The organism is Pseudomonas fluorescens, assembly GCF_018614775.1.
GTDB lineage: Bacteria > Pseudomonadota > Gammaproteobacteria > Pseudomonadales > Pseudomonadaceae > Aquipseudomonas > Aquipseudomonas fluorescens_BY.
Genome location: NZ_JAGGOF010000020.1, coordinates 1 through 44,788, shown reverse-complemented (window position 1 = coordinate 44,788; position 44,788 = coordinate 1). Strand labels below are relative to the sequence as shown.

Sequence of the window (44,788 nt, the reverse complement as noted above, 5' to 3'; positions counted from 1 at the left end):
GACGGGGCGGGACCTCCCACAAGACATACTCGCTGTCGTTAACCTTAAGTTACAAATCTCTCCGTCGATTTAGGCTATACAGGCACAGCGCGCCGAATGGTGGCTTTCTGCTGTCCCTGTGCGCTCGCCCATAAAAAATAAGAACACTACCGGGAGACTTCCTTGTGAAGAGTTTGCTCTGGCCCGCTGTCGCGCTGATGAATCGCCTGAGTTTTGGCATGAAGTTCAGCCTGATCAGTGTGATGTTCCTGGTGCCGATGCTGGTGACCAACTTCTTCCTGGTGCGTGATTCCTACCGGGAATTCCAGGGCACCCAAGTGGAGCTGCAAAGCCTCGACCTGTTAGGCAGCAGCCTGACCCTGCGCCGGGACCTGGAGACGCTGAACAACCTGGTGCAGATCAACGCCAGCCTGGGCCAATCCGGCAAGGCCGGCGATGTGGAAACGAAGATCGGTACCCTCGAACAACAGGTCCTCACGCGCCTGCAAGGCATGACCGCCATGGCAGTCGACCCCGAGCAGATCAGCGCCTTCGATGCCAAGCGTGACGAGATGATCGCCGCGTTCAAGGCCCAACAGGCCGAGAGTTCCTTGCAGAGCAAGAGTGCGCTGATCAGCAAGCTGCTCAACAATGCGCAGATGTTCAGCCAGATCATTGCCAGCCAGGCGGGTTTGAGTCGCGACCACCAGAGTGATATCCGTCAGCTCAGCGAGTTGATCATCGGCACGACCCCGAAAGTCACCCAGATCCTCGGCGAAGGCCGGGCGCTGGGCGCTTCTTCATTGGGGCTGGGGTTTCTCAATTCAGCGTCGAGCACCCGGTTCGATGAGTTGCTGGCGCAGATCGAGAAGCTCCAGGGTGAATACGATGTGAAGCTGCAAGACGCCCTGGGCGCCAGCAAGGCGGCCGCGCAGGCCTTGGCCGAGCAGGCCAACGGCAGCAAGGGCAGCCTCAAGAAAGCCAGTGAACTGATCGAAGAGCACGTGGTGATGGCCGATACCCTCGATGCGCCCTGGCCGGCGTTCTACGAACAGGTCAGCGGCCTGATGGCACAGACTTACCGGTTGAACGAGGCGACCCAGGATTTTCTCGGTGTTCAATTGCAGCAGCGCCTGGAGCAGAACCGCAGCCACATGGTGCTGCAAGCCGTGGCGCTGGCGGCGGTGTTTCTGTTGATTTTCTATTTGTACGCCGGTTTCTATGCGTCGACCCGCACCACGCTTCAGCATCTGGGAGCAATGATGGATAAGGTGGCCGCCGGGGACATGACGGTCAATTTCGTCGCCCGCAGCAAGGATGAACTGGGCGAACTGGGCGAGGTATTCAACGGCACGGTGGCGAAGATCCATGACTTGATTGAACAGGTCGGTCGCACCGTCGCCGAAGTCGAACGCCAAGCGGGACAGGTCGAGGCGGTATCGGCCCGGAGTAACCAGGCCGTTGCCGGGCAGCGCAGCCAGATCGAGCTGGTGGCAACGGCCATGAACCAGATGTCGGCCACGGCCCAGGAAGTGGCTCGCAGCGCCGCGGCGGCAGTCAGCAGCGCTCACAGCGTGAACGATGAAACCCTGAGTGGCCGTGGGCTGGTGGAATCCCAGCAGGGCAGCATCGCCCGGTTGGCCAGTGAGATCGATCAGTCGGTGCAGGTGATCAATCAGCTGGCGACCGACAGCCAGGCCATCAGCCGGGTATTGGATGTGATCAAGAGCATCGCCGAGCAGACCAACCTGCTGGCCCTCAACGCGGCCATCGAAGCGGCCCGGGCCGGTGAGCAGGGGCGTGGTTTTGCAGTGGTGGCCGATGAGGTGCGGACCCTGGCCAAGCGGACCCAGCAGTCGACTGAAGAAATCGAAGCGATGATCACGCGGCTGCATGGAGGTGTGGGCGCCGCGGTGAAGGCGATGGGTACCAGTCATGAGATGGCCAGTGGCACGGTGGGTCAGTCGGAACAGGTGCAGCAGGCCTTGGAAAATATTCTCGGCGCCGTGGGCATGATCGTGGACCAGAATCAGCAGATTGCTGCGGCTGTCGAGCAGCAGACGGCGGTGGCCCATGATATTGACCAGAATATCGTTGAGATCAATCGCGCCGGTGAGCGCACTGCTGAGGGGGCGCACCAGACGGAGGATGCCAGTCGTGAGCTGTCGGCCCAGGTGGTGCGGCTCAAGCAGTTGATCAATGCGTTTCGGGTTTAGTCATGTGCTCACTGCCGGGCCCCTGTGGGAGCGAGCCTGCTCGCGATGGCGGTGGTTCAGCTTGAATGAGCGCTGAATGTGCCGCCGCTTTTGCGAGCAAGCCCGCTCCCACAGCGGGGATGCTCACCAATTGAACAGTTGACGGGCATTAGCCGTACTGGCTTCGGCCAGCTGCTCCGGACTCACCGCCATGATCCCGGCCAATGCCTCGCAAATCGCCGGCAGGTGCGCGGGGCTGTTGCGCTGGCCGGGGAACATTGCGGGGGCCATATCCGGTGAGTCGGTTTCCAGCACCACCGCCTCCAGCGGCAGTTTTGCCAATACCCGGTGCATGCGCAGGGCCTGGGGCCAGGTGGCGGCGCCGCCGAGGCCGAGTTTGAAGCCGAGCTTGATGTATTCGCGGGCTTCTTCAAGGCTGCCGGCGAAGGCATGGATGATTCCGGCGCGCCGGGTTCCCAGGCGCTTGAGGGTGGCGATCACGGCGGCGTGGCTGCGGCGCACGTGGATCAGCGCCGGCAGGTCGAAGTCTGCCGCCAATTGCAGCTGCGCCTCGAACAGTGCTTGCTGGCGTTCACGGTCCAGCGTCTCGAGGTAGTAATCCAGGCCGATTTCCCCTACCGCACACAATTGCCGATGCCCGGCCAAGCGGGTCAGCCAGTCGCGCAGGTGGGTGATGTCTTCGGGGCGATGCTGGTCGAGGTACACCGGGTGCAGGCCCAGTGCTGCGTGCAGGTCCGGGTCGCTTTGCACCAGGTCCCAGACCCGCTGCCAATTGCCCCGATACACCCCCAGCACCACCATCTGCCGGACGCCCGAGGCGCGGCTTGCGGCGAGCAGTGCCGGGCGGTCCGCGTCGAAGTCCGGGAAATCCAGGTGGGTGTGGGTGTCGATCAGCTGCATGGGTCAGCCCTGATGAATGCGCTGCTTGAATGTCCGGGCGATGGCCTGCACGCCCGGTTGGTAGTCATCGTTTTCGATGGCCGCCAACGCCAGTTCCAGGGCCTTTTCGGCGATCAGTTGATGCTGCTGGGACATGGCGTTGACCGGCAGCGGCAGGAAGTCCAGCAGTTGTGTGTCGCCAAACGTGCCCAGGCGCAGTGGCCGCGACTTCAGCGGAAAGTCGTGCAGGGCGTCGAACACCCCCTGCAGCAGCACGTAGGAGGTGGTGACCAGCGCATCGGGAAGGTGCCCCAGGCGCGCGAGCATGTCATCCATCAACTGGCGGCCGCATTCACGGCTGAAAGACTCGCCGTGCTCGACCAACACCTGGCCCTCGAACCCGGCCAACGCGTCGCGAAAGCCTGCGGTCCGTTCCTGGCTGATGCTCAGTTCGGGGCGGGCGCTGATCAGGGCGATCTGTCGAGGCTGGGTCTCCAGCAGGCTGCGGGTCAGTTGCAGGCTGGCCTGGCGGTCATCGCTGATCACCGAGCAGAACTGCGTGGGCTCCATCACCCGGTCGATGGCGATGATCGGGATACCCTTGGCCTGCAATTGCTGGTAACTGTCGTCGCCGGCCGGCAGGCAACTGGCAACGATCAACGCATCGCAGCGCCGGGCACGGAACAGCTGCAATAATTGCCGTTCACTGTCGGGGGCATCGTCGGAGCTGGCAATCAATAGCTGATAGCCCCGCGCCCGCGCCCCTTGCTCCAGGAGCTTGGCGATGCGTGCGTAACTGGGGTTTTCCAGGTCGGGCAGGATGAAGCCCAGGGTGCGCGTGTGCCGGCTGCGTAGCCCGGCGGCCTGGGGATTGGGCGTGAAGCCATGCTCCTCGACCACTGCCCGCACCCGCTCGACGGTCGCGTTGCTGATGCGTTGTTGCTCGGCCTTGCCGTTGATGACGTAGCTGGCGGTGGTCACGGACACACCAGCGAGCTGGGCGATATCACTGAGTTTCAACCCGGTTTTCCTTGTTTTTTCGAGTCAGGCCCGACAATAAGGGACATCCTACCCGATTCACGCTGAAGGACACCGCCCGAAGGCTTACGACAAGTTGCACTTCAAGGATGAGAGATTATCGAGTAACGTGCCAATCTTTCTAGATTAAACGTTTCAGCAAGCGTATTTTCAAGGCTAGCAGGATTTTTGGCCGCGCTGCCGCGATACCGCCAAAAACCGTCCTGGGACGCTAAGCTGATTCATTCAAAACAATACCTGGCGCCAACCGGACGCCAAAAAGGAGAAGGCATGCTCGAGCTCACTCTAGAGCAGATATCCATGGCCCAGACCGCTGTGGATAAAGACGCTGCGTTGCAATTGCTTGCGGACAAACTGGTGGCCGATGGCTTGGTGGCTGACGGCTATCTCGCCGGCTTGCAGGCCCGCGAAGCCCAGGGCTCGACTTTTCTTGGCCAAGGTATCGCCATTCCCCACGGCACGCCGCAAACCCGCGACCTGGTCTACTCGACCGGCGTGCGCCTGCTGCAATTTCCGGAAGGCGTGGACTGGGGCGACGGACAGATTGTCTACCTGGCCATCGGCATCGCGGCCAAATCCGACGAGCACCTGCGCCTCCTGCAATTGCTGACCCGTGCCCTCGGCGAGACGGATCTGGGCCAGGCCCTGCGCCGCGCCGGTTCTGCCGAAGCGTTGTTGAAGCTGCTGCAAGGCGCGCCGCAGGAATTGGCGCTGGACGCGCAGATGATCGGCCTGGGTGTGTCGGCGGACGATTTCGAAGAGCTGGTCTGGCGCGGCGCCCGCCTGTTGCGCCAGGCCGACTGCGTGAGCAATGGCTTTGCCGGCATTTTGCAGCAGGTCGAGGCGTTGCCCCTGGGCGATGGCCTGTGGTGGCTGCACAGCGAGCAGACCGTCAAGCGTCCGGGCCTGGCCTTTGTCACCCCGGACAAACCGATTCGCTACCTTGGCCAACCGCTGAGCGGCCTGTTCTGCCTCGCCAGCCTCGGCGAGGCCCACCAGAGCTTGCTGGAAAGGCTTTGCGCGTTGCTGATCGAAGGCCGCGGCCACGAACTGGGCCGCGCCACCAGCAGCCGCAAGGTGCTGGAAGTGCTCGGTGGTGAATTGCCCGCCGACTGGCCGAGCGCGCGCATCGGCCTGGCCAATGCCCATGGCCTGCATGCGCGCCCGGCGAAGATCCTCGCGCAACTGGCGAAAAGCTTCGACGGCGAGATCCGCGTGCGCATCGTCGACGGCCAGGACAGCGCCGTGTCGGTCAAGAGTCTGAGCAAGTTGTTGAGCCTGGGCGCCCGTCGCGGCCAGGTCCTGGAATTCATCGCCGAACCGAGCATCGCCGCCGATGCCTTGCCGGCGTTGCTGGCGGCCGTCGAAGAGGGCCTGGGCGAAGAAGTCGAACCGTTGCCGCCACCGAGCGCGCCCCAGGAAAACCCGATCGCCGAAATCGCCACCGTGGTGCTGGCCCCCGAAGCCGGCAGCCTGATCCAGGCGGTGCCGGCTGCTCCGGGGATCGCTATCGGCCCGGCCCACGTGCAGGTGCAGCAAGCCATCGACTATCCACTGCGCGGCGAGTCGGCCGCCATCGAGCGCGAGCGCCTGCAAAACGCCTTGAACCAGGTGCGCCGCGATATTGAAGGCCTGATCCAGCGCGCCAAGGCCAAGGCCATTCGCGAAATCTTCATTACCCACCAGGAAATGCTCGACGACCCCGAGCTGACGGACGAAGTCGACACCCGTTTGAAGCTCGGTGAGAGTGCGCAAGCGGCGTGGATGGGCGTAATCGAGGCCGCTGCGAAAGAACAGGAAGCCTTGCAGGACGCCCTGCTTGCCGAGCGCGCGGCCGACCTGCGGGACGTCGGCCGTCGAGTGCTGGCGCAGTTGTGTGGCGTCGAAACCCCGAACGAACCCGAGCAACCGTACATTCTGGTGATGGACGAAGTCGGTCCGTCCGACGTGGCGCGCCTGGACCCGGCCCGCGTGGCGGGGATCCTGACCGCACGCGGCGGCGCCACCGCCCACAGCGCCATCGTTGCCCGCGCCTTGGGCATTCCGGCGCTGGTGGGCGCCGGTGCATCGGTGTTGCTGCTGGCGCCGGGCACGTCCCTGCTGCTGGACGGCCAGCGCGGTCGCCTGCACGTGGAGCCGGATGCCGCCACCTTGCAACGGGCCAAGGAGGAGCGCGATACCCGCGAGCAACGCCTCAAGCTCGCCGCCGAACAGCGCCACCAACCGGCGCTGACCCGTGACGGCCACGCCGTGGAAGTGTTCGCCAACATCGGCGAAAGCGCCGGTGTCACCAGTGCGGTGGAGCAGGGCGCCGAAGGCATTGGCCTGTTGCGTACCGAACTGATCTTCATGGCCCACAACCAGGCGCCGGACGAAGCGACCCAGGAAGCGGAATACCGCAAAGTGCTCGATGGCCTCGCCGGTCGGCCCCTGGTGGTGCGCACCCTGGATGTCGGCGGTGACAAACCGTTGCCGTACTGGCCGATCGCGAAAGAAGAAAACCCGTTCCTTGGCGTGCGCGGCATCCGCCTGACCTTGCAACGCCCGCAGATCATGGAAGCGCAACTGCGGGCCCTGCTGCGCTCGGCGGACAGCCGTCCGTTGCGGATCATGTTCCCGATGGTCGGCAGCGTCGATGAGTGGCGCCAGGCCCGGGCCATGACCGAACGCCTGCGCCTGGAAATTCCGGTGGCGGACCTGCAACTGGGGATCATGATCGAGGTGCCGTCCGCCGCGTTGCTGGCGCCGGTACTCGCCAAGGAAGTCGACTTCTTCAGCGTCGGCACCAACGACCTGACCCAATACACCCTGGCCATCGACCGAGGTCATCCCACCCTGTCGGCCCAGGCCGATGGCTTGCACCCGGCGGTGCTGCAACTGATCGACATCACCGTGCGCGCCGCCCATGCCCATGGCAAATGGGTTGGCGTGTGCGGTGAACTGGCGGCCGACCCATTGGCGGTGCCGGTGTTGGTGGGCCTGGGCGTGGATGAACTGAGCGTTTCGGCCCGCAGCATTGCCGAGGTCAAGGCGCGGGTCCGCGAACTGAACCTTGCGCAGATACAGACCCTGGCCCAAGAAGCGCTGACGGTGGGCAGCGCCGACGACGTGCGCGCATTAGTGGAGGCGCTGTAAATGGCGAAGATTCTTACCCTGACCCTCAACCCGGCGCTCGACCTCACGGTGGAACTGGCGCGCCTGGAACCGGGCCAGGTCAACCGTAGCGACGGCATGCACACCCACGCCGCTGGCAAGGGCGTGAACGTCGCCCAGGTGCTGGCCGACCTCGGCCACACGGTGACGGTCAGCGGTTTTCTCGGTGCAGACAACGCCCAGGCGTTCGAGGCGCTGTTTGCCCAGCGTGGTTTCGTCGACGCTTTTATCCGCGTGCCCGGCGAAACCCGCAGCAACATCAAGCTGGCCGAACAGGACGGACGCATCACCGACCTGAACGGTCCCGGCCCGGTGGTCGACGAAGCCGCGCAGCAAGCCTTGCTGGAGCGACTGGAGCAGATTGCTCCCGGCCACGACGCGGTGGTGGTGGCGGGCAGCTTGCCCCGGGGCGTCAGCCCGCACTGGTTGCAGGCGTTGATCACCCGCTTGAAAACACTTGGCCTGAACGTCGCCCTCGACACCAGTGGCGAAGCCTTGCGCGTCGCACTGGCGGCGGGGCCGTGGCTGATCAAGCCGAACACCGAAGAGCTGGCCGATGCACTGGGTTGCGAAGTGGTGAGTGAGGTGGCCCAGGCACAAGCGGCGCAGCGCCTGCACAGTCAGGGCATCGACCATGTGGTGATTTCCCATGGCGCCGACGGTGTGAACTGGTTCAGCGTTGGCTCGGCCCTGCACGCCTCGCCGCCCAAGGTCAGCGTCGCCAGCACCGTGGGCGCCGGGGACTCGTTGCTGGCCGGCATGCTGCACGGGTTGCTCGGTGCACACGCACCGGAGCAAACCCTGCGCACCGCCACCGCCATCGCGGCCATGGCGGTCACCCAGATCGGTTTTGGCATCCGCGACACCGCGCTGCTGGCGTCGCTCGAACAGGGCGTGCGCGTGCGCCCCCTGACAGAACAATAAGAGGGTTCGCAAGAATGAAATTAGCCATTGTGACGGCCTGCCCGAACGGCATGGTCACCAGTGTGTTGTGCGCCCGCCTGCTGGACGCGGCAGCGCAGCGCCAGGGTTGGAGCACCAGTGTCGAAGTGCATGACGTGGCCCATCCGGAACGCCAGTTGTCGGCGGCGACCTTAGAGGCAGCCGAGTGGGTCTTGCTGGTGGCCAGCGGCCCGGTGGATATGTCGCGGTTCGTCGGCAAGCGCCTGTTCCGCAGCACCCCGGCCCAGGCCCTGCAAGACGTCGATTCGCTGCTGCGCCGTGGCGCTGAAGAAGCCACGGTGTTTGCCGCGTCGGAGGTGCTGGAGGAGGCGCCTGCCGCTTCGGCCGAACGGACGCCGCGCCTGGTCGCCATTACCGCTTGCCCGACCGGCGTCGCCCACACCTTCATGGCCGCCGAGGCGTTGCAACAGGCGGCGAAGAAACTCGGTTATGACCTGCAAGTGGAAACCCAGGGTTCGGTGGGCGCACGCAACCCGCTGAGCGCCGAGACCATCGCCGAGGCCGACGTGGTGTTGCTCGCCACCGACATCGAGGTCTCTACCGAGCGTTTCGCCGGCAAGAAAATCTACCGCTGCGGCACCGGTATCGCCTTGAAGCAGGCCGAAGCCACGCTGAACAAGGCGCTTGCCGAAGGCCGTCAGGAAAGCGCTGCGAGCGGCGCCGCGGGCCCGGCCAAGTCGGAAAAAACCGGGGTCTACAAGCACCTGCTGACCGGGGTGTCGTTCATGCTGCCGATGGTGGTGGCGGGGGGATTGCTGATTGCGCTGTCGTTTGTGTTCGGCATCACGGCGTTCAAGGAGCCCGGCACGCTGGCGGCGGCGCTGATGCAGATTGGCGGCGACACCGCGTTCAAGTTGATGGTGCCGCTGTTGGCCGGTTACATCGCCTATTCCATCGCCGACCGTCCGGGCCTGGCGCCGGGGATGATTGGCGGGTTGCTGGCGAGCACCCTGGGCGCCGGTTTCATCGGCGGGATCATTGCCGGATTCCTGGCCGGTTACGCGGCCCAGGCGATCAACCGCTACGCGCGTCTGCCCCAGAGCCTGGAAGCGCTCAAGCCGATCCTGATCATTCCGTTGCTGGCGAGCCTGTTCACCGGTCTGGTGATGATTTACATCGTCGGCAAACCGGTGGCGGGCATGCTCGAAGGCTTGACCCATTTCCTCGACAGCATGGGTACCACCAACGCGATTCTATTGGGTGTGCTGCTGGGGGCGATGATGTGCGTCGACCTCGGCGGGCCGATCAACAAGGCCGCCTATGCGTTTTCGGTGGGCCTGCTGGCTTCGCAAAGTTATGCGCCGATGGCCGCGACCATGGCGGCCGGCATGGTGCCGCCGATTGGCCTGGGCATCGCCACCTTCATCGCCCGCCGCAAGTTTGCCCAGACCGAGCGCGAGGCCGGTAAGGCGGCGCTGGTGCTGGGGTTGTGCTTCATCTCCGAAGGTGCGATTCCATTCGCCGCCAAGGACCCGCTGCGCGTGATCCCGGCCAGCATCGCCGGTGGTGCATTGACGGGTGCGCTGTCGATGTACTTCGGCTGCAAGCTCATGGCCCCCCACGGCGGGCTGTTCGTGATGCTGATCCCCAACGCCATCAACCATGCGCTGCTGTATTTGCTGGCGATCGTGGCGGGGAGCCTGGTAACGGGTGTGGCGTATGCGTTGCTCAAGCGGCCTGAAGTGGCGGAGATGGCGCTGGAGCCTGCGAAAGCCTGAGCAGTTTTGGAAATAACGAAATCCCTTGTGGGAGCGAGCCTGCTCGCGATAGCGGTGTATCAGCCAACAACGCTGTTATCTGCCACTCCGCCATCGCGAGCAGGCTCGCTCCCACAGTTGTTTTGGGTTGTTCGTGCGATTGTTGTCACATGCGGTTAACACGGCCATGCTCTAGTTTTCCCATTTGAGGGAAAGTCCATGAGCGAATTCGACCAGGGCCGTCGCCGTGTTATCCAGGCGGTGGGGGCGGGGTTGTTGTTGCCGGGGTTGGCGCCGGCGGTGATGGCTTCGGTCAAGGACCGTCCGCTGCTCACCGACGGTGTCCAGTCCGGTGACTTGCAGGGCGACCGGGCGATGATCTGGAGCCGTTGCGACCGTCCGGCGCGGATGGTAGTGGAGTGGGACACCCGCAGCCATTTCCGCAATCCGCGCCGTTTCGTCTCGCCGCTGGCCGACAGCCGCAGCGATTTCACCGCCCGGGTCGAACTCACCGGCCTGCCGCCCGACCAGGCGATTTTCTACCGGGTACGCTTCGAAGACGCTCAGAGCGGTGTCGCCAGCGAACCCTGGTTCGGCCACTTGCGCAGCGTGCCGCAGTTCAAGCGCAACATCCGTTTTGTCTGGAGCGGCGACACCGTGGGCCAGGGCTTCGGCATCAACCCTGACATTGGCGGCATGCGCATCTACGAAGCCATGCGCCTGCGCCTGCCGGATTTCTTCATCCACAGCGGCGACACCATCTATGCCGACGGCCCGGTGCCGGCGCAACTCACCACGGAAGGCGGGCGCGTCTGGCGCAACCTCACCACCGAAGCCAAGAGCAAGGTCGCCGAGACCCTCGACGAGTATCGCGGCAACTACCGCTACAACCTGATGGACGAGAACGTGCGGCGCTTCAACGCCGAGGTGCCGCAGATCTGGCAATGGGACGACCACGAAGTGGTCAACAACTGGTCGCCGGGCAAGCAGCTGGATGAGCGTTACCAGACCAAGGATATCCAGCGCCTGGTGGGGCGTGCGCGACAGGCTTGGCTGGAGTACGCGCCGATGCGTTTGCAGAAGGCCGACCAGGGCGGACGGATCTATCGCAAGTTGAGTTACGGGCCGATGCTGGACGTGTTCGTACTCGACATGCGCAGCTACCGCGAAGCCAACGATGCCAACCTCGGCGCGGCCAAGCCGTTTCTCGGTCGCGAGCAATTGAATTGGCTCAAGCGCGAATTGAAGCAATCCCGCGCCCAATGGAAAGTCATCGCCGCCGACATGCCCATCGGCCTTGGCGTGCCCGACGGCGAGGTCAGCCCCGGCGTGCCGCGCTGGGAGGCGGTCGCCAACGGTGACCCTGGCCCGGCCCAGGGCCGTGAAGTGGAAATCGCCGAACTGCTCGGCTTCCTGCGCAAGCATCAAGTGCGCAACTACGTCTGGCTCACCGCCGATGTCCATTATTGCGCGGCCCATCACTATCACCCGGAACAGGCCGCGTTCCAGGATTTCGAACCGTTCTGGGAGTTCGTCGCCGGGCCGTTGAACGCCGGCAGCTTCGGGCCCAACGCCCTGGACAAGACCTTCGGCCCGGAAGTGGTGTTCCAGAAGGCGCCCGCGACCCAGAACGCCTCGCCGTTTGCCGGTTACCAGTTCTTCGGCGAGGTGAACATCGACGGCCAGAGCGGGGCGATGAGCGTAGTGTTGCGGGATCTGGAGGGGGTGGCGGTGTTCGAGAAGACGTTGGAGCCGGTCTGAATTTTTGCCGCATAACATCCCCCTGTGGGAGCGAGCCTGCTCGCGATGCGGTGTGCCAGTCGACAAATAGACTGTCCGATACACCGCTATCGCGAGCAAGCCCGCTCCCACAGGGAGGAAGGTGGGGGTTGTTAGTAAACGTCGCGCCGATACCGCCCCTGCTCGATCAATTGCTCCACGGCCTCACGCCCCAGCGCTTCGTTGAGCACCTGATCCACCCCCGACGCCATGCCCTGCAAGCTGCCGCAGACATAGATCACCGCGCCGTCGGCTAGCCATTGCTTGAGCAGCGCGGTGGATTCGCGCAGGCGGTCCTGGACGTAGACTTTATGTGGCTGATCCCGGGAGAACGCCAGGTCCAGGCGTTCCAGGTCGCCTGAGGTCACCCATTCCTGAAGCTCGTCGCGGCAGTGGAAATCGTGCTCGCGCTGGCGCTCGCCAAACAGCAGCCAGTTGCGCTGCATGCCTTGGGCCATACGGCCCTTGAGCAGGCTGCGCAGGCCGGCCAGGCCGGTGCCGTTGCCCAGTAGAATCATCGGCACGCCCTGAGGCGGCAGATGGAAACTGCTGTTGCGCCGCACGCGCAGGCTGATGGCGCTGCCCAGCGGGGCGTGTTCGGTGAGCCAGCCGGAGCCGACGCCCAGGCTGCCGTCGGCGTGACGCTCCTGGCGCACGATCAGTTCCAGCACGCCGTCGGCCGGGATCGAGGCGATGGAGTATTCGCGCAGTGCCAGCGGCGCCAAGGCCTCCACCAGTGCCTGGGCGTGCAGGCCCACCAGATGGGCACGGTTTTGCGGCAACTGGCGGGTGGCAAGGGCCTGGTTGAGGTCCTGGGGCAAGCCGTCGACCTGCACGCGAGCGTTGCCGGAGAGGCCCAGGCCGTCGAGAAAATGCTCGATGACCCCGAGGTCATTGCGCGGCGCCACTTCTACCAGGTCACCGGCCAGCCAGCTGCTCGGGCCAGGGGGTGTGAGGCTCAGCAGGTAGACACCCGAGCCCGTGCTATCCGGGTTGAGCAAGGTCCGTTGGCTCAGCGTCCAGTGTTCGTAACTCGGTGCCTGCCAGGTATCCGCTGGCGCCTGGCCGGTCAGCTCGGCCAATTGTTGCTGCCAGTGACGCAGGGCGTAAGGGTCGCCGCTGTCGACTTCCACCGGGGCAAACAAGGTCTTGCCGCCGTGCTCCGCCAGCCAGGCGTGCAGGCGCCGGGCGAAGCCGCAGAAGTGTTCATACTGGCGGTCGCCCAGGCCCAGCACCGAGTACTGCAGGCGTTCCAGGTCCAGGGCGCGGCCCAACACCTTGCGCTCGAAACCACGGGCGCTGTCCGGGCCTTCGCCGTCGCCGAAGGTGCTGACGACGAAGAGCGCGTGGGTGGCGCTGCCCAGGTCCTGTTCGCTGACCCCGGCCAGCGGCTGCACTTTCACCGGCAACCCGGCCGCCTGGAGCTGGCCGGCGGTTTGCCAGGCCAGTTGCTCGGCAAAACCGCTCTGGCTGGCGAAACCGATCAGCCAGGCAGGCCCGGCGGTCGAGTCGGTAACAAGCGCCTGGCGGGCCTGTTTCACCTGGTGCTTCTTGCGGCGTCGGTCCAGGTACAACAACCAGCCGGTGATGAAGAACAAGGGCATGGTCAGGGCCGCGACCGTCACCAGGATCCGTCCAACCAGGCCGAAATAACTGCCGACGTGCAACGCATAGACGCTGGTCAGCAACTGCGCCTTGAAGCTCTTGTCGCTGTAGCGGCTGTGCTGGCTGGCTTCGCCGGTGGCCGGGTCGAGCATGAGCTGGTTCAAGGCTCGGTCATGGGGCGAGTTTTTCAGCAGGTAGAACACCGTGGCGGGTTGCCCGGCCACCGGTGGCATGCGCACGTTGTAAGCGGACAGGTCCGGGCCGGCGGCGCTGTAGATGCTGCTCCACATGGCCCGGTAGTCGGCCACCGGTGGCGGGCCGCTTGGCGCCGGGCCGCGATTGCGCACGCGCTCTTGCTTGGGTGAATCGGAGAGCAGGCGGGTCACGCCCTTGTTGTACCAGTCGTAGGACCAGGTCAGCCCGGTCAGGGCCGCCAGCAGATAGAACACCAGGCACCAGGTGCCCGCCACCGAGTGCAAGTCCCACTGGAAGCTGCGACCTTTTTTCGCCCAGTCGAGGGTCAGCCAGGCGCGCCAGCTTTTCCACTGGCGGGGCCAGCGCAGGTACAAGCCGGACAGGCAGAAGAACACCAGGATCAGCGTACAGGCACCGGTAATCTGCCGGCCCACATCATCCAGGGTCAGCACACGGTGCAGCTTGAGCATGAAGCCGAAGAAATCCTGACCCGCTACCTCACCCATGAACTGAGCGTTATAGGGATTGAAGTAGCGCATGGCCCCGCGCTTTTCCCCGGGAGGCGCGGCGAAGATCACCCGCGCGGCGTTGCCGCTGTCGGTCTCGACCCAGAGCATGGCGACGGTTTTGCCGGACGCGGCCTCGATCTGTTCCACCAGTTCGGCGGGTGGCAGCACGCCGGCCGGTTGCTTCTCGACTGTCAGCACCTGCGGGTTCAGGGCCCGCAATATTTCGTCCTGGAACGACACCGCAGCCCCGGTGATGCCCATCAATGCCAGGACCAGCCCGGCACTGATGCCGAAAAACCAGTGCAACTGGAACAGGGTTTTCTTCAACACGTCGCCGCCTCGTTCATTCATTACTGTTCATCACGGCGCGCATTATGCCGTGTGTTATCGAGAAGCATTCATAAACACACATAAAAGCCCCGCTCATGGGGATGAGCGGGGCTTTTGTCCACTGCCAGCGATGGCGAGTCGAACCCTGTGGGAGCGAGCCTGCTCGCGATGGCGGCGTGTTGATCGTTCCCACGCTCTGCTTGGGGATGCCTCAGCGGACGCTTCGCGTTCGGCGCTTGGGACGCGGAGCGTCCCTGGCTGCATTCCCACGCGGAGCGTGGGGACGATCAAACCGCTCCGCATTCGGCTCGATCAGAAATGGAAATTGGTGCTCAGCAACGCGGTACGTCCGGCCGCCTGGTTGGCGAAATGGGTCGAGAACGCCTTGTCGTAGTAGGTTTCGTCGGTCAGGTTCTGCACGTTGAGTTGCAGGTCCAGGTGTTTGTTGACCTTGTAGTTGGCCATGGCGTCGTAGCGCACATACGAGTCGACCATGGTGGTGTTCGCCACGCTGCCGAACACGTCGTCGACGTAGAAGGCGCCGCCACCGATGGTCAGCTTCGAGGTCAGGGCGTACGTGGTCCAGACGCTGGCGCTGTTTTTCGGTGTGTTCGGCAGCTGGTTGCCGTCGGTGGTGCTCAGCGGGCCGCCATCGACCTGTTCACTGTCCAGGTAGCTGTAGCCGGCGAACACTTGCCATTTCTCGCTGATCTTGCCGCTGGCCGACAGTTCGAGGCCGTCGACACGGGTCTTGCCGGCATTCTCATAGGTGGTGGTATCGACCTGGACCCGCGCGTTCTCTTTCTCGGTGCGGAAAATCGCCGCGGTCAGCGAGAGGCGGTTGTCGAGCAGGTCCCACTTGGTGCCGATTTCATAGTTCTTGGTGGTTTCTGGCTCCATGTCGCTGGCGAGCAGGTTGCCGTTGCGGTCCGGCGTGCCACCCAACGGGTTGCCTTCGGTGCCTTCGCCGACCATGTTGCCCGGCGGCGTGGCCGAGGTGGCGTAGGAGGCATAGATGCTGCCGTTGTCCGCCGGTTTCCAGACCAGGCCGAACTGGCCGGTGACGAACTCGCTGGTGTCATCGCCCTTGGACGTGGTGGTACCGGCGGCGTTGTAGGTCTTGTACTTCGTGTCGAAATGGTCGTAGCGCAGGCCCATGTTCACCAGCCATTGCGGCGACAGTTCCAGGGTATCGAACACATAGAGCGCACGGGTGACGCTGGTGGTGTCGGTGCCGGCGTAGTTGCGCGCAATCGTGCCGTTCCACGGATCATTCGGGTTCGGGTTGGACAGCGAGGTGCAGTTGTAGCCGCTCGACGCGCCGACCATCGACGGCCTGCAGTTTGTGTTCGCGGCCGTGGTGCCCGGCACGGTGTCGGTATTGACGGTGTAGGAGGACTTTTCGCCCGTCTCGCGGCTCAACTCGATACCGGTGGAGAAGCTGTTCTTGAAGCCGGCGACGTAGAAGTCACCGAACAGATCGGTCTGGTTGGTGGTGGTGTCGACGTTGCTGACCCGGCTGTTGGCGCGGCGCCAGACCGTCCCGTTGTTGACGTTGCCCTTGCTGTCGTCGGGCTGGGTCAGGATGTAGTCCTGCATGCTCGAACCGTGGCGCAGGGTGTTCTTGACCGTCAGGGCATCGTTCAGGTCGTGCTCGATGGCGAAGGTCGCGGTGTCGTTGCGGGTCTTGCGGAAATCCCGATCGGTGAGGCCATAGAAATTGCTGCTGTCGCCGCCGTCGTCGGGCTTGTCCGGGTTGGCCTTGGTGCGATTGGCCGACAGGCCCGAGGCCGGCATGCTGTAGGGGATGCCGGAGTCCGGCAGGTCGTTGCTTTCCAGATGGTAGTAATCGAGGTTGACCCGGGTGTCGGTGCCCAGGCCGAACGCCAGCGACGGCGCGATGCCCCAGCGGTCGTTATTGACCTGGTCGCGACCGGCGACATTGCTTTCGTGGCTCATCAGGTTGAGACGGCCGGCGGCGGTGTCGCTGAACTGGTAGTTGCCGTCCAGGGTGTAGCGCTGGGTCTGGTCCGAACCCCAGGTGAAGCCGCCGTCGAGGGAGTCGCCCAAGTGCGCTTTCTTGCTCACCAGGTTGATGGTCCCGCCCGCCGCGCCACGACCGCCAACGGCGGAGTTCGGGCCCTTGCTGACTTCGATGGACTCCACGGCGAAGATCTCGCGGCTCTGGGAACCGGTGTCGCGCACGCCGTCGAGGTAGGTGTCGCCCTGGGCGTCGAAACCGCGAATGAACGGACGGTCGCCCTGGGGATTGCCCCCTTCACCGGCGCCAAAGGTGATACCGGGCACGGTGCGCAACGCATCCTGCATGTTCAGCGCGCCGGTGTCCTTGAGCACTTGCTGCGGGATGACGGTGACCGAGCGCGGGGTGTCGACCAAAGGCGCGGTGTATTTCGGGGAAGACGCTCTTTCAACCTGATAGGCCGTCGGGTCCTGGGCCTCGCCGGTGATGCTGGTGGCATCCAGGGCGATGGCGTTGCGCGGGGCTTTCTCGTCGGTGTCTGCCGCCTGGGCCATTTGCGTCGCGGACGTTGCGCTGAGGGCAACGCCAATGGCCGAAGCCAGCAGGCGCGGTGAGTTGACCGGTGATTGTGTTGGTTGACGCGACATGAATAATTTCCTTCCCCAAGGATTGAGGCCGCGGAATATAGGGTAAACAGGTCTTTGTATCAATTGCGAAATATTGCTATTTGAGATGAATTTACGTTCTTTACATTTTGCCTGTACGGTTTTGCCCAAGTGTTACGTGGCAGGGGTTGTGCACAGCCAATAAGAATCACTACCATTGGCGCCCTTTTTATCCACAGGCCCGACGCTCATGTTGCTGCACATTCCCGGCGTGTTCTCTCCAGAAGAAGTCCAGCGCATTCGCGAGGCACTGGAGCAGGCCGAGTGGGCGGATGGCAAGATCACGGCCGGTTTCCAGTCGGCCAAGGCCAAGCACAACCTGCAACTGCCCGAGGGTCACCCGCTGGCCAAGGAAATCGGCGCGGCGATGCTGGAACGGCTGTGGAAAAACCCGCTGTTCATGTCGGCGGCGCTACCGCACAAGGTATTCCCGCCGCTGGTGAACTGCTACACGGCCGGCGGCAGTTTCGATTTTCATGTCGACAACGCGGTGCGCCAGCCCAAGGGCAGCGCCGAGCGGGTCCGCACGGATCTGTCGGCCACGCTGTTCTTCAGCGACCCCCAGGACTACGACGGCGGCGAACTGGAAATCCAGGACACCTACGGCACCCAGCGGGTCAAGCTGCCGGCCGGCGACATGGTGTTGTATCCGGGGACCAGCCTGCACAAGGTCAACGCGGTGACCCGGGGGGCGCGCTACGCCTCGTTCTTCTGGACCCAGAGCCTGGTGCGCGAAGACAGCCAGCGGGCGCTGCTGTTCGAGATGGACGGCGCGATCCAGCAGCTCACCCGGGACGTGCCCGATCACCCGTCGCTGATCCGCCTGACCGGCACTTATCACAACCTGCTGCGCCGCTGGGTTGAGGTGTAAGTGGCGGATTTTCATCTGCGTCGTGAGGAGGTGCTCGACGGTGATGGCCTCAAGGCCATGCTCGACGAAAGCCCGGCACGGGCCGCCCAGGCGATCCTCATCGCTGCCGGCGAAGGCGTGCTCGAGGCCCAGGCCTTGCTCGGGCAGATCCTGCTGGACGGCCACGGCATCAGCCAGGATCGGCCGCTGGCCCTGCGCTGGTTCAGCATTGCCGCCGAGCGCGGGCACCTGATGGCGCGCAACATGCTCGGCCGGTGTCATGAACACGGTTGGGGCTGCAGTGCCGATGCTTCGATCGCCGCCGGGCATTATCGCCAGGCCGCCGAGGCGGGTCTGGACTGGGCGCTGTACAACTACGCCAACCTACTGGCGACCGGGCGTGGTGTGCTTGAGGATCAGGTGCAGGCGTTGAGGTTCTATCGCCACGCCGCCGAACTCGGTCATGCCAAGTCGATGAACCTGCTGGGGCGTTACCTGGAAGAGGGGCGCTACTGCCCGGCGGATCCGGTTGCCGCAGCCCAGTGGTATCGACGCTCAGCCGAAGGCGGTGATTTCCGTGGGCAGTTCAGCCATGGCTGCGTGCTGCTGGCCAGCGATCGGATGGACGAAGGATTGGTCTGGTTGCGTCGTGCCCTGGAGGCCGGCAATCTGAATTTCCTTTGGGTGGCCGTGCAAACGTTGTTGCAGGCGCAATGGCCTGAGTTGCGACCCATGTTTGAGGCTTATCAGGCGCGTATTGCAGTATTGGAACGTTCCAACAGCCTCGGGTAGTCCACACGCTGTTTCATTTATCCAAGTGCACTTGCCACCCGAACAAGTGCATTTGCGGGCGGGTATCATCCGCTAATGTTTGCATTGTTTTCCGTCTTTGACTTCCTTCGTTCCGATCGTCTAGTGTCCGAGCGCCTGTACAGTTGACTGGTACTTATGCTGCCGGCCCGGGTCAAAAACTCGCTGCCGGCATACAGATAATTAAAGGATTAATTATGAATGCTAATGCGGTCTGGAATGAGGCCTTGGAAGAAGCCTCGTCCGAAGACATCACCCGGTTTGCGCAACTGGCGCCGAAAACCCTGTCCAACGCCTCGGCGCCGACCCTTGAAGGTGAGTCCCGAGGCAAGGGGTTGTTACTGACCAGGAAACAGATCATTGACCTGAGAAAATACGAGGCGGCCGCCCTGGCGCTGCCCTATACCCTGGCGAACGTAAAGGACTACCTGAGCTTCGGTGATCCGGCCGGGGGCGGTCCGGGCCTGCGACCGGAAGATTTCCTGAGTACTTTCCGCGCCACCCGCAGCCATGCGCGTCGTTGGTCGCCGCTGCGTGAGTCGATCATGCTGACCGGCAGCCAGCTGAAACTGTTTGCCGCCAGCATGGCCATCTACGACAAAGCCATGGATGAAGTCTATGAAGATGTCCGGGCTTCCAGGGAACTTGATAAACATGATATTCGAACCCTGGAACAGTTGAAGAAACTGGAGTTGGAACTGGGGCACAAGTTTCCCGGTATTGAACTGGCGCCGGACACGGTGGAAGACGTTGGTTACTATCTCGAGCAGATCTACAAGAAGGTCGACGATAATCTCAAGGTTGTTAAAAACATAAAGCTGGCCTTGGATTACTTCGGTTATGACCTGCGCCAGCACATACTTCCCGATATCAAACTGCGCCTGGGTCTGATTGGCAGCACACTGTTGCCCGTCGAAGTCGACATGCTCAAGCGAGAGGTCGATGATCGCGCCTTGCGTATTGAAGAGAAGAATGACGAGTATGCCAAGGCAGTGGAAAAATCCCTGGGGGCTGTGGCAGGCATGAACGTGATCGGCCTGGCGCTGGCGATTTACCTGGGGGTGGAGGCCGAAAGTATCCGGGCCGAAAGGAACCGGCTCTATCAAGAGCAGGAAGCGGCGATTGAAGTGCTCAGGAGCAAGCACCAGACCCTCGGTTCCTTGAGCCGCGTCAAACATGATCTGCAAGGGCTTGAGCTGGTGGCGATCGACGCGGACATCGCCACGCAGAACCTCATGCATGTCTGGAATGTCCTGCACCTTTATGTCAAGACTTCCCAGGAGGCGGTTGCTCGCATCACTGATGCCCTGAGCCTGAGGCGCTTCATCCTGGCGTTCCGTGAAGTGGCGCTGCCCTGGAAGCAGATCGAACGCGATGCCGATGCACTGATCGCAGTGTTCAAGGAAGCCGATGAGGAGTACGAGCGCGTCTACGGCATCAGGATGCGCGCCGCGTTTGTGCTGGCCCCGAAAAATGACTACCCAACCGTCGATCCCGGGATCATGGCTGACAGTCACCGCCTGATGAATGACGGCGCGGTGCAAGCCCGCATGCTGTTCATCCAATGGAATTACCTGCCGCAGTTGCATGATCGGTTCGTTGACCTGGTGCTCAACGTGGGTAAAAGCAGCCAGGTGCTGGGCGAGGCAGCATTAAGCACAAGGGTGGCGCTCGAAGGCCGGGCTCGTCGCCTGCAAGAGCTGGAGAAAGAGCGGGTGCGGGCCGTTGACGAGCACGATATCCAGGAAATCGAGGCTGACCGTGCCGCAGAGCTGGAGCAGATGAGCCGTTGCGTGACGCAGTCCACTCGTCAACTCAGCGATCAATTGTCGGTCATTCGCGATGTTTTTGATCGGCGCTTGAGCCAGGGTTTCATTGACGACCTGGAAAAGGAACAACGTGCCCTGGAGGTCGCTCTCAAACGGTTGGAAGACCAACGCACGGAGCGCCAGAAAGCCCGTAGCCAGGCCGGCGAGGCCATCGGCTTGCTCAAGAAGGGCGGTGTCGAAGCGATTGGCAACGACCTGGTGCTGACGCTGGAGCAGGTGACAAAGCTCGGTATCGCGCCGCCTGAAATCCAATTGGTCATGCAGGCGATCGAGCAGTTGAAAAAGACCCTCGTGCAGGTTGGCGAAGGCGTTCGTTTTCTCGACATGGTGCGCGCACGGGACCAACTGGCCGGGAGCGTCCAGGCACTGGCCGTTGATATCGACAAGAAAACCACCCGGCTCAACGCTCTCAAGGGCAAGGTCCGCTTCATCCATGTCATCCACGCCATTGACGATGAGCGTCGGCGCTATGTGGGCGAGTATCAAGGCGTGGTCGAAGCGTACCGATCGTTCGCCCGGCTGATCGAGGCGAACGCGTACCTGGAAGAGCACGAGCGCAGCCTTGACCTCATCCATCAGACCCAGCGATTCATTGCGTTTGTGAATCCGCTGTCCCTGCCATCGGCAACCCATGGATGATGATTCGGCGGTGATTGATCATGGGCGACTTTCTGTGGGACGAGAAGAGCTTCTCGGCCTTGAGCGAATACATCCGGTTCTTGAGCGATCTGCCGGACACCTTGGTTGAGATCGAGCATTTTTCCAGCGTTTTTCGCAGGTCGGGGCATGTGCTGCTGCCCCCACCTGATGCGCAGGCCTTGACGCGGGCGGCCACTGACAATGAAGGCCGCTGGCGGGCGATTGTCGGGCTCGTGCCGTCATTGGGTTTCGTGGGCCATCGGGTGGCCGAGCAAACGGCGACCTTTGTGCGGGAGTTCGAACAAGTGGCTCAGGACGCCAGGCAGCCGGCGTTACTGGGAGGTGTCGACCCCTCGCGATTCACGCCGGTCAATTTCGGTGGGCGGGGAAGCAATTGCACCTGGGACCTCATGCAATTGATCGACAACCTCTGTCGGTGGCTGGATCAATGTGCGGAGCTGGTTGCGCGTCTCAAGACCTGGGTCGCCGCAGTTTCCCAGACCGTCCACGGCCTCTTCGCGCGCTTCATTGAGCTGTTGACGTTGAGGTTATGTACCTGTCACGGACCTGATCCCAGGATCGAGATCTACTATGTTCTGGGGCGAATCATCCTGCCGAGCATGCACTACGACCCGGGAAGGCATTACTCCGAGGCGCAACGCAAGGCATTGGCCCGAGCGCACCTGCAGGCGTTGAGGGGGCTTTATGTCAGGTCAACGTCGGCCGGTAATAACATTGCCGACCTGTGCCATCGCATGGGGTATTTCCTGACGCAGGTCAAGCGTGAGCTGCAAACCAATGATCGACACCAGCGTCTGCGACGGGCAAGAACCTCGTTCTCACAGTTGGCCTATCCATTGGCGCAATTGAATGAAATGGCCCATGCGTTGGGCTCGACATCGTTGCGGTTGGAACCATGAAAAAAGCCCGTGACATCCGTCACGGGCTTTCGGTCAAGCGGGCAGCGATTTACACGTAGAACGATTTCAATGGCGGGAAGCCGTTGAATTCCACGGCGCTGTAGCTGGTGGTGTAGGCACCGGTCGACAGCCAGTACAGACGGTCACCGATGGCCAGGTTCAGGGGCAGGCCGTACTTGTAGTTTTCATACATGATGTCGGCGCTGTCGCACGTCGGGCCGGCGATGACCACTTCTTCCATCTCGCCTTTCTTCTCGGTCCAGATCGGAAACTTGATGGCTTCGTCCATGGTTTCGATCAGGCCGGAGAACTTGCCCACGTCGGTGTACACCCAGCGCTCGACGGCGGTACGGGATTTACGTGCCACCAGCACCACTTCGCTGACCAGGATGCCGGCGTTGGCAATCAACGAGCGGCCCGGTTCCAGGATGATTTCCGGCAGGTCATCGCTGAAGTCTTCCTTGAGGAAGCGGATGATTTCTTCGGCGTAGGTTTCCAGGCTGTTGGTGCGGGTGATGTAGTTGGCCGGGAAGCCGCCGCCCATGTTGATCAGCTTCAAGACAATGCCGTCTTCTTCCTTCAGGCGTTCGAAGATCACCTTGACCTTGGCGATGGCGGCGTCCCAGACGCTGATGTCGCGCTGCTGCGAACCAACGTGGAACGAAATGCCGTACGGCACCAGGCCCAGGTCGCGGGCCAGGATCAGCAGGTCCATGGCCATGTCGGTCTGGCAGCCGAACTTGCGCGACAGCGGCCAGTCGGCCGTGGTCGAACCTTCGGTAAGAATACGTACATAGACTTTCGAACCCGGTGCGGCCTTGGCGATGTTGCGCAGGTCGGCTTCGGAGTCGGTGGCGTACAGGCGCACGCCTTTCTCGTAGAAGTAACGGATGTCCCGGGATTTCTTGATGGTGTTGCCGTAGCTGATCTGGTCCGGGCCCACGCCACGGCTCATGACCTTATCCAGCTCATAGATCGAGGCGATGTCGAAGTTCGAGCCCTTTTCCTTGAGCAGGTCGATGATTTCCACCGCCGGGTTGGCCTTGACGGCGTAGTAGACCTTGGCGAAGTCGAAACCGGCGCGCAGGTCGTCATAGGCCTTGGAGATCATCGCGGTGTCGATCACCACGAACGGGGTTTCCTGCTTGTCGGCGAACGCTTTCATTTTCTGGAAGGTTTCGCGCGCGAAATAATCTTCGACCTGGATCGACATACTTGGGACTCCTACTGGCAAACATCAGGATCAATGGGTTTGAGGGCAAGCTGCCCCCGTGAACGTCCTCCGTATCCCCACTTTGGTTCGCCTACTTCCCAAGGCATGTCGCCGAAAGCAAAAAGGCCATGGGTTGTGTGGTGCCCTTGGCCTTGCTGTCTCGTCGTCAGTACTTGAGCCGGATGGATCGTTTCCAGCATGGACGTTCGGCGCGAACTGTAGGGCGTGAGGGGCCTGAGATCAACTAAAAATGTCGCGTTTTTGCACACATCCGTCGTGCGGTCCGCGACAGCTCCTGATGTAACCGACCTGTGTGACAGAGTGATGTTCCCGCTGGATGAATAATCGGGGTGTTTGCTGATCGTTCCCACGCTCTGCGTGGGCACGCAGCCCGGGACGCTCTGCGTCCCCAAAGCCGAACGCGGAGCGTCCGTTGAGGGGTTCCCACGCGGAGCGTGGGAACCATCAGGCAGGGTTTGTGGGGCGCTCAGGCCTGCGCTGTCTCGGCCGGCGAAACGATGCTGGTCTTGCCCCCACGGGACTTGCCGGAGCTCAGGTATTCGGCGATCGACTCCTGGGTCACCTCGCCGAGGAACACCCGTTCGGCATCCATCACCGGCAGCCACGAGCGGTTGAACTCGTACATGCGCGACAGCAGGATCCGCAAGTGCTCGTCATAGGCCGCCGTGGCGTTGAACTCGCGCAAGAACTGGGCGCAGACGCCGGTCTGGCGGAGCAGGTCACGACGGCGGACGTAGCCCAGCGCCTTATTCTCGGCACAGGTGACTACCACATAGCGACGGTCATGTTCGTCCATCAGCTCCAGCGCCTCGACCACCGGTGTTTGCGGGCTGACCGAAGGCGCGTTGTCCGCCGCGTCCTCGGCCTTGACCAGCAACAGCCGCTTGAGCGTGCTGTCCTGGCCGACGAAGTTGCTGACGAACTCATCGGCCGGGTGCGCCAGCAGCGTGTCCGGGTGATCGCACTGGACCAGCTTGCCGGCGCGGAAGATCGCAATCTTGTCGCCCAGCTTGATGGCTTCGTCGATGTCGTGGCTGACCATGATCACGGTCTTGTTCAGGGCCCGTTGCATCTCGAAGAACTCGTTCTGGATCATCTCGCGGTTGATCGGATCGACTGCGCCGAACGGTTCGTCCATCAGCAACAGCGGCGCATCGGCCGCCAACGCGCGGATCACGCCGATCCGCTGCTGCTGGCCGCCCGACAGTTCCCGCGGGTAGCGATGCAGGTACTGCTTGGGTTCGAGCTTGATCATGCTCATCAGCTCGCGGGCGCGGTCGTGGCATTTCTGCTTGTCCCAGCCGAGCAGCTTGGGCACCACGACGATGTTTTCCTCGATCGTCATGTTGGGGAACAGACCGATCTGCTGGATCACGTAGCCGATGTTGCGGCGCAAGGTCACTTCGTCGAGGTCGGTGGTGTCTTCGCCGTTGATCAGGATCTTGCCCGAGGTCGGTTTGATCAGCCGGTTGATCATCTTCAGCGTGGTGCTCTTGCCACAGCCCGACGGCCCGAGGAACACGCAGATCTCGCCTTCGTTGACGGTCAGGTTCACCGAGTCCACGGCCTTTACATCCTTGCCGTTGCTCTTGAAGGTTTTGCTGAGGTTTTGAAGTTCGATCATTTGAGAAGTCCTTTTGGAGTCAGCGAGCGTTGCAGCCATTGCAGAAGCAGGTCGGCGAAGATGGCCAGGAGGCTGACCAGCACGGCGCCGACGATCAGCATCGACATGTCGCTGCGGCTGATGGAAGCGAGGATGAGCACGCCAAGACCGCCGGCGCCGATGGTGGCGGCGATGGTCATGACACCGATGTTCATGACCACGGCGGTGCGCACGCCGGCCAGGATCACCGGCACGGCGATGGGCAGTTCGACCATGCGCAGGCGCTGGCCGAAGGTCATGCCGATGCCGCGGGCCGCTTCACGGATGCCGGGTTCGACGCCGGTGAGGGCCAGGTAGGTGTTGCGTATGATCGGCAACAGGGAATACAGGAACACGGCAGTGATCGCCGGCATCGGCCCCAGGCCCTGGCCGAATTTCGAATAGAACGGCAACAACAGGCCGAACAGGGCAATCGACGGGATCGTCAGCAACACCGTCGCGCTGGCCTGCAACGGCCCGGCGAGCGCTGGAAAGCGCGTCATGAAAATACCCAGCGGCACGCCGACGAGAATCGCCAGGGTGACGGCGATGCCGACCAGCGTGACGTGCTGCCAGGTCAGGTGCATCACTTGCTGCCAGTCGAGATGGGAAAAGGCGTTCAACAATTCCATGGCTTTTCCTCCTCAGTGGATGGGGTGTTGGCGCAGGAAATCGGCGGCCACGGTGGAAGGGCTTTCGTGGTCGACATCGACCCGGGCGTTGAGTTGGCGCATGGTTGCGTCGTCGAACAGCGCGGCCAGGGGCTTGAGTTGTTCGGCCAGTTGCGGATGCGCATCGAGAAACGCCTGGCGCACCACCGGCGCGGCGGTGTAGTCGGGGAAGTAATGCTTGTCGTCTTCCAGCAACTTCAGCTTGAACGCGTTCAGCCGGCCGTCGGTGGTGTACACCAGGCCGGCGAACACCTGGCCGTTGCGCAGGGCGGTGTAGACCAGCCCGGCATCCATCTGCCGGATGTTCTGGCGGGTCAGGTTCATGCCGTACTGCTTGACCATGCCGGCCAGGCCGTCGGAGCGGTTGGCGAACTCGGTGTCGAGGGCCACCAGGTGGTTGTCCTTGGCCTCAGCCTGCAACACGGTGTTCAACTGGCTGATGTTGTTGATCTGCGGGTACTCGCGCGCGACTTTCTCTGGCAGCGCCAGGGCATAGGTGTTGCTGAACTTCGACGGCGCCAGCCAGACCAGGCCTTTTTTCGCGTCGAGTGCTTTCACTCGGGCGTAGGACTGCGCGCTGTCGAGTTTCTCCGTGACGTGGTTATAGGCCACCAGCGACACGCCGGTGTATTCCCAGAGCAGATCCAACTGCCCGGTTTCATGGGCGCTGCGGGCCAGGTTGCTGCCCAGGCCGCCGGTGATCTGCGCGTCGTAACCCTTGCTGCGCAGGTATTGCGCGGTGATTTCCGCCAGCAGTGTCTGCTCGGTGAATACCCGGGCGCCGAGGCGGATCAGCGGTTTTTCCGCCGCTTGGGCGAACCCGGCGACCAGCAGGACGCAGCCCAGTATCAAGCTCAACTTCTTCATAACGATTTCCTTTATCCAGCCCGCTTCATGACGGTCGCAGACCGCGTTCCAGCCAGAGGCGGCTGGCCAGTGTCACCAGGCCGTCGAGCAGCAACGCCAGCAGCGCGGTGCAGGCCGCGCCGAGCAACAGTTGCGGCTGGTTGTTCAAGGCAATGCCGGGGAAAATCAGGCTGCCCAGGCTGTTGGCTCCGATCAGGAACGCCAGTGGGGCGGTGCCGACGTTGATCGCCAGGGCCACGCGTACGCCACCGATGATGATGGGCACGGCGTTGGGCAACTCGACTTTGAACAGCACCTGGCGCGGGGTCATGCCGATGCCGACGGCGGCTTCCTTGAGAGAACCCTGGACATTCTTCAGCCCTTCATAGGTGTTGCGCACGATGGGCAGCAGCGAGGCGAGGAACAAGGCGAAGATCGCCGGCCCGCCGCCGATGCCCAGCACGCCCAGGGCGATGGCCAGCACGGCCAGGGGCGGCACGGTGTTGCCGATGTTGAACACTTGCATGAAGCGTTCGGCGCGCCCGACCATGCCGGGGCGGCTCAGGGCGATACCGGCCGGGATGCCGACGATCAGGGCCGCCAGCATCGAAGCCAGCACCAGCATCAGGTGGGCTTGCAGGTAGAACAGCAGATCGTCGCGGTAATGCTCGATGGTATCGATACCGATCCAGTGGACCAGCAGGGCCAGGAGGGCGACGACGACCGCACCTCCCATCAGCCCTTTGCCATAGCGGATAGCCACAGGCGGACTCCTTTGTCTTTCAGTCGGCGCACGCTTGCCCGGGCGGCGAACCTTCATTGGATGCCGGGAAAACGTTCGCGAGAAGCAGCTCTTTTCGATGTCGGCCAGCGGCAGCTAATGGGAGCCATGAGCGCAGCCTCGTCAGGCTAACTTGCTGATTTTTCAGGCCCTGACGCATAGCCGCAGCAGGGGGGTGGACGTCTGCGTGCGGCAAAAGGTTCCCCGGTCGGGGAAGATCAGGCCACCCCGGATGTGCTCAACGGTTCGGTTCCTGGCACAACTTGAGCTATAATCGCCGCCCTTTTTTGAATCACCTGCCAGGCGATTTCCCATGACCAAACAGGCCGCCGAAGTCGCGAAACGCCGCACTTTCGCCATTATTTCCCACCCCGATGCCGGTAAGACCACCATCACTGAAAAGCTGTTGCTGATGGGCAAGGCGATTGCGGTCGCCGGCACGGTGAAGTCACGCAAGTCCGACCGCCATGCCACCTCCGACTGGATGGAAATGGAAAAACAACGGGGTATTTCCATTACCACGTCGGTCATGCAATTCCCGTATCGTGATCACATGATCAATCTGCTCGACACCCCGGGCCACGAAGATTTCTCCGAAGACACCTACCGCACCCTGACCGCGGTGGACTCGGCGCTGATGGTCCTCGACGGCGGCAAGGGCGTCGAGCCACGGACCATCGCGCTGATGGACGTCTGCCGTCTGCGGGATACGCCGATTGTCAGCTTCATCAACAAACTCGACCGTGACATCCGCGACCCGATCGAACTGCTCGACGAGATCGAAGCGGTCCTGAAGATCAAGGCCGCGCCGATCACCTGGCCGATTGGCTGCTACCGCGACTTCAAGGGCGTGTACCACCTGGCGGACGACTACATCATCGTCTACACCGCCGGCCACGGGCATGAGCGCACCGAAACCAAGATCATCGAAAAGCTCGATTCGGACGAAGCCCGCGCGCACCTGGGCGACGAGTACGACCGCTTCGTCGAACAACTGGAACTGGTGCAGGGCGCCTGCCATGAGTTCAACCAGCAGGAGTTCCTCGACGGCCAGTTGACCCCGGTGTTCTTCGGGACCGCCCTGGGCAACTTCGGTGTCGACCATGTGCTCGATGCCGTGGTCGATTGGGCCCCGCGCCCGCTGCCGCGAGTCGCCAACGAACGCACCGTCGAGCCGGTGGAAGAGAAGTTCGCCGGCTTCGTGTTCAAGATCCAGGCAAACATGGACCCCAAGCACCGCGACCGCATCGCGTTCATGCGCATCTGCTCCGGCAAATACGAAAAAGGCATGAAGATGCGCCACGTGCGCACCGGCAAGGACGTGCGCATCGGCGACGCCTTGACCTTCTTCTCCTCGGAACGTGAGCAACTGGAAGAAGCCTTCGCCGGCGATATCATCGGCCTGCACAACCACGGCACCATCCAGATCGGCGACACCTTCACCGAAGGCGAAGCCCTGGGCTTCACCGGCATTCCGCACTTCGCCCCGGAACTGTTCCGCCGCGTGCGCCTGAAAGACCCGCTCAAGTCCAAGCAACTGCGCCAGGGCTTGCAGCAACTGGCCGAAGAGGGCGCCACCCAGGTGTTCTTCCCGGAGCGCAGCAACGACATCATCCTCGGCGCGGTCGGTGTGCTGCAGTTCGACGTCGTCGCCAGCCGTTTGAAGGAGGAATACAAGGTCGAGTGCTCCTACGAACCGATCACCGTCTATTCCGCCCGCTGGATCGAGTGCAGTGATAAGAAGAAGCTCGAAGAGTTCTCCAACAAGGCCGTGGAAAACCTCGCCCTGGACGGCGGCGGCCACCTGACCTACCTGGCGCCGACCCGGGTCAACCTGGCGCTGATGGAAGAGCGCTGGCCGGACGTGAAATTCCGCGCGACGCGGGAGCATCACTAAGCATCAAGTGTCAAACCGAAAACCCGCTGCGAAAGCCGCGGGTTTTTTGTGGGGGCGAAAAAGTTGTTTTAGCCCAGTCATCCGCAACAAGATGCGTGCTGCCTTTTTGCTATTGGGCAACTCTGGCATGGGTGGCGATGCATTTTTATGGGTGTCAGAACTTCAGTGGATTCCGTGCAGAACCTAACAGTTCTGCTAGTGGCTGAAGGCAGCCAACTAAGCTATATATCCCGGCACGTCTCCATGTTGCGGTGATCGCCATGTCTTCAAAAGAAGAACGTGTTCAGGTTATCTATAGCTATGACCCGCTTGATCGGCATACACACACCAAAAATTCGGACGATACGCGCGTCCAGATATTTTACCGCGGCGACCGTGTCGCTACTGAACTAGCGGGCGATACCGAACGTACGGTATTTGAAGCCGAAAGCGCTGTCCTCGCCCAACAGACCACGAACGAGGGCGCCCAGGAAACCCTGTTGATCGCCCATGATGACAAACGCTCGCCCCTTCTCAACCTAAGGGCGAACGAGGCAGCGCCTGAAACGACGGCGTACACCCCGTTCGGCCACAGCCCTGTCGAAAAATCCACGCAGCGGGTATTGGGTTTTAATGGAGAGCGTCCCGATAGAAACAGCGGTTTCTATTTGTTGGGCAATGGTTACCGTGCTTTTAATACGGTGCTGATGCGCTTTAATAGCCCGGACAACCGAAGCCCGTTTGGCGACGGGGGTATTAATGCCTATGCGTATTGTGCGGGCGACCCGGTTAACAGGACGGATCCGTCTGGGCATTCCTGGATGTCGCTCTTCAAGGGTATAGCTAATCTTGCTGGACGGAAGAGTCCGGTGATGCAGAACGTTGGTCAATATGCCCGAGTGAAGTCCTCCACGACCCAGTTCAAAATTTATGCAAGGACATCTGTCAACGATACCTTTGAACGTGCGGGCCGCTTCCCCCGAGGAAACGGGTTTACGCAAGAAAAAATCGTTGAACTGGCCAAAAAACATAACGCAAATATGATCGCCAGGGACCAAAAAATTTTGGCAAAACAGGCGGCCAAACAACGAGAGTTAGACGCCGCTGCTGCAAGAAAAACAGCAGTAGACAACCTGATGAACTCTGATCCGCGAGTTGAAAGGCTTCGGGGGGCTTTAGAATTAGCTGAGGGAGATCTTGCCCGCGCCGAACGGGCGTTTGAACGACGTGGAGGTAGGGTTAATCACAACAATAAGTGGATTGACCCAGAAAATGCCTTTCAAAGGAAGATAGGTATAACAACTGAGCTGAACCGTATAAGAGAAAGCTATAAGCGCGAGGTGCGGCAAGGGGAATTCTGAAATGGACTTCCCGAGTGTGCAAACTCTCCGGACACCAGGCAGCGGGTTTATTTGTTGTCACTCGATGCACCGGCCGCGTAAATCCCTGTGGGAGCGAGCCTGCTCGCGATAGCGGTGGGGCAGTCACTCTCTCTGTTGGATGTGCCGCCGTCATCGCGAGCAGGCTCGCTCCCACAGGGGCGGTGCATAACATTGGAAATAACCCTTATTCAAAACCAATCTGTCGACCATGGCATTTCTATGGGGTTTGTAGCGTCCTATCTGAGAACCGGCGCTGTTGGAAGGCCCGTCCGTGTTTCACTCAGAAAGAAGGAAATCGGCAATGAACAAGCTGCTACGCATGATGTTTTTGCTAAAGGTCTTGGTGATGTTATCCCTCGGTTCGTCAGCGGCTTGGGCAGAGTGCACCGAGCATGAACAACACGCGTCGAGCGGGCAGGTGGTGCAGGGCGCGATGATGTTGGCCGCGACTGAAGAGCCGGGCGACCAGGACGATGACGATTCGACGATCGACCATCCGGACACCGACGACGGGGATGAGGGCGACGAAGAAGGCGATAGCCAGACGTAGCCTTTACCGCTCAGAAAAAATTGTGGCGAGGGAGCTTGCTCCCGCCGGACTGCATAGCAGTTCCCAAAAAGGGGCCGCTTCGCAACCCAGCGGGAGCAAGCTCCCTCGCCACGTTTTTAGTGCAGTGACATGCTTCTGCCGTTGTCGAGCAGCCAGCGACGGTGACCTGTCAGGCCTGACAGTAGACGATCGCGGCACCCGCTTTTATAAGTCAAAGAGAGAGTCGTCTACTGGCTGATCATCCGAGGCGGGAGAGCAAAATGAAAACCATCGATCCATCTGTCAAGGCGACAGGCTATCTGCAGGGCTGGGTGGGAGACGTCGCATTTGATTCGACAATGCTGACGTTGATGGCTGACGCGGACAGTGAGGATTTTGTGATTCAGGCCGGCTGGGTGGCGCTCGATGGTCTTGAAAGGCACCTGACCTTTTACCTTCCTGAGCGTGATCAGGTGCAGAAAGTCTATCGGTTTCCTTCAGTGGAAGGTGCTGGGGCCTATTACGAGATCGCTGGCGAGCGGACCATGGATTGGCAGGGCGGAACCATTACCCAGGAGCAAGTGGACTTCAGTTCCCCTGACCTCCAGCAATGGTACGCGGCGATCCAGTTCAGCTTTGAAGTCAGCGTCGATGGGGCAACTATCTGGATAAAAGGCGAAGGCAGGCTCACCGGTGCCTCGCCTTGGGGCCGGGGCATGCGCAGGCAATTTCCCTTCCGCAAAGATTAGTAGGTTTTGATTATTCCCACGTTGAGCGCGGGAACAATCAAACAAAGAAAAGCTCGTGGCGAGGGAGCAAGCTCCGTCGCCACGGTTTAGCGGGTATTACGCCGCGCCGTCGAGGAACTGCTCGGCGTAGTGGCACGCCACCAGCCGATTATCCAGTGGACGCAAGGCTGGCTCTTCGGTCTTGCAACGCTCGGTCGCGTACGGGCAGCGTTTGTGGAAGGCGCAGCCGGACGGTGGGTTGAGCGGGTTGGGCAGTTCGCCGACGATCTTGATCTTCGGCTTGTTCGGGTCCGGGTGGATGGTCGGCGTGGCGGACAGCAGCGCCTGGGTGTACGGGTGCAGCGGGCGGCTGTAGATGTTCTCGTTGGGGCCCATTTCCACCGGGCGGCCGAGGTACATCACCATCACGTCATCGGCGACGTGTTGCACCACCGCCAGGTTGTGGGAGATGAACACGTAGGCGGTGTTGAATTCCTGCTGCAGGTCCATGAACAGGTTCAGCACCTGGGCCTGGATCGACACGTCCAGAGCCGACGTCGGTTCGTCCGCCACCAGCACCTTGGGTTGCAACATCATGGCGCGCGCCAGGGCGATGCGCTGGCGCTGGCCGCCAGAGAACATATGCGGGTAGCGCTGGTAATGCTCGGGGCGCAAACCCACCTGCTTCATCATTGCCTGGACTTTTTCCCGCCGCTCGGTCGCCGACAGGTTGGTGTTGATGAGCAGCGGCTCGGCCAATTGGTCGCCGACTTTCTGTCGTGGGTTCAGCGACGCGTAGGGGCTCTGGAAGACCATCTGCACGTCTTTGCGCAGTTGCTTGCGTTCGGCCTTGTTGGCACCGGCCACTTCCTGCCCGGCGATTTTCAGGGAGCCGGAGGACGGCTCCTCGATCAGCGTCAGGGCCCGGGCGAGGGTGGATTTGCCGCAACCGGATTCGCCCACCACGGCCAGGGTCTTGCCGGCCTCGAGCTCGAACGACACACCGTTGAGGGCGCGTACGGTCGCATTGCCCTTGAACATGCCACGGGACACTTCGTAATGACGGGTCAGGTCACGGGCGGTAAGTACGACGGCCATCACGCCACCTCCTGGTTCAGCGGGTAGAAGCAGCGGGCGAGGCTGGCGGTTTTCGGGTCAAGGGCAGGGCGTTGTTGACGGCAGTTGTCCCGCACGTACGGACAGCGCGGCGACAGCAGGCAGCCTTGCGGTCGGTCGTAGCGACCGGGAACGATGCCCGGCAGCGTCGCCAGGCGCTCGGCGCCCATGCTGTGCTCGGGAATTGCCGCCAGCAGCGCTTCGCTGTACGGGTGGGCCGGGATGTCGAACAGCTGCGGAACCTGGCCCACTTCCACGGCTTGGCCGGCGTACATCACGCAGACGCGCTGGGCGGTTTCGGCCACCACGGCGAGGTCGTGGGTGATCAGCACCAGGCCCATGTCCTGCTCTTTTTGCAGGGCCAGCAGCAGGTCCATGATCTGCGCCTGGATGGTCACGTCCAGGGCGGTGGTCGGTTCGTCGGCGATCAGCAGCTTCGGCTCGCCGGCAATCGCCATGGCAATCGCCACGCGCTGGCTCATGCCGCCGGACAATTGATGCGGGTAGGCGTCCATGCGGCTGGCGGCGCCCGGGATCTCGACTTTCTCCAGCAGTTCGATGGCGCGCTTGCGAGCGGCCTTGCCGGACATCTTCAGGTGCAGGCGCAGCACTTCTTCGATCTGGAAGCCTACGGTGTAGCTGGGGTTCAGGGCGGTCATCGGGTCCTGGAAGACCATCGCCAGGTCTTTGCCGACGATCTGCCGACGCTGGCGGTTGCTCAGCTTGAGCATGTTCTTGCCGTCGAAGTTCAGCGCATCGGCGGTGACGATGCCGGGGTGCTCGATCAGGCCCATCAGCGCCATCATGGTCACGGATTTACCCGAGCCCGATTCGCCGACGATCGCCAGTACTTCGCCTTTTTCCACGCTCAGGTCCAGGCCGTCGACCACCGGCACGGCGGTGGCGTCGCCAAAGCGGACGTTGAGATTCTTGATTTCTAACAGTGACATGGGAATCTCCTCAGGCGGCATTCTTGAGTTTCGGGTCCAGCGCATCGCGCAGCCCGTCGCCCATCAGGTTGATTGCCAGCACGCTGAGCAAAATGGTCAAGCCAGGCAGGCTCACGACCCACCAGGCACGTTCGATGTAGTCGCGGGCCGAGGCGAGCATGGTGCCCCACTCCGGGGTAGGCGGCTGGACGCCGAGGCCGAGGAAGCCCAGGGCGGCGGCATCGAGGATCGCCGAGGAAAAGCTCAGGGTCGCCTGGACGATCAGCGGCGCCATGCAGTTGGGCAGCACGGTGATGAACATCAGGCGCGGCAGGCCGGCACCGGCCAGGCGGGCAGCGGTCACGTAGTCGCGGTTCAGTTCACCCATGACCGCGGCGCGGGTCAGGCGCACGTAGGACGGCAGCGACACGATGGCGATGGCGATCACGGTGTTGATCAGGCCTGGGCCGAGGATGGCGACGATTGCCACGGCCAGCAGCAGCGAGGGCAGGGCCAGCATGATGTCCATCAGGCGCATGATGGTCGGGCCGAGGATGCGCGGGAAGAACCCGGCGAACAGCCCCAGCAGGATGCCCGGGATCAGCGACATCACCACCGACGACAAGCCGATCAGCAGCGACAGGCGCGACCCCTGGATCAGGCGCGACAGCAGGTCGCGGCCCAGTTCATCGGTGCCGAGCAGAAATTGCATCTGTCCGCCTTCCAGCCAGGCCGGCGGCGTCAGCAGGAAGTCGCGGTACTGTTCGCTCGGGTCGTGGGGGGCCACCCAGGGTGCGAAAATCGCGCAGAACACCACCAGGATCATGAACAGCAACCCGGCCACGGCGCCCTTGTTGCGGGAAAACGCCTGCCAGAATTCTTTGTACGGGGACGGGTAGAGCAGGCTTTGATCGACTGCTACCGCGGTAGTTGGAGTACTCATGGTTTTGATCTCAGCGCTGGTGACGGATGCGTGGGTTGGCAAAGCCGTAGAGGATGTCCACGACGAAGTTGACCAGAATCACCAGGCAGGCGATTAACAGGATGCCGTTCTGCACTACAGGATAGTCCCGGGCGCCGATGGCTTCGATCAGCCACTTGCCGATGCCCGGCCAGGAGAAGATCGTTTCGGTCAGGACCGCACCGGCCAGCAGCGTGCCGACTTGCAGGCCGACCACGGTCAGCACCGGAATCAGCGCGTTGCGCAGGCCATGCACGAACACCACCCGCGAAGGCGACAGGCCCTTGGCCTTGGCGGTGCGGATGTAGTCTTCGCGCAGCACTTCGAGCATCGAGGAGCGGGTCATGCGCGCGATCACCGCCAGCGGAATGGTGCCCAGCACGATGGCCGGGAGGATCAGGTGGTGCAGGGCATCGAGGAACGCGCCCGGCTCATCGGCCAGCAGCGTGTCGATCAGCATGAAGCCGGTTCGTGGCTCGATGTCGTAGAGCAAATCGATGCGCCCCGACACCGGGGTCCAGCCCAGGGACACCGAAAAGAACATGATCAGGATCAGGCCCCACCAGAAGATCGGCATCGAATAACCCGCCAGGGAGATGCCCATCACCCCATGGTCGAACAGGGATCCTCGCTTGAGTGCCGCGATCACCCCGGCCAGCAGGCCCAGGATACCGGCGAACAACAGGGCGGCCATGGACAGTTCCAGGGTCGCGGGAAACAGGGAGCTGAATTCGGTCCATACGCTTTCACGGGTACGCAGCGATTCGCCGAGGTCGCCGTGGGCCAGTTTGCCGATGTAGTCCAGGTATTGGGCATACAGCGGTTTATTCAGGCCAAGGCGTTCCATTGCCTGAGCATGCATTTCGGGATCGACCCGACGTTCGCCCATCATCACTTCCACGGGGTCGCCGGGGATCATGCGAATCAACGCGAAGGTCAGCAAGGTGATGCCGAAGAACGTAGGGATCAATAATCCCAGTCGGCGGGCAATAAAACTAAACATCTTCAGGTGTACCTCATCAGCCGGTTAGGCATGTCCGACAGCCCTTGGGTCAAGGGATGCCGGACGCTTTCTTATCTACTTCACCTGGGTAGTGGCAAAGTTGTTGGTGGTGAGCGGGCTAATCTCATAGCCCTCTACGTTCTTGCGCATTGCCGTGAACATGCGGGTGTGGGCCATGCTGATCCATGGCAGGTCCTGGTTGAAAATCACCTGTGCCTGTTCATAGAGCTTGATGCGCTCCTCGGGGTTCACTGTGGCGCGGGCCTGGTCGATCAGCGCCTGGAATTTCTCGTTGCACCAGCGCGCGTAGTTTTCGCCGTTCTTGGCCGCTTCGCAACTGAGCATAGGCGTCAGGAAGTTGTCCGGGTCGCCGTTATCGCCCGCCCATCCGGCGGAGACCATGTCGTGCTCGCCGTTTTTGGCGCGCTTGAGCATCTCGCCCCATTCCATCACGCGGATGTCGACCTTGATCCCGACCTTCGCCAGGTCCGCCTGCATCATCTGCGCGCCGAGCATCGGGTTGGGGTTGGTCGGGCCGCCGCCGTTGCGGGTGAACAGGGTGAACACGGTGCCTTCCGGTACGCCGGCGTCCTTGAGCAACTGGCGGGCCTTGTCCAGGTCCCGGGGTGGGTTCTTCAAGTCGTGGTTGAAGCCCAGCAGTGTCGGCGGGTACGGGTTGACCGCCACGGTGGCATTACCCTTGCCGAACAGTGCATTGACGTAGGCTTCCTTGTCGAAGGCCAGGTCGATGGCCTGGCGCACGCGCACGTCGCTCATGTATTTGTGGCTGGTGTTCATGGCGACGTAGGACACGGTCATCGCATCCAGTTCGGCGACCTTCAGATTCGGGTCTTTCTTGACGTTCGGGATGTCGTCCGGTTTCGGATACAGCGCGATCTGGCATTCATTGGCCTTGAGCTTCTGCATGCGCACGTTGTTGTCGGTGGCGATGGCCAGGATCAGCGAATCGGCCGGTGGCTTGCCACGGAAGTAATCCGGGTTGGCCTTGAAGCGGACCTGGGCGTCCTTGTTGTAGCGCTGGAAGACGAACGGCCCGGTGCCGACCGGCTTGCTGTTGAGGTCGCCGGCCTTGTTCGCCTTGAGCAATTGGTCGGCGTATTCGGCCGGGTAGATCGAGGAGAAGGCCATGGCGATGTCGGCCAGGAACGGCGCTTCGCGGCGGGTCAATGTGAACTTGACCGTGTGCTCGTCGACTTTCTCGACACTTTTGAGCAGCTCTTTGAAGCCCATGCTTTCAAAGTAGGGGAAGCCCACGCTCGACAGCTTGTGCCACGGGTGATTCGGGTCCAGCTGACGCTGGAAGCTCCAGACCACATCGTCGGCGTTCATGTCGCGGGTCGGCTTGAAGTAGTCGGTGGTGTGGAACTTGACGCCTTTGCGCAGGTGGAACGTGTAGCTCAGGCCGTCGTCGCTGATGTCCCAGGATTCGGCCAGGGCCGGAATCACTTCGGTGGTACCGGGCTTGAAGTCGGCCAGGCGGTTGAAAATGGTTTCTGCCACGGCGTCGGCAGTGACTGCAGTCGTGTACTGGACCATGTCGAAGCCTTCCGGGCTGGCTTCTGTACAAACCACCAGGGGTTTGGCGCTGGCGCCAACGGCGACACTCAGCAACGCAGCGGCGATGGCTACGCGTAGGGGGATCATGTTCATCGTCAATCCTCTGCAATCGGTTAATGGCAAAAACCGAACGGCCGACCTTGTGGGTCAGCCGTTCGGTGCAGCGTTTAGAGAATGTTGAACGGGATGGTGGTGACCAGGCGGAACTCGTTGATGTTACCGTCGGCCTGGTGTTCGCTGGCGCGGTGGGTGGTGTAGGTAGCGCGAATCGCGGTGGCCTTGAGCGGGCCGCTCTGTACGGCATAAGATGCGCCGACGCCGTATTCGTAATGGCTTTCACCGTCCATCAGGCTAAGGTTACCGCGCGGATCGTCTACGTTGGTGTAGGCCGTACCCTTGTAATGAGTACCGTCGATACCCCAACCGCGAGCTTGGTAAATATTGAACTTCAGACCTGGTACGCCGTATTCGGCCATGTTGATGCCGTAGGCGATCTGGAACGACTTCTCATTCGGGCTGTTGAAGTCCGACAGCAGCGAGTTGGCCAGGTAGATGCCGTTGGTTTCATGCAGATAGTCGAAGTACTCGTCACCGTTCACTTCCTGATAGGAGAACGTCAGGCTGTGGGCTTGGTGTGTCAGCCCGAACGACAGGGAATAGGTATCGTTATCGATGTCCCCCATCAGCTTTTTGCCTTCATCGACGGTCTTGTAGTAATTCAGGCTCGTGGTCAGGCTGACTACTTGGCTATCACCCAATTCATGGGTGGCGCCGAAGTAGTACTGGTTCCAGAAGTCTTCGACATTGGCGCCGTACAGGCTGGTTTTCAGGCTCTTGAACGGCTGGTAGTTCACACCCGCCAGGTAGACTTTGTCAGTTTCCACGCCGGTAGCGGAATACTCGGTGCGGAATTTTGACAGGCTCTGCTCGGTACGTGGCGAAACGCGGTCGAAGCCGGCTACGTCGAACGACAGATTGTTGAATTCTTCGCTGTGCAGGCTGATGCCTTCAAAGCTGGAAGGCAATGGACGGTTACCGATTACGTCGACAATCGGGGTACTGTAGTTCTGACGTCCGGCGGTCAACGTGGTGTTCGAGACACGGAACTTGACGTTGGCCAAGCCCAGTTTGCTCCATTGGTCCACGGCGTCGCCGTTGGAGTCTGCCAAGGTACGGTTCGAACCACCGGCAATATCCTTGCGATCACGGTCCAACACGATGGCGTTGTAGGCGGCTACCTCTGTACTGACCCCGACGGTGCCCTGGGTGAAGCCGGAGGTGTAGTTGACGATGGTGCCCTGCACCCAGTTGATCCGCCGGGAAATCGGCGTTCGGGGCACGGAAGGATCGTTCTTCACGCTGTTTGGCTTGTAGCTGAACCGGTCGTTCCGGCGACGCAGCTCGTTGGCGTACCAGTTGCGGGTCGTGCCCCCCAGGCTCTGCCCGTCGATGAAACCTTTAGCTTCGCTTTGTGCGCTGCTGTCAGCCAAAGTGGTAGGGACGAACGTCTGACTTGCAGGTTCGGCATAAGCCGTCGCGGTAACGCTGCTGATGGCCAGGGCCAGTAACGCGGTGCTGCTCAGTTTCATGGGTGAAGCTCCTTTTTCTTTCTTTATTTATGCCGGTCTTTTTCGGTGATACGGCTATTGGTTTACAGCTCTTTCATGCGTCGCAAACGTTTGCATGGCGTCGAATCGACGAATTCAGGCAAGACGACTGCGTGAGGCCCTGGAGGGGCCCCGCTGCATGGCTAATCGGTTATGGGGTCAGGCTGACGCCCGAGAACACGTTGCGACCGAAGGGGCTGACCTTGAACCCTTCGACTTTGGCACTCAGCGGCTGGTTGACCGTCGAGTGGGCAACGGGGGTGATCGGCACTTGCTGCTTGAGCAACTGCTGGGCCTGTTTGTAGAGCGCGGTGCGCTGGTCGCGGTCGGTGACGACCTTGGCCTGCTTGATCAGCTTGTCGTAATCCTGGTCGCACCACATGGAGTAGTTGTTGCCGCCAATGGCGTCGCAGCTGTACAGCGTGCCCAGCCAGTTGTCCGGGTCACCGTTGTCGCCGGTCCAGCCGATCAGGCTGATGTCGTGCTCACCGTTCTTGGTGCGCTTGATGTACTCGCCCCATTCGTAGCTGACGATCTTGACCTTCAGGCCGATTTTCGCCCAGTCGGCCTGGAGCATCTCGGCCATCAGCTTGGCGTTGGGGTTGTACGGGCGCTGCACGGGCATGGCCCAGAGAGTGATTTCGGTGCCTTCCTTGACCCCGGCGGCCTTGAGCAATTCCTTGGCTTTTTCCGGGTTGTAGGCGGCGTCCTTGATCGTGTCGTCGTAGGACCACTGGGTCGGCGGCATGGCGTTGACCGCCAGTTGCCCCGCGCCCTGGTACACGGCATTGAGGATGCCTTGCTTGTTCACCGCCATGTCCAGCGCACGGCGCACCTCGACCTGGTCGAACGGCTTGTGACGGGTGTTGTAGGCGATGTAGCCGAGGTTGAAGCCGGGCTTCTCGATCAGTTTCAGCTTGGGGTCGTTCTTCAAGGCCGGCACGTCGGCGGGGCGCGGATGCAGGGTGACCTGGCATTCGTTGGCCTTGAGCTTCTGCACCCGAACCGACGCATCGGTGTTGATGGAGAAAATCAGGTTCTTCAGCTTGACCCGCTCCGGCGCCCAGTACTGGCTGTTGGCAACGTAGCGGATGTTGGAATCTTTCTGGTAGCTCTTGAACTCGAACGGCCCGGTGCCGATCGGTTTCTGGTTGATGTCGCTCGGCTTGCCGCTCTTGAGCAGTTGGTCGGCGTATTCGGCCGACAGGATCGCGGCAAAGCTCATGGCGATGTTCTGGATGAACGCGGCGTCCACGCTGTTGAGGGTCATCACCACCGTCAACGGCCCGGTTTTCTCGACCTTGGCGATGTTCTTGTTCAGGCTCATGCCGTTGAAGTACGGGAACTCGGTGGGGTAGGCCTTGCGGAACGGGTGCTGCGGATCAAGCATGCGGTTGAAGGTGAACAACACGTCGTCGGCGTTGAAGTCCCGGGTCGGTGTGAAGTAGCCGGTGGTATGAAATTTCACGCCTTCGCGCAGGTGAAAGGTGTACTTCAGACCGTCTTCGGAAATATCCCAGTGGGTTGCAAGACCGGGTACGACATTGGTCGCGCCTTTTTCAAACTCGGCCAGACGGTTGTACAGCGGCTCGGCGGCATCGTTGTCGGTGGCCGTGGTGTATTGCGCGGTGTCAAAACCGGCCGGGCTGCCTTCGGAACAGAACACCAGGCTGCCGTCGGCGGCGTGGGCCACCGATGTTGCAGCCAGCAATGCGGATAAAACCAGGGTATGGCGCATAACGCTCCCTCTCTCGTTCGGGGTGTTTTAACAGTGAACCGGTGTCCTTCCGGGGACAGTCCGGAGCACTGAGCTCATTCCATTGCGATGCAATCAATGCCGCAGGCCCAGCAAGTTGACCAGGCCCCGACGGTAGGAGCCGTGGGCCAGTCAGTAAATGCGTAATGCCTGAAAGACTTGTGGGAAAAGGCGATACGTCCTAAACCAACTGCTGTGGTACGCAGTGTTTTTGGATGTAGGCGATTTCCTGGGTCTCGGTCCCGGCAGATAAAGCAACGGCGCCGTCAGGGACGCCGCCGTTGCCAATCTTTACTTGCTGACGCTGACGCCGTAGAAGGAGTTCAAGCCAAATGGGCTGATCTTGAAGTCCTGCACGTTGGCGCGCATGGGTTGATACACCGTCGAGTGAGCGATAGGTGTCATTGGCACAGCATCCTTGAGGACGTGTTGCGCCTGTTTGTACAGTTCGGTGCGCTTGGCCTGGTCGCTGGTGCGCTTGGCGTCCTTGACCAGTCCGTCGAATTTCTTGTCGCACCATTTGGAGAAGTTGTTGCCACTCAGGGAGTCGCAACCGAACAGTACGTTGAGCCAGTTGTCCGGGTCACCGTTGTCACCGCTCCAGCCGATGATCATCGCCTGGTTCTCGCCGCCTTTGGAGCGCTTGATGTACTCGCCCCATTCGTAGCTGACGATGTTGACGTTCAGGCCGATTTTCTTCCAGTCGGACTGCAGCATCTCAGCCATCAGCTTGGCGTTCGGGTTGTACGGACGCTGGACCGGCATCGCCCACAGGGTGATGTTGGTGCCTTCCTTGACGCCGGCTTCCTTGAGCAGCTCCTTGGCTTTCTCAGGGTCGTACTTGGCGTCCTTGATGGTGGTGTCGTAGGACCACTGGGTCGGCGGCATGGCGTTGACCGCCAGCTGGCCGGCGCCCTGGTAGACCGAGTCGATGATCTGCGGCTTGTTGACCGCCATGTCCAGCGCCTGGCGGACCTTCAGGTTGGCGAGCACGTTCGGCTCGTTGCTGCCCTTGATCTTGTCCATCACGTTGTAGGCGATGTAGCCGAGGTTGAAGCCGGCCTGGTCAGGCATCTTCAGCGCCTTGTCGTCCTTCAGCGCCTTGAGGTCGGCGGGGCGTGGGAAGAGGGTGACCTGGCACTCGTTTTTCTTCAGCTTCTGGATCCGCACCGACGGGTCGGTGGTGATGGCGAAGATCAGGTTGTCGATCTTCACGTCTTCCGGCTTCCAGTAGTCCTTGTTCCCGGTGTAGCGGATGTTGGAGTCTTTCTGGTAGCTCTTGAACACGAACGGGCCAGTGCCGACAGGCTTCTGGTTGATGTCCGAAGCCTTGCCTTCCTTGAGCAGCTGGGCCGCGTACTCGGCGGACTGGATCGAGGCGAAGCTCATGGCCATGTTCTGGATGAACGCGGCGTCGACATCCTTGAGGGTGAACTTGACGGTGTGGTCGTCGACTTTATCGATCTGGGTGATGTTGGTGTCCATCCCCATGTCGGTGAAGTACGGGAATTCGGTCGGGTACGCCTTACGGAACGGGTCGTCCTTGTTGATCATCCGGTTAAAGGTGAACAGCACGTCGTCGGCGTTGAATTCGCGGCTCGGCTTGAAGTAGGAGGTGGTGTGGAACTTGACGCCTTCACGCAGGTGGAAGGTGTAGGTCAGGCCGTCTTCGGAAATGTCCCATTTGGTCGCCAGGCCAGGAATCACAGCGGTGCCGCCGCGTTCGAACTGGGTCAGGCGGTTGAACATGGTTTCTGCAGAGGCGTCGAAGTCGGTTCCGGTGGTGTACTGACCAGGGTCAAAACCGGCTGGGCTCCCTTCGGAGCAGAACACCAGGTTAGTCGCGGCTTGAGCGAAAGGTGCGCTGGCGAGTAAGCCTGCACTGACTAAAAACGGAATGACCGCTTGTTTAAGCATGTTGGCCTCATGATTTGTTGTCATTTTTGGATTTGAGGGCGACCTCGTGAGTCGTCCTGCGGATACTTATGCAGGCCCCATACCCAATGCAAGATCCAGAGCGGTCGCAGGTCTGAAACAGTGGCACGAACGTACCTTAATGTCGCATTCGTATAACTTCTGACGCAGTTGACCGTTTGCGAGCGTTTTTTTGGCGCCAATTGCGCCCCTTGCCGGTGCGCCACGCGGTCGTGGCGCACCGGTTTGGCGCGGGTGTTACTTCGTCAAACCCACGCCGTAGAAGGGTGTAAGCCCAAATGGGCTGAGTTTGAAGTCGACCACTTTCCTGTTTATCGGCTGAAAGACCGTCGAGTTGGCGATCGGTGTAATCGGCACCTGTTGCTTGAGAATCTTCTGTGCCTGGCGGTACAGGTCGATCCGTTGCTGGCGGTCGGTCGAGGCCTTGGCCTGCTGGATCAGGCGGTCATAGGCCGGGTCGCACCACTTGGCGTAGTTGCTGCCCTTGACCGCCGCGCAGCTGTACAACACGCCCAACCAGTTGTCGGGGTCGCCGTTGTCGCCGGTCCAGCCGTAGATCATTGCGTCATGTTCGCCGTTTTTCGCACGCTTGATGTACTCGCCCCATTCATAGCTGACGATATTGGCCTTGATCCCGATTTTGGCCCAATCCTGCTGGATCATCTGCGCCGACATTCGCGCGTTGGGGTTGGAGGCGCGCTGCACCGTCATCGCCCATAAATTGATGGTAGTACCCGGCGCAACCCCGGCTTCCTTGAGCAGCGCCTTGGCCTTGGTCACGTCATGGGGGGCGTCCTGGATGCTCGGGTCGAACGACCATTGCGCCGGCGGCAAGGCGTTCTGCGCCAGTTGCCCGGCGCTCTGGTACACGGCTTTGATGATCGCCGGCTTGTCGATGGCCATGTCCAGCGCCTGACGAACCTTGAGCTGGTCCAGGGGCGGGTGCGTCACGTTGTAGGCCAGGAAACCCAGGTTGAAACCGGGCTGCTTGAGCACCTGCAGGTTCGGATCCTGCTCCATCACCTCGATGTCGGCCGGGCGCGGATAGCCGCTGACCTGGCATTCATTTCTCTTGAGCTTTTGCAGGCGCACGGCAGCGTCGGGGGTGATGGAGAAGATCAGGTTGTCGAGCTTCACGTCCTCGGGTTTCCAGTACGCGGTGTTGGCGGCGTAACGAATCTGCGAGTCCTTCTGGTAGCGCTTGAACACGAACGGCCCGGTGCCGACGGGCTTCTGGTTGAGGTCGCCGGCCTTGCCTTCCTTGAGCAACTGGGCCGCGTATTCGGCGGACTGCACCGACGCAAAACTCATCGCCAGGTTCTGCACGAAGGCCGCATCAACGTTGTTCAGGTTGAAACGCACGGTGTGGTCGTCGAGTTTTTCGACGCTCTTGATCGTGGTGTTCAGGCCCATGTCGGTGAAGTACGGCGACTCGGTGGGGTAGGCCTGGCGGAACGGGTGTTGCGGGTCGAGCAGGCGCTGGAAGGTGAACAACACGTCGTCGGCGTTGAAGTCGCGGCTGGGCGTGAAGTAGTCGGTGGTGTGGAATTTCACGCCGTCGCGCAGGTGAAAGGTGTAGGCCAGGCCGTCGGCGGAGACGTCCCAGCTTTGCGCCAGCCCGGGCTCGACCTCGGTGCCGCCGCGCTTGAATTGGGTGAGGCGGTTGAAGACGGTTTCAGCCGAAGCATCGAAGTCGGTGCCACTGGTGTATTGGCTGGGGTCGAAGCCGGCGGGGCTGGCCTCGGAGCAGTAGACCAGGGTGGTGGCGGCCTGGGCCAATGGGGCGCTGCTGATCAGGGCCAGGGTGAGCAGGAGGGGTTTGAAGGTGGTCCGGTCCATGAGATCCCTTGGGGCGTGGTGATGGTTTTCCTGGAGATTAGCGGGTGGGGCGCCGGCATAGGAAATATCTAAAAGTGCGGATGACCCCTGGGTTTGGGTATACCGATTTCCATCATTATTTAATTGACGCCGGAATAATGGCTATCTAGTATCGCGCCACTATTTTGATACTGCTCTCGGAGCGGGGGATGACGTACATCTCACCCGCCCTGGGGACAAGGTCGTGTCTGGCTTGTTGCCGACTGACCTTGGCATGGATGACCTCTTTAATTGCGCTGCACGAGACCCGATCATGGACGACCGCCAATTCGCCTTTATGGCCCGCCAGCCTTCTGCTG

General features: G+C 61.6%; 30 protein-coding genes and 2 pseudogenes. 14 read left to right on the top strand and 18 right to left on the bottom strand.

Annotation, left to right across the window (positions count from 1 at the left end):
* Window positions 1-197: 197 nt before the first annotated feature.
* A pseudogene (locus J7E36_RS25495) lies at window positions 198-1,337 on the top strand (HAMP domain-containing protein); the annotation flags it as partial.
* 321 nt (window positions 1,338-1,658) lie between these two features.
* Window positions 1,659-2,195, top strand: a pseudogene (locus J7E36_RS25490) (methyl-accepting chemotaxis protein); the annotation flags it as partial.
* 123 nt (window positions 2,196-2,318) lie between these two features.
* On the opposite strand, the gene J7E36_RS05850 reads toward J7E36_RS25490, so the two are convergent.
* Window positions 2,319-3,095 (bottom strand): TatD family hydrolase, encoded by a 777-nt coding sequence (locus J7E36_RS05850; protein WP_215000805.1) that lies wholly within the window; start codon window positions 3,093-3,095, stop codon window positions 2,319-2,321.
* Window positions 3,096-3,098: 3 nt separating this feature from the next.
* Window positions 3,099-4,094, bottom strand: coding sequence for a catabolite repressor/activator (cra, locus tag J7E36_RS05845; RefSeq protein WP_215000802.1), 996 nt, complete (start codon window positions 4,092-4,094; stop codon window positions 3,099-3,101).
* A 288-nt stretch (window positions 4,095-4,382) separates the two neighbouring features.
* On the opposite strand from cra, the gene ptsP reads away from it, so the two are divergent.
* The 4 genes from ptsP (at window position 4,383) to J7E36_RS05825 (ending at window position 11,686) form a co-directional block, all read left to right on the top strand.
* On the top strand, window positions 4,383-7,247 hold the full coding sequence (gene ptsP / locus J7E36_RS05840) for a phosphoenolpyruvate--protein phosphotransferase (RefSeq protein WP_215000799.1): 2,865 nt from the start codon (window positions 4,383-4,385) through the stop codon (window positions 7,245-7,247).
* Complete coding sequence (pfkB, locus tag J7E36_RS05835; RefSeq protein WP_215000796.1) at window positions 7,248-8,189, top strand: 1-phosphofructokinase; 942 nt, start codon at window positions 7,248-7,250, stop codon at window positions 8,187-8,189.
* 14 nt (window positions 8,190-8,203) lie between these two features.
* Complete coding sequence (locus J7E36_RS05830; protein WP_215000794.1) at window positions 8,204-9,946, top strand: PTS fructose-like transporter subunit IIB; 1,743 nt, start codon at window positions 8,204-8,206, stop codon at window positions 9,944-9,946.
* A gap of 198 nt (window positions 9,947-10,144) precedes the next feature.
* Complete coding sequence (locus J7E36_RS05825; RefSeq protein WP_215000792.1) at window positions 10,145-11,686, top strand: alkaline phosphatase D family protein; 1,542 nt, start codon at window positions 10,145-10,147, stop codon at window positions 11,684-11,686.
* Window positions 11,687-11,817: 131 nt separating this feature from the next.
* Here the strand turns inward: J7E36_RS05825 and J7E36_RS05820 are convergent, their stop codons facing one another.
* Complete coding sequence (locus J7E36_RS05820; protein WP_215000817.1) at window positions 11,818-14,343, bottom strand: sulfite reductase flavoprotein subunit alpha; 2,526 nt, start codon at window positions 14,341-14,343, stop codon at window positions 11,818-11,820.
* Between the two features lie 312 nt (window positions 14,344-14,655).
* On the bottom strand, window positions 14,656-16,971 hold the full coding sequence (locus J7E36_RS05815) for a TonB-dependent receptor (RefSeq protein WP_215000789.1): 2,316 nt from the start codon (window positions 16,969-16,971) through the stop codon (window positions 14,656-14,658).
* A 208-nt stretch (window positions 16,972-17,179) separates the two neighbouring features.
* Here J7E36_RS05815 and J7E36_RS05810 point away from each other — a divergent pair, with 208 nt between their 5' ends.
* The 4 genes from J7E36_RS05810 to J7E36_RS05795 all read left to right on the top strand — a co-directional run bounded on the left by J7E36_RS05810 (window position 17,180) and on the right by J7E36_RS05795 (window position 22,037).
* Window positions 17,180-17,860, top strand: a complete 681-nt coding sequence (locus J7E36_RS05810) for a Fe2+-dependent dioxygenase (protein WP_215000786.1) — start codon at window positions 17,180-17,182, stop codon at window positions 17,858-17,860.
* A complete protein-coding gene (locus tag J7E36_RS05805; protein WP_231286532.1) occupies window positions 17,861-18,631 on the top strand; it encodes a tetratricopeptide repeat protein in 771 nt (256 codons plus the stop codon).
* A 215-nt stretch (window positions 18,632-18,846) separates the two neighbouring features.
* Window positions 18,847-21,117, top strand: a complete 2,271-nt coding sequence (locus J7E36_RS05800; RefSeq protein ID WP_215000783.1) for an alpha-xenorhabdolysin family binary toxin subunit A — start codon at window positions 18,847-18,849, stop codon at window positions 21,115-21,117.
* Window positions 21,118-21,137: 20 nt separating this feature from the next.
* A complete protein-coding gene (locus tag J7E36_RS05795) occupies window positions 21,138-22,037 on the top strand; it encodes a hypothetical protein (RefSeq protein WP_215000781.1) in 900 nt (299 codons plus the stop codon).
* 49 nt (window positions 22,038-22,086) lie between these two features.
* Here J7E36_RS05795 and J7E36_RS05790 read toward each other — a convergent pair whose 3' ends face one another.
* From J7E36_RS05790 to J7E36_RS05770, 5 genes are all read right to left on the bottom strand, one after another.
* Window positions 22,087-23,250 (bottom strand): type III PLP-dependent enzyme, encoded by a 1,164-nt coding sequence (locus J7E36_RS05790; protein WP_215000778.1) that lies wholly within the window; start codon window positions 23,248-23,250, stop codon window positions 22,087-22,089.
* A gap of 487 nt (window positions 23,251-23,737) precedes the next feature.
* Window positions 23,738-24,895 carry an osmoprotectant ABC transporter ATP-binding protein OsmV gene (locus J7E36_RS05785; protein ID WP_215000775.1) on the bottom strand — a complete coding sequence of 386 codons (1,158 nt, stop codon included), beginning with the start codon at window positions 24,893-24,895 and terminating at the stop codon, window positions 23,738-23,740.
* The gene (locus J7E36_RS05780; RefSeq protein WP_215000772.1) at window positions 24,892-25,545 is read right to left on the bottom strand and encodes an ABC transporter permease; all 654 of its coding nucleotides are present in this window, start codon (window positions 25,543-25,545) and stop codon (window positions 24,892-24,894) included. Before J7E36_RS05780 ends, J7E36_RS05785 begins: the two co-directional genes overlap by 4 nt.
* Window positions 25,546-25,557: 12 nt before the next feature.
* Entirely contained in the window at window positions 25,558-26,451 is an 894-nt protein-coding gene (locus J7E36_RS05775) for a glycine betaine ABC transporter substrate-binding protein (RefSeq protein WP_215000769.1), read from the bottom strand.
* Window positions 26,452-26,476: 25 nt separating this feature from the next.
* Window positions 26,477-27,166 carry an ABC transporter permease gene (locus J7E36_RS05770; RefSeq protein ID WP_215000811.1) on the bottom strand — a complete coding sequence of 230 codons (690 nt, stop codon included), beginning with the start codon at window positions 27,164-27,166 and terminating at the stop codon, window positions 26,477-26,479.
* Between the two features lie 358 nt (window positions 27,167-27,524).
* Here J7E36_RS05770 and J7E36_RS05765 point away from each other — a divergent pair, with 358 nt between their 5' ends.
* The 4 genes from J7E36_RS05765 to J7E36_RS05750 all read left to right on the top strand — a co-directional run bounded on the left by J7E36_RS05765 (window position 27,525) and on the right by J7E36_RS05750 (window position 31,747).
* Window positions 27,525-29,108, top strand: a complete 1,584-nt coding sequence (locus tag J7E36_RS05765) for a peptide chain release factor 3 (protein ID WP_215000767.1) — start codon at window positions 27,525-27,527, stop codon at window positions 29,106-29,108.
* Between the two features lie 260 nt (window positions 29,109-29,368).
* The gene (locus tag J7E36_RS05760) at window positions 29,369-30,448 is read left to right on the top strand and encodes an RHS repeat-associated core domain-containing protein (RefSeq protein WP_215000764.1); all 1,080 of its coding nucleotides are present in this window, start codon (window positions 29,369-29,371) and stop codon (window positions 30,446-30,448) included.
* Window positions 30,449-30,770: 322 nt separating this feature from the next.
* A complete protein-coding gene (locus tag J7E36_RS05755; protein ID WP_215000761.1) occupies window positions 30,771-31,019 on the top strand; it encodes a hypothetical protein in 249 nt (82 codons plus the stop codon).
* 260 nt (window positions 31,020-31,279) lie between these two features.
* On the top strand, window positions 31,280-31,747 hold the full coding sequence (locus J7E36_RS05750) for a hypothetical protein (protein ID WP_215000758.1): 468 nt from the start codon (window positions 31,280-31,282) through the stop codon (window positions 31,745-31,747).
* Window positions 31,748-31,843: 96 nt separating this feature from the next.
* On the opposite strand, the gene J7E36_RS05745 is transcribed toward J7E36_RS05750, so the two are convergent.
* The 9 genes from J7E36_RS05745 to J7E36_RS05705 all read right to left on the bottom strand — a co-directional run bounded on the left by J7E36_RS05745 (window position 31,844) and on the right by J7E36_RS05705 (window position 44,450).
* The gene (locus tag J7E36_RS05745) at window positions 31,844-32,824 is read right to left on the bottom strand and encodes a peptide ABC transporter ATP-binding protein (RefSeq protein WP_215000755.1); all 981 of its coding nucleotides are present in this window, start codon (window positions 32,822-32,824) and stop codon (window positions 31,844-31,846) included.
* Window positions 32,824-33,792 (bottom strand): ABC transporter ATP-binding protein, encoded by a 969-nt coding sequence (locus tag J7E36_RS05740; protein WP_215000752.1) that lies wholly within the window; start codon window positions 33,790-33,792, stop codon window positions 32,824-32,826. Before J7E36_RS05740 ends, J7E36_RS05745 begins: the two co-directional genes overlap by 1 nt.
* A 10-nt stretch (window positions 33,793-33,802) precedes the next feature.
* Entirely contained in the window at window positions 33,803-34,714 is a 912-nt protein-coding gene (locus tag J7E36_RS05735) for an ABC transporter permease subunit (protein ID WP_215000749.1), read from the bottom strand.
* Between the two features lie 10 nt (window positions 34,715-34,724).
* Window positions 34,725-35,735: an ABC transporter permease subunit gene (locus J7E36_RS05730; RefSeq protein WP_215000746.1), complete on the bottom strand. Its 1,011-nt coding sequence runs from the start codon at window positions 35,733-35,735 to the stop codon at window positions 34,725-34,727.
* Window positions 35,736-35,810: 75 nt separating this feature from the next.
* A complete protein-coding gene (locus J7E36_RS05725; protein ID WP_215000743.1) occupies window positions 35,811-37,406 on the bottom strand; it encodes an ABC transporter substrate-binding protein in 1,596 nt (531 codons plus the stop codon).
* 74 nt (window positions 37,407-37,480) lie between these two features.
* Entirely contained in the window at window positions 37,481-38,902 is a 1,422-nt protein-coding gene (locus J7E36_RS05720) for an OprD family porin (RefSeq protein ID WP_215000740.1), read from the bottom strand.
* A 169-nt stretch (window positions 38,903-39,071) separates the two neighbouring features.
* Complete coding sequence (locus J7E36_RS05715) at window positions 39,072-40,658, bottom strand: ABC transporter substrate-binding protein (RefSeq protein ID WP_215000737.1); 1,587 nt, start codon at window positions 40,656-40,658, stop codon at window positions 39,072-39,074.
* 309 nt (window positions 40,659-40,967) lie between these two features.
* Complete coding sequence (locus J7E36_RS05710) at window positions 40,968-42,593, bottom strand: ABC transporter substrate-binding protein (RefSeq protein WP_215000734.1); 1,626 nt, start codon at window positions 42,591-42,593, stop codon at window positions 40,968-40,970.
* A gap of 255 nt (window positions 42,594-42,848) precedes the next feature.
* Window positions 42,849-44,450 (bottom strand): ABC transporter substrate-binding protein, encoded by a 1,602-nt coding sequence (locus tag J7E36_RS05705; RefSeq protein ID WP_215000732.1) that lies wholly within the window; start codon window positions 44,448-44,450, stop codon window positions 42,849-42,851.
* Between the last annotated feature and the right edge of the window lie 338 nt (window positions 44,451-44,788).

Bases quoted from the DNA above. Each gene is read 5' to 3' on its own strand.
- J7E36_RS05850 (WP_215000805.1), bottom strand. From the start codon at position 3,095: ATGCAGCTGATCGACACCCACACCCACCTGGATTTCCCGGACTTCGAC.
- ptsP (WP_215000799.1), top strand. From the start codon at position 4,383: ATGCTCGAGCTCACTCTAGAGCAGATATCCATGGCCCAGACCGCTGTG.
- pfkB (WP_215000796.1), top strand. From the start codon at position 7,248: ATGGCGAAGATTCTTACCCTGACCCTCAACCCGGCGCTCGACCTCACG.
- J7E36_RS05830 (WP_215000794.1), top strand. From the start codon at position 8,204: ATGAAATTAGCCATTGTGACGGCCTGCCCGAACGGCATGGTCACCAGT.
- J7E36_RS05825 (WP_215000792.1), top strand. From the start codon at position 10,145: ATGAGCGAATTCGACCAGGGCCGTCGCCGTGTTATCCAGGCGGTGGGG.
- J7E36_RS05815 (WP_215000789.1), bottom strand. From the start codon at position 16,971: ATGTCGCGTCAACCAACACAATCACCGGTCAACTCACCGCGCCTGCTG.
- J7E36_RS05810 (WP_215000786.1), top strand. From the start codon at position 17,180: ATGTTGCTGCACATTCCCGGCGTGTTCTCTCCAGAAGAAGTCCAGCGC.
- J7E36_RS05800 (WP_215000783.1), top strand. From the start codon at position 18,847: ATGAATGCTAATGCGGTCTGGAATGAGGCCTTGGAAGAAGCCTCGTCC.
- J7E36_RS05795 (WP_215000781.1), top strand. From the start codon at position 21,138: ATGGGCGACTTTCTGTGGGACGAGAAGAGCTTCTCGGCCTTGAGCGAA.
- J7E36_RS05790 (WP_215000778.1), bottom strand. From the start codon at position 23,250: ATGTCGATCCAGGTCGAAGATTATTTCGCGCGCGAAACCTTCCAGAAA.
- J7E36_RS05785 (WP_215000775.1), bottom strand. From the start codon at position 24,895: ATGATCGAACTTCAAAACCTCAGCAAAACCTTCAAGAGCAACGGCAAG.
- J7E36_RS05780 (WP_215000772.1), bottom strand. From the start codon at position 25,545: ATGGAATTGTTGAACGCCTTTTCCCATCTCGACTGGCAGCAAGTGATG.
- J7E36_RS05775 (WP_215000769.1), bottom strand. From the start codon at position 26,451: ATGAAGAAGTTGAGCTTGATACTGGGCTGCGTCCTGCTGGTCGCCGGG.
- J7E36_RS05770 (WP_215000811.1), bottom strand. From the start codon at position 27,166: ATGGGAGGTGCGGTCGTCGTCGCCCTCCTGGCCCTGCTGGTCCACTGG.
- J7E36_RS05765 (WP_215000767.1), top strand. From the start codon at position 27,525: ATGACCAAACAGGCCGCCGAAGTCGCGAAACGCCGCACTTTCGCCATT.
- J7E36_RS05760 (WP_215000764.1), top strand. From the start codon at position 29,369: ATGTCTTCAAAAGAAGAACGTGTTCAGGTTATCTATAGCTATGACCCG.
- J7E36_RS05755 (WP_215000761.1), top strand. From the start codon at position 30,771: ATGAACAAGCTGCTACGCATGATGTTTTTGCTAAAGGTCTTGGTGATG.
- J7E36_RS05750 (WP_215000758.1), top strand. From the start codon at position 31,280: ATGAAAACCATCGATCCATCTGTCAAGGCGACAGGCTATCTGCAGGGC.
- J7E36_RS05745 (WP_215000755.1), bottom strand. From the start codon at position 32,824: ATGGCCGTCGTACTTACCGCCCGTGACCTGACCCGTCATTACGAAGTG.
- J7E36_RS05740 (WP_215000752.1), bottom strand. From the start codon at position 33,792: ATGTCACTGTTAGAAATCAAGAATCTCAACGTCCGCTTTGGCGACGCC.
- J7E36_RS05735 (WP_215000749.1), bottom strand. From the start codon at position 34,714: ATGAGTACTCCAACTACCGCGGTAGCAGTCGATCAAAGCCTGCTCTAC.
- J7E36_RS05730 (WP_215000746.1), bottom strand. From the start codon at position 35,735: ATGTTTAGTTTTATTGCCCGCCGACTGGGATTATTGATCCCTACGTTC.
- J7E36_RS05725 (WP_215000743.1), bottom strand. From the start codon at position 37,406: ATGAACATGATCCCCCTACGCGTAGCCATCGCCGCTGCGTTGCTGAGT.
- J7E36_RS05720 (WP_215000740.1), bottom strand. From the start codon at position 38,902: ATGAAACTGAGCAGCACCGCGTTACTGGCCCTGGCCATCAGCAGCGTT.
- J7E36_RS05715 (WP_215000737.1), bottom strand. From the start codon at position 40,658: ATGCGCCATACCCTGGTTTTATCCGCATTGCTGGCTGCAACATCGGTG.
- J7E36_RS05710 (WP_215000734.1), bottom strand. From the start codon at position 42,593: ATGCTTAAACAAGCGGTCATTCCGTTTTTAGTCAGTGCAGGCTTACTC.
- J7E36_RS05705 (WP_215000732.1), bottom strand. From the start codon at position 44,450: ATGGACCGGACCACCTTCAAACCCCTCCTGCTCACCCTGGCCCTGATC.